At 55.2% G+C, this 57671-nt stretch carries 47 protein-coding genes and 9 pseudogenes (1 of these 56 only partly in view); 19 read left to right on the top strand and 37 right to left on the bottom strand.

Translation table 11 applies throughout. The annotated features are described in order from the left end of the window. The first annotated feature begins 261 nt into the window (after window positions 1-261). The 6 genes and pseudogenes from OCY70_RS31680 (at window position 262) to OCY70_RS31655 (ending at window position 7577) form a co-directional block, all read left to right on the top strand. Window positions 262-1506, top strand: coding sequence for an IS110 family transposase (locus tag OCY70_RS31680; RefSeq protein WP_261948880.1), 1245 nt, complete (start codon window positions 262-264; stop codon window positions 1504-1506). Between the two features lie 605 nt (window positions 1507-2111). Beyond that, entirely contained in the window at window positions 2112-3122 is a 1011-nt protein-coding gene (locus OCY70_RS31675) for an ABC transporter ATP-binding protein (protein ID WP_249724959.1), read from the top strand. Beyond that, the gene (locus tag OCY70_RS31670) at window positions 3097-4086 is read left to right on the top strand and encodes an ABC transporter ATP-binding protein (RefSeq protein WP_213427940.1); all 990 of its coding nucleotides are present in this window, start codon (window positions 3097-3099) and stop codon (window positions 4084-4086) included. Before OCY70_RS31675 ends, OCY70_RS31670 begins: the two co-directional genes overlap by 26 nt. A gap of 28 nt (window positions 4087-4114) precedes the next feature. Further along, complete coding sequence (locus tag OCY70_RS31665) at window positions 4115-5710, top strand: ABC transporter substrate-binding protein (RefSeq protein WP_261948879.1); 1596 nt, start codon at window positions 4115-4117, stop codon at window positions 5708-5710. A 118-nt stretch (window positions 5711-5828) separates the two neighbouring features. After that, window positions 5829-6660, top strand: a pseudogene (locus OCY70_RS31660) (ABC transporter permease). 44 nt (window positions 6661-6704) lie between these two features. Beyond that, window positions 6705-7577 (top strand): annotated as a pseudogene (locus OCY70_RS31655) (ABC transporter permease). Between the two features lie 58 nt (window positions 7578-7635). On the opposite strand, the gene OCY70_RS31650 reads toward OCY70_RS31655, so the two are convergent. The 11 genes and pseudogenes from OCY70_RS31650 to OCY70_RS31600 form a co-directional block, all read right to left on the bottom strand. Beyond that, a complete protein-coding gene (locus OCY70_RS31650) occupies window positions 7636-8007 on the bottom strand; it encodes an iron chaperone (RefSeq protein WP_213427973.1) in 372 nt (123 codons plus the stop codon). 341 nt (window positions 8008-8348) lie between these two features. Then, on the bottom strand, window positions 8349-8711 hold the full coding sequence (locus tag OCY70_RS31645; RefSeq protein WP_249724961.1) for a hypothetical protein: 363 nt from the start codon (window positions 8709-8711) through the stop codon (window positions 8349-8351). A 224-nt stretch (window positions 8712-8935) separates the two neighbouring features. Beyond that, window positions 8936-9133, bottom strand: coding sequence for a hypothetical protein (locus OCY70_RS31640; RefSeq protein WP_213427942.1), 198 nt, complete (start codon window positions 9131-9133; stop codon window positions 8936-8938). Window positions 9134-9146: 13 nt separating this feature from the next. Beyond that, complete coding sequence (locus OCY70_RS31635) at window positions 9147-9449, bottom strand: PH domain-containing protein (protein WP_249724962.1); 303 nt, start codon at window positions 9447-9449, stop codon at window positions 9147-9149. Beyond that, complete coding sequence (locus OCY70_RS31630; protein WP_249724963.1) at window positions 9365-10441, bottom strand: PH domain-containing protein; 1077 nt, start codon at window positions 10439-10441, stop codon at window positions 9365-9367. Before OCY70_RS31630 ends, OCY70_RS31635 begins: the two co-directional genes overlap by 85 nt. Then, window positions 10384-10515, bottom strand: a complete 132-nt coding sequence (locus OCY70_RS31625) for a hypothetical protein (RefSeq protein ID WP_261948878.1) — start codon at window positions 10513-10515, stop codon at window positions 10384-10386. Before OCY70_RS31625 ends, OCY70_RS31630 begins: the two co-directional genes overlap by 58 nt. Beyond that, a complete protein-coding gene (locus OCY70_RS31620; protein ID WP_213427943.1) occupies window positions 10508-10984 on the bottom strand; it encodes a PH domain-containing protein in 477 nt (158 codons plus the stop codon). The genes OCY70_RS31625 and OCY70_RS31620 overlap by 8 nt, the downstream gene beginning before the upstream one ends. Window positions 10985-11013: 29 nt before the next feature. After that, window positions 11014-12081, bottom strand: a complete 1068-nt coding sequence (locus OCY70_RS31615; protein ID WP_213427944.1) for a LolA family protein — start codon at window positions 12079-12081, stop codon at window positions 11014-11016. A 15-nt stretch (window positions 12082-12096) separates the two neighbouring features. Continuing rightward, window positions 12097-13554 (bottom strand): sensor histidine kinase, encoded by a 1458-nt coding sequence (locus tag OCY70_RS31610; protein WP_213427945.1) that lies wholly within the window; start codon window positions 13552-13554, stop codon window positions 12097-12099. Then, window positions 13551-14256 (bottom strand): annotated as a pseudogene (locus OCY70_RS36425) (response regulator transcription factor). The gene OCY70_RS31610 and the pseudogene OCY70_RS36425 overlap by 4 nt, the downstream one beginning before the upstream one ends. Window positions 14257-14511: 255 nt before the next feature. Further along, window positions 14512-15318, bottom strand: coding sequence for a hypothetical protein (locus tag OCY70_RS31600; protein ID WP_249724966.1), 807 nt, complete (start codon window positions 15316-15318; stop codon window positions 14512-14514). A gap of 399 nt (window positions 15319-15717) precedes the next feature. Between OCY70_RS31600 and OCY70_RS31595 the strand changes: the two genes are divergently transcribed. The 4 genes from OCY70_RS31595 to OCY70_RS31580 all read left to right on the top strand — a co-directional run bounded on the left by OCY70_RS31595 (window position 15718) and on the right by OCY70_RS31580 (window position 19897). Next, window positions 15718-16419 carry a GntR family transcriptional regulator gene (locus tag OCY70_RS31595; RefSeq protein ID WP_213427947.1) on the top strand — a complete coding sequence of 234 codons (702 nt, stop codon included), beginning with the start codon at window positions 15718-15720 and terminating at the stop codon, window positions 16417-16419. 140 nt (window positions 16420-16559) lie between these two features. Then, on the top strand, window positions 16560-17549 hold the full coding sequence (locus tag OCY70_RS31590; protein ID WP_249724968.1) for an ADP-ribosylglycohydrolase family protein: 990 nt from the start codon (window positions 16560-16562) through the stop codon (window positions 17547-17549). A gap of 62 nt (window positions 17550-17611) precedes the next feature. Continuing rightward, window positions 17612-18970, top strand: a complete 1359-nt coding sequence (locus OCY70_RS31585; RefSeq protein ID WP_213427948.1) for a purine-cytosine permease family protein — start codon at window positions 17612-17614, stop codon at window positions 18968-18970. Between the two features lie 12 nt (window positions 18971-18982). Then, on the top strand, window positions 18983-19897 hold the full coding sequence (locus OCY70_RS31580; protein ID WP_213427949.1) for a PfkB family carbohydrate kinase: 915 nt from the start codon (window positions 18983-18985) through the stop codon (window positions 19895-19897). A 385-nt stretch (window positions 19898-20282) separates the two neighbouring features. On the opposite strand, the pseudogene OCY70_RS31575 reads toward OCY70_RS31580, so the two are convergent. The 12 genes and pseudogenes from OCY70_RS31575 to OCY70_RS31520 all read right to left on the bottom strand — a co-directional run bounded on the left by OCY70_RS31575 (window position 20283) and on the right by OCY70_RS31520 (window position 33739). Further along, a pseudogene (locus OCY70_RS31575) lies at window positions 20283-21305 on the bottom strand (glycosyl hydrolase family 18 protein). A gap of 1 nt (window position 21306) precedes the next feature. Beyond that, window positions 21307-21579 (bottom strand): S-layer homology domain-containing protein, encoded by a 273-nt coding sequence (locus tag OCY70_RS31570; RefSeq protein ID WP_213427952.1) that lies wholly within the window; start codon window positions 21577-21579, stop codon window positions 21307-21309. A 406-nt stretch (window positions 21580-21985) separates the two neighbouring features. Continuing rightward, a complete protein-coding gene (locus OCY70_RS31565) occupies window positions 21986-23347 on the bottom strand; it encodes an MATE family efflux transporter (RefSeq protein WP_261948877.1) in 1362 nt (453 codons plus the stop codon). A 207-nt stretch (window positions 23348-23554) separates the two neighbouring features. Then, complete coding sequence (locus OCY70_RS31560; RefSeq protein WP_261948876.1) at window positions 23555-24988, bottom strand: PTS transporter subunit EIIC; 1434 nt, start codon at window positions 24986-24988, stop codon at window positions 23555-23557. A 339-nt stretch (window positions 24989-25327) separates the two neighbouring features. After that, window positions 25328-25726, bottom strand: a complete 399-nt coding sequence (locus OCY70_RS31555; RefSeq protein ID WP_261948892.1) for a glucose PTS transporter subunit EIIB — start codon at window positions 25724-25726, stop codon at window positions 25328-25330. 177 nt (window positions 25727-25903) lie between these two features. Continuing rightward, window positions 25904-26797, bottom strand: a pseudogene (locus OCY70_RS31550) (PTS transporter subunit EIIC); the annotation flags it as partial. A gap of 350 nt (window positions 26798-27147) precedes the next feature. After that, window positions 27148-28005 carry a glucose PTS transporter transcription antiterminator GlcT gene (gene glcT, locus OCY70_RS31545; RefSeq protein WP_213427955.1) on the bottom strand — a complete coding sequence of 286 codons (858 nt, stop codon included), beginning with the start codon at window positions 28003-28005 and terminating at the stop codon, window positions 27148-27150. A gap of 226 nt (window positions 28006-28231) precedes the next feature. Beyond that, the gene (gene ptsP, locus OCY70_RS31540; RefSeq protein WP_213427956.1) at window positions 28232-29971 is read right to left on the bottom strand and encodes a phosphoenolpyruvate--protein phosphotransferase; all 1740 of its coding nucleotides are present in this window, start codon (window positions 29969-29971) and stop codon (window positions 28232-28234) included. 90 nt (window positions 29972-30061) lie between these two features. Next, window positions 30062-30322, bottom strand: a complete 261-nt coding sequence (locus OCY70_RS31535) for an HPr family phosphocarrier protein (protein WP_197254055.1) — start codon at window positions 30320-30322, stop codon at window positions 30062-30064. A gap of 24 nt (window positions 30323-30346) precedes the next feature. Next, the gene (locus OCY70_RS31530; protein WP_213427957.1) at window positions 30347-30832 is read right to left on the bottom strand and encodes a PTS sugar transporter subunit IIA; all 486 of its coding nucleotides are present in this window, start codon (window positions 30830-30832) and stop codon (window positions 30347-30349) included. 880 nt (window positions 30833-31712) lie between these two features. Beyond that, entirely contained in the window at window positions 31713-32504 is a 792-nt protein-coding gene (locus tag OCY70_RS31525) for a DeoR/GlpR family DNA-binding transcription regulator (RefSeq protein WP_213427958.1), read from the bottom strand. A gap of 176 nt (window positions 32505-32680) precedes the next feature. Beyond that, the gene (locus OCY70_RS31520) at window positions 32681-33739 is read right to left on the bottom strand and encodes an SIS domain-containing protein (RefSeq protein WP_213427959.1); all 1059 of its coding nucleotides are present in this window, start codon (window positions 33737-33739) and stop codon (window positions 32681-32683) included. Between the two features lie 90 nt (window positions 33740-33829). Between OCY70_RS31520 and OCY70_RS31515 the strand changes: the two genes are divergently transcribed. Together OCY70_RS31515 and OCY70_RS31510 are read left to right on the top strand one after the other, a co-directional pair. Further along, window positions 33830-34699 carry a class II fructose-bisphosphate aldolase gene (locus OCY70_RS31515; protein WP_213427960.1) on the top strand — a complete coding sequence of 290 codons (870 nt, stop codon included), beginning with the start codon at window positions 33830-33832 and terminating at the stop codon, window positions 34697-34699. A gap of 35 nt (window positions 34700-34734) precedes the next feature. Further along, window positions 34735-35670, top strand: coding sequence for a 1-phosphofructokinase family hexose kinase (locus OCY70_RS31510; RefSeq protein WP_213427961.1), 936 nt, complete (start codon window positions 34735-34737; stop codon window positions 35668-35670). A 66-nt stretch (window positions 35671-35736) separates the two neighbouring features. Here OCY70_RS31510 and OCY70_RS31505 read toward each other — a convergent pair whose 3' ends face one another. From OCY70_RS31505 to bioD, 6 genes and pseudogenes are all read right to left on the bottom strand, one after another. Further along, the gene (locus tag OCY70_RS31505; protein ID WP_213427962.1) at window positions 35737-36636 is read right to left on the bottom strand and encodes a methyltransferase domain-containing protein; all 900 of its coding nucleotides are present in this window, start codon (window positions 36634-36636) and stop codon (window positions 35737-35739) included. Continuing rightward, window positions 36596-37225: an alpha/beta fold hydrolase gene (locus OCY70_RS31500; RefSeq protein WP_261948875.1), complete on the bottom strand. Its 630-nt coding sequence runs from the start codon at window positions 37223-37225 to the stop codon at window positions 36596-36598. Before OCY70_RS31500 ends, OCY70_RS31505 begins: the two co-directional genes overlap by 41 nt. 11 nt (window positions 37226-37236) lie before the next feature. Next, window positions 37237-37434 (bottom strand): annotated as a pseudogene (locus OCY70_RS36420) (alpha/beta fold hydrolase); the annotation flags it as partial. Further along, complete coding sequence (locus OCY70_RS31495) at window positions 37431-38675, bottom strand: aminotransferase class I/II-fold pyridoxal phosphate-dependent enzyme (protein WP_213427974.1); 1245 nt, start codon at window positions 38673-38675, stop codon at window positions 37431-37433. The pseudogene OCY70_RS36420 and the gene OCY70_RS31495, both read right to left, overlap by 4 nt. Next, window positions 38675-39685: a biotin synthase BioB gene (gene bioB / locus OCY70_RS31490; RefSeq protein WP_373871448.1), complete on the bottom strand. Its 1011-nt coding sequence runs from the start codon at window positions 39683-39685 to the stop codon at window positions 38675-38677. Before bioB ends, OCY70_RS31495 begins: the two co-directional genes overlap by 1 nt. After that, the gene (bioD, locus tag OCY70_RS31485; protein ID WP_249724977.1) at window positions 39682-40476 is read right to left on the bottom strand and encodes a dethiobiotin synthase; all 795 of its coding nucleotides are present in this window, start codon (window positions 40474-40476) and stop codon (window positions 39682-39684) included. The genes bioB and bioD overlap by 4 nt, the downstream gene beginning before the upstream one ends. Window positions 40477-41380: 904 nt before the next feature. Between bioD and OCY70_RS31480 the strand changes: the two genes are divergently transcribed. The 4 genes from OCY70_RS31480 (at window position 41381) to OCY70_RS31465 (ending at window position 44772) form a co-directional block, all read left to right on the top strand. Further along, on the top strand, window positions 41381-42604 hold the full coding sequence (locus OCY70_RS31480; protein WP_249724980.1) for an MBOAT family O-acyltransferase: 1224 nt from the start codon (window positions 41381-41383) through the stop codon (window positions 42602-42604). 45 nt (window positions 42605-42649) lie between these two features. Then, window positions 42650-43810 (top strand): hypothetical protein, encoded by a 1161-nt coding sequence (locus OCY70_RS31475; RefSeq protein ID WP_213427965.1) that lies wholly within the window; start codon window positions 42650-42652, stop codon window positions 43808-43810. Beyond that, on the top strand, window positions 43791-43976 hold the full coding sequence (locus tag OCY70_RS31470; protein WP_213427966.1) for a hypothetical protein: 186 nt from the start codon (window positions 43791-43793) through the stop codon (window positions 43974-43976). Before OCY70_RS31475 ends, OCY70_RS31470 begins: the two co-directional genes overlap by 20 nt. 154 nt (window positions 43977-44130) lie before the next feature. Next, complete coding sequence (locus tag OCY70_RS31465) at window positions 44131-44772, top strand: SGNH/GDSL hydrolase family protein (RefSeq protein WP_213427967.1); 642 nt, start codon at window positions 44131-44133, stop codon at window positions 44770-44772. Between the two features lie 201 nt (window positions 44773-44973). Here OCY70_RS31465 and OCY70_RS31460 read toward each other — a convergent pair. Then, window positions 44974-45249 (bottom strand): annotated as a pseudogene (locus tag OCY70_RS31460) (hypothetical protein); the annotation flags it as partial. 27 nt (window positions 45250-45276) lie between these two features. Next, a complete protein-coding gene (locus OCY70_RS31455) occupies window positions 45277-46026 on the bottom strand; it encodes an RNA polymerase sigma factor (protein WP_261948874.1) in 750 nt (249 codons plus the stop codon). 157 nt (window positions 46027-46183) lie between these two features. Between OCY70_RS31455 and OCY70_RS31450 the strand changes: the two genes are divergently transcribed. Together OCY70_RS31450 and OCY70_RS31445 are read left to right on the top strand one after the other, a co-directional pair. Continuing rightward, entirely contained in the window at window positions 46184-46768 is a 585-nt protein-coding gene (locus tag OCY70_RS31450) for a TetR/AcrR family transcriptional regulator (RefSeq protein WP_111155605.1), read from the top strand. 28 nt (window positions 46769-46796) lie between these two features. Next, window positions 46797-47999 (top strand): MFS transporter, encoded by a 1203-nt coding sequence (locus OCY70_RS31445; RefSeq protein ID WP_213427969.1) that lies wholly within the window; start codon window positions 46797-46799, stop codon window positions 47997-47999. Between the two features lie 191 nt (window positions 48000-48190). Here the strand turns inward: OCY70_RS31445 and ptsG are convergent. The 5 genes and pseudogenes from ptsG to OCY70_RS31420 form a co-directional block, all read right to left on the bottom strand. Further along, a pseudogene (gene ptsG, locus OCY70_RS31440) lies at window positions 48191-49765 on the bottom strand (glucose-specific PTS transporter subunit IIBC); the annotation flags it as partial. Between the two features lie 180 nt (window positions 49766-49945). After that, a complete protein-coding gene (locus OCY70_RS31435) occupies window positions 49946-50179 on the bottom strand; it encodes an HPr family phosphocarrier protein (protein ID WP_213427970.1) in 234 nt (77 codons plus the stop codon). Window positions 50180-50208: 29 nt separating this feature from the next. Continuing rightward, window positions 50209-51096: a zinc-dependent alcohol dehydrogenase family protein gene (locus OCY70_RS31430; protein ID WP_261948873.1), complete on the bottom strand. Its 888-nt coding sequence runs from the start codon at window positions 51094-51096 to the stop codon at window positions 50209-50211. A 113-nt stretch (window positions 51097-51209) separates the two neighbouring features. Next, window positions 51210-53773, bottom strand: a pseudogene (locus tag OCY70_RS31425) (beta-mannosidase). Between the two features lie 66 nt (window positions 53774-53839). Next, window positions 53840-54907, bottom strand: coding sequence for a BtaManbiosPhlase (locus OCY70_RS31420; protein WP_213427971.1), 1068 nt, complete (start codon window positions 54905-54907; stop codon window positions 53840-53842). A 407-nt stretch (window positions 54908-55314) separates the two neighbouring features. On the opposite strand from OCY70_RS31420, the gene OCY70_RS31415 reads away from it, so the two are divergent. Next, window positions 55315-56559, top strand: a complete 1245-nt coding sequence (locus OCY70_RS31415; RefSeq protein WP_261948872.1) for an IS110 family transposase — start codon at window positions 55315-55317, stop codon at window positions 56557-56559. A 194-nt stretch (window positions 56560-56753) separates the two neighbouring features. On the opposite strand, the gene OCY70_RS31410 is transcribed toward OCY70_RS31415, so the two are convergent. Further along, on the bottom strand, window positions 56754-57671 hold the 3' portion of the coding sequence (locus OCY70_RS31410) for an MTP-1 family protein (protein ID WP_213431124.1). Its footprint extends 30 nt past the window's final position; only the last 918 of its 948 coding nucleotides appear in the window; the start codon falls outside the window, past its right edge; the stop codon is at window positions 56754-56756.

Genomic DNA, 57671 nt, shown 5'->3' with positions numbered 1-57671 from the left:
ATGGAACTTAGGGTTCCATTCGGGGAAATTCGTCTCCCTCCTGTAGTCCAATCTACTTTTTAAGTCTGTTTCTCCGGTACTCGCTTGCACTTCTTACCCGCTGGCTGTTCCCTTCGGCAACTCATGCCCGACTGTAGCAGCGTCGGGGCAGCTCGTGAACCGAAGCGTGTTCTCATATGCGAGGGTGATTGATCGGCGAGTGCGCCGGAGACAGTCCGGAGAGTCCGTTCCCTGAATCCCTTATAGAAAGGAGGAATTCTCTTGAAGCTTTTTGTCGGTATTGACGTCAGTTCCGAAGAACTGGAAGCCTGTTTGATGAAATCGGATGGCGACACCCTGGAGACCTTCAAGACCACCAACAATCTGCACGGCGCTTCTTACTTGCGGGATCGCATCATTTCTGCTGCGGTCAAGACAGCCTGCTCTGAGGTTCATATCGGGCTTGAAGCCACATCCGTCTACAGTTGGCATCCAGCCATGTACTTGCATGAGGATGAGGCCCTTCAACAATTGAATGCCAAGGTGTTCACCATTAATCCGAAGCTGATTAACAAATTCAAAGACGCTTATGCCGACCTGGACAAAACCGATCGCATCGATGCCTGGATCATTGCAGACCGCCTGCGTTTTGGCAGACTCACGACGACTATCGTGATGCAGGAACAGTACATCGCCTTGCAGCGGCTCACTCGCATGCGATTCCATCTCGTACACAACCTTACCCGCGAGAAGCAATACTTTTTGCAAAATCTGTTCTACAAGTGCAATGCTTTTCGCGCGGAGGTGGACAGTTCCGTGTTCGGCCATGCCATCATGGAAATGCTCTCGGAAAAGTATAGTCTGGATGAGATGGCGAATATGGATGTCGCCCGTTTGGCTGACTATCTCAAGGACAAGGGGAGAAATCGTTTCCCCGATCCCGAACACGTCGCCCTCTGTATTCAAAAGGCGGCTCGGGCCTCGTACCGTCTCTCGAAGGTTGTCGAGGATTCCATTGATTTGGTGCTGGGCACCTCAATTCAGTCGATCCGGAGCATCCAGAGTCAGCTTAAAGAGCTCGACAAGGCGATTGAGCGCATTTTAGACGGCATTTCCAGCAGCCAGTGCCTCCGTTCCATTCCGGGCATTGATCGGGTCTATGCCGCAGGCATCCTGGCCGAGATCGGCGACATCGACCGCTTCACGGATCAAGCCGCCTTGGCCAAGTATGCGGGTCTGACGTGGCGCAAGCACCAATCCGGCTCCTTCGAGGCGGAAGATACAAAGCGCATTCGTTCCGGCAACCGATTCCTTCGCTACTACCTTGTTGAAGCTGCCAACTCGGTAAAAAACCGCGACCCGGAATTCGGGGAGTACTACCGGAAGAAATTCAATGAAGTCCCTAAGCATCAACACAAACGTGCCCTCGTCTTAACGGCAAGAAAACTTGTGCGTCTGGTCGATGTGCTGCTACGCAACGACCAACTCTATACGCCCAGAAGGAAGGTGAAGCCGACAGAGCAATAATGCCTTGGCTCATGAATTTTCTTCTCTAATTCCCAGTTAAATTATGGTATTTTACTTAATTTTCGACTGGGTCTAGTTTGGTGATGCCTTTTTTGGGATTGATCCTGCTGCACGCAAAGGTAATTTTCCAATTCTCATCAATCAGGGACTTGACATCATACCGCTGGACTTTATTTTTATTTAACTTGAAAATATCCAAAAATAAAGATTGTCAACCTTTCAGAAAAATGCAATAATTACTGTTAATCATATCATTACAAGTTAAAACCAGAATACTTCGGCCGACTTCAACGTACCCCAAAGAATATGAGATCATTCTCCAGCCAACGGCTGGAATATCGCCTTGGGTAGAACTTCCTTGTCTGCTAAGGCGCTCCCGCGTATTCTTCATGATTCACTCCCTTCAACCTTCGATTCGTAGCGCTGACTTTAGATAATGATCCATCATCTGTAATTTTGATTGGATTGGATTACGATCTGTGCTCTGTAAAATATATTCCTTCATGATTACTCGGACCGTTCTTATTAGTCAAGATTGCCAATTGCTCATTTCAACTGCATAGTCGTGCATGTCATTGATCACCTGTTCAAGAGGAGGAGAATGCTTGGAATCTCCAATTATTGAAGTGAAGAAGTTAAGTGTAAGCTTCCACACGGATGACGGCGTCGTTCCCGTTGTCGATTCGGTTAGTTTTCATATTGATCCCGGCGAGATTTTGGGGATTGTCGGCGAGTCCGGATGCGGAAAGAGTGTAACGTCCTTATCGATTATGGGACTTATCCCTGCAAGAACGGGAAAAGTTAGCGGAGATATCGAGTTTAAAGGAGAAACGCTCCCCATATTATCGGAAGCGAAGATGCGGAAAATCCGCGGCAATAAAATTGCGATGATCTTTCAGGAACCCATGACCAGCCTGAACCCTTTATTTACGATTGGGGAGCAATTAACCGAATCGCTACGAATTCATAAAAAAGGAGTTAAAAAACGAGCGAAGGCCCGAGCGATAGAAATCATGAAGCAGGTAGGACTCGGAAGAGCAGAGGCCTTAATGAATGAATATCCTCATCAACTTTCTGGCGGCATGAGGCAGAGGGTCATGATTGCCATGGCCATGATGTGCGAACCCGAACTGCTTATCGCAGATGAACCGACTACCGCGTTGGATGTGACGATTCAAGGCCAAATCCTTGAGCTGATGAAGAAATTAAATCAAGACACAAAGACGGCGATTATGATGATTACGCACGATTTAGGCGTTGTGGCGGAAATGTGCCAACGAATGGTCGTTATGTATGCCGGCAAGATTGTGGAAGAAGGCGATGTGAGAACGATTTTTCAACATCCAAAGCATCCCTACACCATCGGTCTCATCCAATCGGTTCCGGACGTGCGAGAGAAAAAGGAAAGACTCTATTCCATACCGGGGCAGGTTCCAAAGCCGGTTTCTCAACGACAAGGATGTTCCTTTGCGCCGCGTTGCGCGCAGGCAATGGAACGATGTGTGAGTGAAGAGCCCCCATTACAGAGCTTCGATAATGGACAAAAGGTGAGTTGTTGGTTATACGAAGGCGGGAAAGGAGCAGACATCCATGACTCAGCCATTAGTTCAAGCTGAAAACTTGAAAATGCATTTTCCGATAAAAAAGGGGCCGCTGGGGAAAACCGCAGGCGCGGTGAAAGCCGTGGACGGCATATCCTTTCACATCAACAAAGGGGAAACTCTCGGGCTTGTCGGCGAGAGCGGCTGCGGGAAGTCCACAACGGGGAGAATGCTGCTCAGACTTCTTGAACCGAGCGAAGGACGCATTTATTTCGAAGGACAGGATATTACCAAGCTGTCTGGCAATGAACTGAGGAAGATGCGCCGTAACATGCAAATGGTCTTTCAGGATCCCTTTGCCTCATTAAACCCTCGCCACACGATCGGAAAAATCCTTGAGGAACCGCTCATTGTCCATGGCGTAAAGGACAAGTCGGAACGAAAACGAAAAGTTAACGAATTATTGGACGCCGTTGGCCTAAACAGCTACCATGCTTCCCGTTACCCCCACCAGTTCAGCGGTGGACAACGGCAGCGAATCGGCATCGCAAGGGCACTCGCTATTCACCCGAACCTGATTATCGCCGATGAGCCTGTATCCGCTCTGGACGTGTCGATCCAGTCGCAAGTATTGAATCTTCTTATGGATCTGCAACAAGAATATGAGCTCACCTATCTGTTCATCGCACATGACTTAGGCGTTGTTCGCCATATCAGCGATCGGGTAGGCGTTATGTACTTGGGTCAGCTGGTCGAACTCTCGGATTCGGAAGATTTATACGACAAGCCGCTTCACCCCTACTCACAAGCGTTATTATCTGCCGTTCCCATCGCGGATGTTACCTGCCGGAGGGACAGGATTATTCTGGAGGGCGATGTCCCAAGTCCGGTTAACCCGCCCACGGGGTGCCCTTTTCATACCCGATGTCCGAAGGCATTTGAACCGTGTTCGGCGACCCGGCCACAACTAAGTGAAATGGAATCAGGTCATTACGTGGCTTGTCATTTATACGAGCAAGTCGGCGTAGACATAAATTGAAATCGATTCCACTAATGGGGGGATATTGATGAAAAAAACGGGTTGGCTATTCGTAACCTGCATGCTGATCCTATCTGTGGTGCTCGCTGGATGTAACAACGGGAAACAAAGCAGTGGCAATGAATCGGAAAGCGGCGGAACACTTATCTATGGAAGAGGAGCTGATTCCACAGCGCTGGATCCAGCCATCACCACAGATGGGGAATCCTTTATTGTCACACATCAAATTTATGAAACACTTGTAAAGTATAAAACAGAAAATACGGAGATCGAGCCAGGACTTGCTGAAAAATGGGAGGTTACTGAGGATGGCTTGACATATACGTTTCACCTGTGGAAAGGCGTAAAGTTTCACGATGGAACGGACTTCAACGCGGAAGCGGTCGTAACCAATTTCCAACGTTGGGCCCAAAGTAAAGACGCAGCCAAATTTGCCTACTATTCTTCCATGTTTGGCGGATTTGAAGGCGATCCCGGTCATGTCATTAAAGAGGTAAAAGCGGAAGACGAGCATACCGTTGTGTTCACATTGAATCGTCCGCAAGCTCCATTCTTGAAAAACTTGGCAATGACCATGTTTGCGATTGCCAGCCCTGAAGCACTAAAGAAATATGGGGGTGATTTCACGAAAAACCCGGTGGGAACAGGGCCGTTCAAATTTAAATCATGGAAAGCGAATGACACGATCGAGCTTGTGAAGAATGAAGATTACTGGCAAGCCGGCCTTCCTAAGCTAGACGGCGTAAAGTTCAAAGTCATTGCTGACAACTCCGCCCGGCTTAATGCCTTGATGAAAGGCGAGCTTGATTTGATGGATGGCCTGAACCCCAGCGATCTAGGTCAAGTAAAAGAAAACAGCAAATTACAAATATTCGAAAGACCGTCGATGAACGTAGGTTACTTTGGTTTCAATACAGAAATGGCCCCTTTTGATAAAAAAGAAGTCCGTCAGGCCATCAGCCATCTCATTAACAAAGAAGCTTTGATTGCTAACTTTTACGAAGGAACGGCAGAACCTGCCAAAAACCCGATCCCGCCATCTATCAGCGGCTATAATGACGACATCGTCGACTATGAATATAACGTTGAGAAAGCAAAAGAATTATTAAAAGCGGCCGGATTGGAAAACGGCTTTGAAATGGATCTGTGGGCAATGCCTGTGGCGAGACCTTATATGCCAGATGGCCAAAAAATAGCAGTAGCGATTCAAGCTGCTTTGAAGGAAGCCAACATCAAAGCAAATATCGTAACGTTTGACTGGGGTACATACTTAGAGAAGGTTCAAGCCGGAGAAGCCCCTGCGTTTATGCTAGGCTGGACCGGAGATAATGGAGATGCCGATAACTTCATCTATACCTTATTGGATAAAGACAATATCGGATCGAACAATTACTCGCGTTACAGCAATGACGAATTGCATGATATCCTGATCGAAGCGCAATCCAATCCTGATGAAGACAAACGTAATGAGCTGTACAAAAAAGCACAGGAAATTATTCATGAGGAAGCGCCTTGGGTTCCTCTGGCTCACTCGAAACCTCAGCTTGCAGGCATTAAAGAAATTCAAGGATTTTTCCCGCATCCAACGAGCAGTCAAGCCTTTACTAACGTATCGATCAATTAATCGGCAGCGAAGGATGCCCGGATTGCGCGCATTCTGGCAATAGCATGGACAATGAGGAGTATGGCTGGATCATGCTCCTCATTTTTTAAAAAGCAGCCTGAAAAAGAGGTGAACCGATTTGTTATCTTTCACCATGAAACGGTTGGGAGCCTTAATTCCGGTGCTTCTGGGAATGGCATTTATCGTGTTCATGATGAACGCCGGTCGCAGAGGAAATTTGGCCTTACTTGGCAGCAACGATTGAACTTGCCGTCATTGCGATGATTATTGCGGTTGTCATCGGTGTAAATGCCGGGATTATTTCAGCTTGGTTCCAAAATTCATGGTTCGATTATGTGGCCATGATTATCGCGCTTATCGGCGTATCGATGCCTATTTTTTGGCTGGGCTTGATGGAACAATACATCGTCGCGCTGAAGTGGGATCTGTTGCCGACGACCGGGCGGGATAATATCCGGGATCCCGTGGAGTCGATCACGAATTTATATTTAATTGATTCGTTATTAAATAGAAGATTTGATCAATTTATCGAGGTGATCCGTCACTTAATCTTGCCTGGTATTGCATTAGCCACGATTCCAATGGCTATTATAGCCCGAATGACAAGGTCCTCCCTGCTTGAGGTGATGCGTTCCGATTTTATCCGCACTGCCCGTGCAAAAGGGATGAGAATGTTCTGGGTGGTGTATAAGCATTCCTTGAAAAACGCGTTAATTCCCGTTGTGACCGTTATCGGTCTGCAGACAGGCATGCTGCTCGGAGGGGCGATATTAACGGAGACCATATTCGGTTGGCCGGGAATGGGCACCTATATTTACAATGCGATTAATTACCGCGATTATCCGGTGATTCAGTCTGGTATTTTAGTCATTGCCTTCCTCTTTATTATGATTAATCTGTTCGTCGATTTGTTGTATGCGGCCATCGATCCAAGAATTAAGTATAAATAGGAGGGAAATGTCATGGCAAAAATCATCAGCAATCCCCCCCCCCGATCGCAGCTCCGCCTGTGAACGAAGATGCCTCCATCTCGCCATGGAAGGATGGGTGGAGAAGTTTTAGGAAAATAAAGCCGCCATTGCTGGTGTAGGCATCGTCATCTTCTTTCTGTTCTTGGCTATTTTTGCAGATTTATTGGCTCCCTACTCCTATGATGCTCAAAAATTATCAGATAAGCATTTAGCTCCGTCGTCAGCGCACTGGTTTGGAACAGACGAATACGGACGGGGATATCCTGAGCAGGATCATTTATGGCGCCCGGCTGTCTTTATGGGTGGGCTTCGTCTCTGTCGCGGGGTCAATCCTCGTTGGGTCGGTTCTAGGCTTGATTGCAGGATATTACGGACGATGGCTTGACATGATTATCTCTAGAATCTTCGAAATATTGCTGGCTTTCCCAAGCATTTTATTAGCGATTGCTATTGTGGCTACATTAGGGCCGTCATTACGAAATGCATTGATTGCCATTGCCATTATCAATATCCCGACCTTTGGCCGGTTGGTCCGTTCCCGAGTGCTGGCTATCAAGGAAGAGGAATTTATTACGGCGGCGAAAGCCATTGGCATGAAAGACGGCAGAGTCATTTTTCACCACATTCTCCCGAACAGTCTGGCCCCTATCATTGTGCAGGGAACGCTGGCCATTGCGACGGCTATCATTGAATGCGCGGCATTGGGATTTCTAGGCTTGGGCGCGCAGGCTCCGGCATCGGAGTGGGGGACCATGCTGGCTGAATCCCGGAACTACATCCTTCAAGCGCCGTGGACCGTATTATTCCCAGGGTTGTCCATCATGTTGACTGTCCTCGGGTTTAATTTAATGGGAGACGGCCTGCGAGATTCGCTTGATCCGAAAATGAAAAGCTAAAGCATATCAATAAGACAGCATTGCAGCGAGTCAGCCAAAACAAGGCTGGCTTTTGAACTTATTTCCGCCAAAAAGTTGAACAGTCTGCCTTATCCAAAATATTAAACTCGATCATTTTCTCAAGTAATGAGAAATCAACCGGACTATCCCACGGGATACGTACCAACTGCTTGGTGTGATCATAGCCAGCCTGCACAATTTCATCAGAAAAATGAATAATCCCTGCCCTCTCAGGGGCAACAGCCAAATGATGTTTGGCTACGCTAAAGCCAATAATAAATGTGCCGTGATCGGTAAACATAGGCTGATTCCACGAAATTTTCGGCCTTAAATTTGGAAATTGCTTAGTTACCCAAGCCAAAACCTCTTCCGTTCGGGCCCGATGCTGCGGGTTATCAATCTGCGCTAAATATTCTGCAAAAACTTCCATGTTGTTCCCTCCAAAAATAAAAATGATGCCGTTCAGAGAAGTTCCTGCAAACCCATTCGTCATTAAAACTCCTCACAGAATCGCTCAGACACGTCTTAAACAACATCTATTTCCAACTATATATTTTTTAGTCAAGTTAGCTGTCAAACACTGATTATGAGGTTGAGACTCTGCCACGACAGGCGCGACCGGCGGGCTAATCTCGATCGGGAAACACCAGCATCCGTTACCCGATCTTTGGAGCATCAGCACTTGCTTCGAAGCGTTATACAAAATAATGCTAGCGCCGCATAACAGCAACGGGTCATGGCTAATACGGCTCCGCATCCTTTTGATGTACTCTAACATGGACTCTCGCCTCCACCCTGCTTCTCCTTCAAGCTTCTTCGAATCTCCTCCTGAACCAATAAGCTCTTCTCTTCCTCCGAAATGGCATCCGCCGCTAATTTTCGGGCGGCCACAGGCACCAGCCATGGGTATACATCTTCATAGGTAATCCCGGATAACTTCGTATACTCCTCCATAAAGACATGGATAATCGATTCTCTTAGCGGTTCGAAAAATTCCAGGACCGTGCTGGGAAGCTCAGATGGCAGAACCCCATGCCTGATCCTAATCATATATTCGGCCAGGTCGGCCTCCGGATTGCCGATCGACGCGTTCATCCAATCGATAACGACCGCCTTGCCATCATTCCGAATCAAGATGTTATTCGGATTCGGATCGCCATGACATAATTGCCGCTTGAGAGGCAGCGATCCAAGAGCGCGATAACCGCCTCTTTCTCGGCCAGAGTTAAATAATCAACACTTTGAATGGAGTATTTCATTGTTACCGCAGTTTTGAGCTTGCTCCAGCACCTGCTTGATCAAAGCGCTCCATAATCGATTCCCCATAGATTCGCTCACACACGATGCCGGGGCGGCCATCAATCATCCACCAGTTCATAAGGCCGGGCCACGGGAAGCCCATACTCCCATGCCATCCGGTTATTGTGGAATTCCCGTCTCATCGCCTCGATGTCCGTATTCGCTTTGGCTACCTTGACGAGTTTGCTATCGTCCTCCCAGGCGAACACCTCAGAGCAACCGCCCTCACCGATCTTGCTCCCAAGCTTGCTATCCATGCGCAACGCTCTCCTATCTTATTTTCTTTCTGCGCCGATACCACGACCAGATCTCTTGCACATCCTGTTCATCCAGGCAGGCCACCGAGAAATCATTCCCGTTCAGCAGATGAGCCTTGAGCGACATCAGACGCTTGCCCTCCTGAAAATACGTCCGCCCCATCTCCAGGGCGACAATTTGCGGGCGCAGCACGTAACAGGTCTTGCGCGCAATGATCCGGTTCCGCACAATTAACTGCCGATCCCGCAGTCCGACGCCGGCGTCGCGGAAGCCCAGCCAGCCGGTGAACAGGAGCGGAGGCAGCAGCGCCAGCACCCAATAGGCGCAGGCTCCCAGGAACCCGTATACGCCAATGAAGGCAAGCGCGAGGAACAGCAGGCGGCAGCGGATATAATACCACCAGGCCCGCCGCGGCGCGCCGTGCTGCACCGAGCCGAGCTCGAAGCCCGGCAGGCAGCGTGACAGCAGCTTCCGTCGCGGACCGGGACGTACGGATGCAGCATCAGCGCTTCCTTCATGTCCGACGAGACGACGCGGACCTCGATCTCGGCATAGCCCAGCGCCTGCCGGAGCAGCCCCTCCTTCACGACGATCGCCTGGGCGCGATCCGGCTTGATCGCATTCATTTTTTTCTCGAACAGCCCGTAGGTGACGACGATGCTCCCGACCCGCTCCTCCGCCGTGAACCCGTAATATTTCACGATATAGAGCAGGGAGGACAGCAGCCAGGCGCCAAGCAGCGCCCCGGCGCCCAGGATCGCGAGCGAGACCGGTCCGGACACGCTCGATTCGATGGCATGCAGCAGTTGGTCCGAGATTCGCTTCGGTACGATCAGCTTCACCATGTCATCGGCGAACGAGAGCAGCCCGGCGAAGAACGCCAGCACCAGCCCGGGATTCACCGTGCTGAGCGCGCCGACGAACAGTTGACCTGCCGGCATGCGGACGAGGGGAAGCGCCCGGGCGCCCTCCGCTTCCGGCCGGCACCCGGCATCGCTGCCTTCCGCCGCGGCATCCTCCGGCCAATCGCGCCCCTGGCTGCGCTGCATGAGGAGGCTGCGCAGCTCCTCCGCCCTCTCCTGCGACAGCGTGGGGAGGACGCCGTCCGACTCGCCGCTTCCGCCCGGCGTCTCGATCTTGAGCTGCGCCATGCCGAAGAGGCGCTGCAGCAGGGGCTGCTCCACCTGCACCGAATGAATCCGGCTGTAATAGATCGTCTTCTCATCCCGGAAGAACAGCCCCTGGCGGATCAGAAGCTTGTCGGCTTCCACCTGATATCGGAAGCGGCGATCAGCAGCAGCGGCCATAGATTCCTCAGCGTTTTAACCAACGAGAACACGATGAACAGCGGATGAAGGCGATGCTCCTGATCCTTATTCATCGTCTTCCACCCTGGCGAGGACGGCGATTCTCTGCTTCAGCGCTTCGGCGTCCGCCGATTTCAAGCCCTGAATCTCATGGGTCGTGGCCGCGGTCACGATGGAGATTTGGGCCAGACCGAACTTCCGCAGCACAGGGCCGCTTGCCTTCTCGACATGCTGCACGCGGGTCATCGGCACGAGCACATATTTCCGGAAAAAAATTCCCGAATGAATCTCCACTTCCTCTTCACGCACCTCATAGCTAAAATAACGGTAAGTCAGAACGGGCGAGAGGAAAATATACCATACGCCCGTCGCCAAAAACAGAACGAAAGCAATCCAGCCCGGATACTTCACCCATCCCTGGATATGGGCCGCGATGGCGTATGCCACGACCACCGCGAAGAGAACAAGATGGGTCACGCATGAGCGAATGCGGGCCACCTTCATGAAGTCCGGATGCAGCCGTCTGGTCGATGCTTCGTTCATAATCCTCCTCCTTGTCGCCTGTACTCTCATCATCGGAGCTGCCCGGCAATCGACAGCACCTGTTCCTTCGTCATGGATTCCGACTCCGGAATGATGGTGTACCGCAGGCCATCCTCATCCCACCAGAGCGAATGAAGGGAGTCGTCGTATAGCCCTGCCTGTCCGCGAACCTGGACCTTCTCCATCCCGTATTCCGTTCCCATGCCCGATCCTTCCGGTGGTGCCGTAGAGACGCTGAGCGTCAGATACGGCTGATCGTCCTTCCAATAATTGAGCGAGATCTCGGTCCGATCGAGGTTTTCTTGCAGGTCGTACATGTAGACTTCCATCAGCTTCACACCGTCCTCCCGACACTGCAGGAAGGTGCCGCCTAGCGCCGCCTCCGCCTGCTCAAGCGTCATCGTCTTTGTCATCATCGAATCGTCCAGATAACGCACGGGAATATCGTCCGGAATATCCAGAGTGAACGTCTCTTCGGTGAAGCGCGGGGACATGTCCAGCTTCGTATAGACGGACTCGGTGCGGAGCGGCCCGCTTTCGAAGACGCTTTTCAGCATCATCCATGTCTTCGGGTCAATCCACAGCTCCAGCCGCTGGAACAGATCGCCCTTCTTTTTCGCAACCGCCTTGAAATGAATCGTATTCCACTCGCCGACCTTCTCTTCGCCCACCGTCTCGAAATCATGGGTGGCCTGCAGCTTCTCCAGCATCTGCTTCATCTGCTCACGCTGCGTCAGCGGCGGGCTGTCCCCCCGCACCGACATGCGGAAGGCTTCGCCTCCCGTCTGATCCCATACGACGAACTGATGCCCGTCGTTCACCGTAACGGTGCTGTCCTTCGCCGACGTCACCTCGAGACGCATCCGATCGGTCTCGCCATCCAGCCATTCCTTCATCAGATAGCTGTCTTTTTGCTTCCCGTTCTCATAGGTGATGCTCAGGCTCTCCCCATAATAGGAGAATGATTCCTTCCCGTTCTCCAGCACCTTGTCCACAATCTGCTCTCCCGACAGGTTGAACCCCAGATTGCTCTGACACCCGCTCATCAGGAAGCTGCAGGCGAGCCATATGCATAATCCGGTGCGAATTATCCTCATCACGGAACCTCCTCATTATCGGAACCGGCAAGCTACAAGCGTGCCGAATGATGCCTCTGACCATATCCGAATGTCCCCGTCATGCTTCTCCACGATCATCTTCGCGATGCTCAGGCCCAGCCCCGAGCTGCCGGCATGCGCCTTCGTCCGCGACGAATCCGGCTGATAGAAGGGCGTGAACAGCCGTTCCATCTGTTCGGCCGGAATGGCCGCCCCTTGATTCTGCACGAGCAGAATCAGGCGTTCCCCCCGCCAAGCCTGCACCTCGTCCAACATCGTCGGAAAAATCCAGTCCGGCAGCGGCTGAGACGGCGAATAGGCTCCAAGCCAGATCGAGCGTCCGCTGTCCGTATAGCGGATGGCATTGCCCATCAGATTATCGGCCAGCCGGATCATTTGCTGGGCGTTCATATAGTAAGAGCCCGAGACCGCGCAGTCGGTCACGAGCCGGATGCCGCGCTGGGCGCACAATCCGTCATAGCCCGAGAAAAGCATCTCGAACAGCTCATCCCCGTCGACCTCGACCCGCTCCTCCAGCTTCTCCGACGATTTCAGCGCCGTATACATCGTCAGATTGTCCAGCATGCGCCGCATATGCGCAATCTTGTCGAAGAGAACGGCATAATAGTCGCTTTTCTCCTCCTCCGACAGATCCCCTTCCTGCTGCAAGGCCTCGGCATAGGCATGAAGCGAGGTCAGCGGCGTCTTCAGATCATGGGACAGCGCGGCCACCATATACTCCCGCTCCCGCTGCTGTTCCGCAATATGCTCGCGGGCGCACTCGATCTGGGCGCGCATCTCTTGGAAGCGGCCGATAAGCTCTCCCACCTCATCCCTCGCCCGATGGACCGGATTCGGCACGGCCTCGCCATTCGCGAAGGCGGCCATCTGTCTCATAAGCCCCTGCATCGGACGAATCAGCTTGCGGTGGATAGCGAAGATCGCGGCCGCATACAGCAGGAGGAAGAAGAGAACCCAGCCGCCGGCCACGATCAGCGTCCGGTTCTGGAAGGCCTCCAGCCATTGATCGCGGACGAGCGTAATCTCGTAGAAGCCGGCCAGCTTCTCCTGGTCGAATACCGGTTTCTTGAGCGTGTAGGCCCGATGGGATTTGCGCATGTCATACAAATGCTCGTACAGCACCTCCGGCCGGACCCGGTACAGCTTCGGCGTCAGACTGTCCGCCATCGATGAAAATACCGTGACGCCGTCTGCCCGGTAGAGCGTAATCTTGAGCGAGTCGCTCGCCTTCCGCTGCAGCGCGGCGAACCGTTCGTCCGGCTGCACCCGGTACAGCGACACATCCTGCAGCAGCGGCTCGATCTCGGCCAGGCGGCCGGTCACCTCGATATATTCCTTCAGTTCCTGGCGTTCGTCATAAGTATGGATAAGCTGATAGAACACATATCCGGCCAAGACCGGGAGCAGCATGACGACGAGGAAGCATAGCATAAGCCAATGCTTGATCTTCATGGCATGAATTCACCGATAAAGCGGTACCCTGTTCCCCATACCGTCTGAATATACCGCGGTTCGCGAATATCCTCGCCCAGCTTGGTGCGGAGGCTCTTGACGTGAACCGATACCGTGTTGTTCCCCTCGATATTGACCTGATGCCATACCTGCTCGTACAATTCCTTCTTGGAAAAAGCGCGCTGCGGATGCTGAGCCAGCAGCTGCAGCAAAGCCCATTCCTTCGCCGTCAGCGAAATCGGCTCCTCCTCCAGCGTGACGAGCTGGCGATCCTCGTCGATGACGAGCCCCCCCTCATACTTTTTGAGACGGGGCAGCTCCCCCTTCGCTCGAGTAGCGGCGGAAGCGCCGCAGATGCGAGCTGATGCGGGCCGACAGCTCGGACAAGCTGAACGGCTTCGTAATATAATCGTCTGCGCCCAGCTCCAAGCCCCGCACCTTGCTCTCATCCTCCTGGCGGGCGCTAATGATGAGCAGCGGCACATTGCTGCTGAGGCGGATATTGCGGCACAGTGTATAGCCGTCCATCTCCGGAAGCATCAGATCGACCAGGATCAGATCGAACGAGCCGGTATGGTAGTCCTCCCATCCTTCCGCCCCGGTGGAGGACCACGTTACTTTATAGCCTTGTCTGCGCAAATGATCCTGAACAATGCGCGCAATCTCTTTATCATCTTCAACAAGCAGCAGGTGCGCTGGCATATCCATCTCTCCTTGCCTTCTTGCTTTATCGTAAGTATATCGTTCTGGCACGAACGCCTTCTTATTTTTAAACATTCTTTATAATCATACCGCAAACGGCCTCCATAGTGGATGCGTAAGCTTGGATTTCATTCCTGATTCCGGCAGCTTCCCGCGGAAGACAGCATCCGCCGGAACGCCAATGGCCGCCCGGACTCTTCGCCGGGCGGCCATTGCGTAATCGAGCTATCTTATTCCGCTTAACATCAAAACCTCTTAAATATCTTTCAAGTAGGTCTCCGTTCGGTATTGTTCGTCCAATGTCAAGAAAGAAATACCTTCAAAAAACAATGCTTTTGTCTGTCTGCCCGTGACATCATCCCATACCGAACGGGCCCACAAATGATCTTTAAACGCAACCTCGTTGCTTTCATCGCCCCGGAAAAATAAATCATGCAGCGGAACCGTTAATGTCCGGACGGCCCCCGGAGCATCGTCGGATAAAATGTAAGAGAATTGAACATCTCCCGTAAAATAGCTTAGGCTCTTTATTTTATAAGTAGCAGGGGATGCATACACATTGGAAATCAACGTCCCCTGGGACATTGGCCGCAATTTGGCCGATGCGGAGGAGTTGGTGGAGAAAGTTACCGTTTTGGCATCAGACGTCCCGCTTTGATTGGAATTCGTATATTCATACGACAGTTCACCGCCAAATTCTGTTCCATTCCCGAGTAATTTTGTGCTTACTTTGAAAGTAGCTTTAGCGCCCGCTTTATGGCTATGGGTAATCGATTTCGTCAGCGTGGAAGCGTTGGACACGGTATGCGTAAAAGTATGCGATACCGTCAGTTCTTTGTCAGAACTCGGATTAAAGGCATCATGCTGTAATGTTTGGATCAATTTCTCTGGCCCTCTTTGCACCAGTTCCATCTGAACATCATAGCCCGGGACAACGCCTTGTTCTTCCACATTGATTAATTTCACGTCCAGCACGTCCACTCTGACGCTCGGATGCAGCCCGTTATGAACCCAGCGGACATAGTTGGGAATTACTTTTCTTGCCGATTGCTCGATATTCACAACCTGCTTCGACTGGTAGTTGGACAATTGGATTTGGTCATTGCCGGCTGCGGAAATATTCCCTGTCGGCAGTAGAACGGAAACACTTACGATCATGATTGCAGTAAGAAGTTTAATTTTGTATTCATCAAATCATCTCCTCATCCTTACAAAGTTAAATTATCTGCTCCAATAGTTGCACCTTGCCCGCATCTTTCTTATTCGATTTTTTTCATGATTTACGCCTCCCCCGTGAACATAATTTCACGGTAACATGAATTTCCTCCCAATATGAAATAAGGATTGTTATATTATGTTTCGATAATATGGCGCCAGCGTGGAGACAAATGTAACTGTCGAACCAGCTCCGCTATGATACACTGCTTGTACGTACAACCGGACAGGAGGAAGGAGGCTTGCATGCTTAACCGCAATGACTATACTCCCCTATATGTGCAGTTACAGCGGATCATTAGACAAGATATTATTCGCGGGAAGTATAAGGAAGGGGACATGATTCCTTCCGAGGCGCAAATGTTGAAGCTCTACGGCGTCACAAGGACGACCATCCGCAAAGCGATATCGGATCTGGTCAATGAGGGCCTGTTAAGGCAGGTGCAGGGAAAAGGCAACTTTGTATGCCTCCGGGAAGTGAAGCATAATATTTGGAACTTCAGCGGCTTTACCGATTATGTGACGAAGAAGAATGAAACTCCCGTCTCGAAAGTATTGGAGCAGCGCATCATAACGCAGGATGGACGGGAATGGATGAAGCTGGTTCGCGTAAGAGGAATCAAGAACAAGCTGTCCACCCTGTGGCTAACGATAGATACATCATTGGTTCCGCTGTCCGTTTTTCCGGGCATTGATCAGTATGATTTCGCGCAGCAATCGCTCTATACCATAATGAAGCAGCAATACAAGACGGTTCCCAAGCATGCGCTCCTCCAGATTGAACCGATTAGGGGAGACAGGAGCACGCAAGAACTGCTGGCTTACGAAGAGGACATCCCGCTGCTGCAAGCAAATGGAACCGTTATCAGCGAAGACGAGGCCGAGATCGAACAGGTGCAGGTCATTTATGGGCCCCATATGAACTTCAAAATTGTCACCAGCATTTGAACGCGGACGGACAGACATTTCGTCTGCTCCCTTCTCGATGCGAAGGACAAGCAGAGCACTTTTTTTCATTCCGGCTTGTATCGGGTTGTACGTATAACCGGATAAGGTGAAGGTGTGAATACAGTGAGGTGGAGATGGTGATGATGAGGCAAAAGATTGCCGGCGCTCTATACGGGATGGCCATCGGCGATGCGATGGGCATGCCCTCGGAGCTGTGGGCGAGAAGCAAGGTCAAGGACTACTTCGGCAAAATTACCGATTTTCTCGACGGGCCGCCAGAAAACGAAGTAGCCTGCAATTTTACGAAAGGACAGTATACGGATGATACGGCGCAGGCGTTATTGATTTTGGATGCGCTCATTGAAAATCAGTTTGTTCCCGATACCTCCAGAATTGCCCGGCATCTGTTGGAATGGGCCGATCGAATCGGCGCCTTCGACAACAATATTCTCGGGCCGAGCTCCAAGGCCGCCTTGGGAGCGATCAAGGAGGGCCGGGACCCCGGGCCCTTCACATCCAGGGCGGAGACGAACGGCGCGGCCATGCGCATCGCTCCGATCGGATGCCTGTTCAGCCGGGAGCGGAAAGCGGAATTGGCCCAATATGTCTATGATATCAGCAAAGTGACGCATACGACCGATGTCGCCGTGAGCGGCGCGGCGATGGTTGCCGCGGCCGTCAGCTCAGCGCTGGAGGATCAGGATTGGGATACGATGATGCAGGATGCGCTCGAAGCTTACGATATCGCGCGTCACCTCGGAGCCGCCACCTATAGCGCATCGTTGGCCGAGCGTCTGAAGCTGGCGCTTCAATACGCGAAGCAATACGGGCACGACGAAGAGCGGTTCTCCCAAAAAATATACGACGTGATCGGAAGCGGCGTCTTGACGAGCGAGTCGGTGCCTGCGGCGATGGCGATTGCTTACTACGCCAGGGACCCTCATCGCTGCAGTCTGTTATGCGCGAATCTGGGCGGAGATACGATACAATCGGGGCGATGGCGACCGCCATTTGCGGAGCCAAGGCCGGGATCGATGCGATCGATCCGCTGTGGATTCAACGAATCGACGAGAGCAATTCCGCCGATTTCCATCATTACGCGAATCAGCTTCTTTCCCATAGAGACATGAACTGAAGGAAGTACGCACATCTAATGCTTGTCTAATAATTGCATACAATGGGAGGAATTGTAATGAACACCCCGGAATCTTCGGCATTTGTTCCCGCTGAGGACAGAAAAGGAACCCCCAAGGAATTGTTTTTCATTTGGTTTGCCGGCAACATTGGAATTTTGGGTGTCGTCTATGGCGCCATGATTGTCGGATTTCAATTAAGCTTCCTGCAATCCCTGCTGGCGGCGGCCGTCGGGGCGCTCTCTTTCGCCTTGGTAGGCTATCTGAGCTTGGCCGGAAGAGATGCGGGCACGACGACCTTCGTGCTGTCCAGAGCCGCCTTCGGCTTCAGAGGCAATTATATTCCGACATTTATGGGTTGGATTAACCTGGTCGGCTGGCTCGCGGTCGGCGTCGTGACCGGAACATTGACGCTATTGGCGCTGTTCAGCGTGTTCGGCATCGGATCCAATTCATTGTTAACGCTGATCTGTTTGCTGGTCTTCGCCGCGCTCATCATCGGCTCCAGCATGTTCGGCCAAGAAGCGCTCGTCAAAATCCAAACCTTTTTCACCTATGTCTTTGGCGGATTGACGCTTCTCGTCCTGCTGATCCTGATTCCGAAAACAAATTGGACGGAATTGATGAGTATGAGCAACGGCAACTGGTTAACGGGCTTCCTGCCCGCGGTATCGATCATTATGGCCGGCACCGGGATTAGCTGGTCGATCGCTTCGGCCGACTATAGCTGCTATCAGAAGCCGGATCAATCATCCCGCTCCAACGTCACCCGCGTCACGTTCGGGGCGTTCATTCCGTTGTTCGTCATCATGAGCGTCGGCGTGCTGATGAGCACTTCGGTGCCGGACTTGGCGGTCTCGGCCAACCCGATCGAGGTCATCAGCCAGGCGCTGCCGCGCTGGATGACGGTGCTTTACTTTGTAACCGCTCTGGGCGGCTTGATTCCGCAATGCATTATCGGTTTGAAAACGGCGCGGGTCAACCTGGAAACGTTGAATATTCAAGTGAAAGATTCCACATCGATCATCATTCACTCGCTGTTTCTGATTTTGATTCCGATATACACCCTGTTCGTATCCGAGGATTTCATGGGCAACTTCCAGACCTTCCTGGGCTTGCTCGGCATCGGCATGGCGGCGTGGGCGGCGATCTTCCTCATCGACTATGTCAAAATCCGAAAGACAGCAGGGTACGACCCGCGTCTGCTCACGGATCCGGGCTACAACAAGGTCAATTATCGCGGGGTATCCAGTTGGTTGACCGGGGTCCTCGTCGGGTTCCTGTTCACGAATTCGCCGTTTTTCGATGGGCCTTTTGCCAAAGGCATGTTCCAGGACAACAGCCTGGGCGTACTCCTGGCCTTCGCCGCAGGCGCGATTGTCTATTCTATACTGTTGACCGTTACCGCCCGGAAATAGGAGGGAATCGAAGTGTCTGATCGGATAGCTCGACTGAAGAATACGCCCAGCGACGCGAAAGTGCTCGTGCTCGGCGCCGCCGTTATCGATGTGATTATCCAACTGGATTCGCTGCCCCGAACCGGAGACGATGTCTCGGCCGAGCATCGGGAAACCCTTGTCGGCGGGTGCGCCTACAATGTAGCCCATATTTTGAAGCAATTGCAGGTCGGTCACGATCTGTTCGTCCCCGTAGGGGCAGGCGCCTATGCGGACATGATCAGGAAGCAGCTGCTGGCCGACAGCTACCCGCTGCTCATCGAAGAGGATAGCGGCGATAACGGCTGGAATCTGTCGATTGTCGAGCAGGACGGAGAACGAACGTTCATTACGATCCCTGGAATCGAGACGAAATGGAAGCCCGCTTGGTTCGAACAGCACAGCCTGGAGCCATATGATTATATCTACTTGAGCGGCTACGAACTGGAGGGGCCTTCCGGCTCGGTCATTCTGGACGCGTTGGGCGCGAGACAAGCATCCTGCCGGATCATATTCGATCCGAGCCCAAGAGTGGCGTATTTGGATCGGGAGACGCTGCGGCGCGTGCTCGGGATGAATACGATCCTGCATTTGAACCGCGCGGAGCTAAGCGGATTAACGGGCAAACAGGAGCTGCATGACGCCGTTCAGGAAGCGTACCGGCAAACCGGCCAGCCCGTCGTAGTGACCCTGGGCCAGGACGGCACGCTGCTCTGCACATCGGAAGGAAGCGAAATATTGCCTGCCCGCCAAGTAACCGTCGTCGATACGATCGGAGCCGGCGATTCGCATACGGGCGCCTTCATCGCCGGCCTCGCCAGCGGATGGCCGCTCGGGGAGGCCTGTCTGCTCGGCAACGACATTGCGGGGCAGGTCGTGCAGCAGCAGGGAGGCAGATGGAGCTTATAGCTTGATGGAGTGGCAGCCGGCCCGGCGCAAGCCAGCAGCGAAACCAGCGGCGGCGGGAGGTTGACGCGGCGAATCCTGCATTTATACAGGATTTTACACTATCTCCGCCAATTTTCGATGCAATTCCTGTAAAAAGCGCATCATTCTCGCCGATATTTGCTTTCCATCCCTAGGTATGGCTTCAATTGATGCCGTTTTGCAGGATTACGATAACGGAGGAAATGTCGCAAGCAGAAAACTGTAGTTTTGCAGCTTTTTCGGGAAGCCGCGCTGTCTGAAAGCAGGATGGGGCTGTCACCACTGTAGTTTAACGCTACGGATGGGACAGCCCCTTCCGCTATCGAAGGCGTATCGGCCTACTCCTCGGTAAATTCGATCGTCATCGTCACGACATGGTCGTGTCGGATTGGTAAGCGCCTCTGAGCGATTGGTAGAGCGCATCGACCAATACCCCGGATGGGTCGTGACTGTATTCCCACAGCATGACGCCGCCCAGGTCATGCTCCAGCACATAGTTCCCTTTGGCCGCTGCGGAATCCGGATCGTCATACGTCAGCCACGTGCTGCCGTCGAACAGATACGGCGCTTGAGCGGCTTCATCCCAGTACCTGGTGTAAGCGAGCTTCCCGTAGGTGCTGCTCGTGACGGTATATTCCGTGAGCACTTCCCTATAGCTCGGCGTCAGCCAGCTCGGGGCAGCCCGCTGCCCGAGGCCGTTGTTCTCCGCCGATTGCACATCGGTCCACATATGGGCATAGAACGCCGCTCCGAGCACGAGCTTGGCGGCCGGCACGCCGTTGGACAGATACAGCTTCACGGTCGCATCCCCGCTCAGCCCAGGGCCGTACAGATTCGTATGATGCGCCGCCGTGTTCATCCAGCCGCCGGAGTAGTCTTACGTCATCAGCATGATACTGTCCAAATACGGATGAATCTTCTCGATCTCGACGCCGTTCAAATACGTCCGCGTCGATCCGACCGCGACGGCCAGCTCATAATATTTGCCGTCGGCCGCCCCCTTTGCGTCGAGCTGCTTCCGGAACTCTTCCAGCAGCAGCGTGAAGTTCTGCTTGTCTTCCGGCTGGTCCTCGCCTCCTCTGAGCTTGCTCTGCAATGCGCGGTCCAGGAACCTGACCGCCTCGGCCCGCGTCATCTTCGCCGCAGGGCGAATCGTATCGTCGCTATAGCCCTTGAGCCATCCGGCGGCGGCCATCACGCTGACGGCGTCCCTGGCCCATGACGCGATCTCCTTATGATCGGTGAAGGAGCTAAGATCTCCCTTCGGTGAATCCGCCGGCAGCAGCCGGTTCAGCATGACCCCCGCCTCTTGCCTGCTGACCGGAAGAGATGGGCGGAACGTGGCGTCCGAGAAGCCGGCCGCGAACCCGGCCTTGACCGCCCTCCTCACTTCATCGTATTCCCAAGAGGAAGCGGCAACGTCCGTAAACGAAATGTCGTCCATGGGCCGTGAACGGGAAGGCCCGGTTGATCAGCGCGGCGAACTCCGCGCGCGACACGGCCCGGTTCGGCTGCAAGGAACCGTCGGCATAGCCGCGAAGCAGTCCCTTCTCCTTCCACTCCGTCATCGCCTTTTCCGCCCAATGGCCCTCGATGTCTTGAACGCGAGCCGGCGCAGCCAACGCCGCGGCAGCCGAAGACAAGGCCATGATAATGCCTAGCATGAGCGCAGTATTTTTCGGGCGCGGCCCCATTTAAGCGTTTTTATTTCCCCCCCCCCATAGACGTTGTGATTCCAGCATGCAGAATAGCCTGAACAATCACGAATGCGGGTTGAAGATGAAGGAGAATGGATGCGGCGGAAGATGTGCGGTACAGCTAGAAGCGCGGCGAAGCTTGAACTGCCAGGAGATACGGCATACAGCGGCGGTTATATCGGTGCTCTCCCCCCCTCACGGAGCCTGCCGGGAAGCACGGTGATCATGGCAAATCTCGGCAATCCCATTATATTTCTTTCTTCCGCGTTTGGCAGGGATATTATTGGATAAATGAGGGATAATTTCCCATGATCATTCACCCGCAACAGACAACTGCCGCCTTCCCCTTCCAGGAGACGGCGGCAGCCATTCCTTACATTCCCGCGGCATGCTCGGCCGGTGCGGACTTCCGGATCGTGATTCCGCTCCAATCGGTGCGGTAGAACCGCACCATGAGCGAGATGCCCAGCACCATCAAATACAAGTACAGCGACAGCCATGCGCCAATGCTGCCCCATTCGAACACATAAATGAACAAATAAGCCAGCGGCACGAAAATAAACCAGCTTGTCACGAGCGACGCGCGCATCAGGAAGGTCGTATCCCCGATTCCGCGCAGGGCGCCGGCGTAGAAATTGTACAGCGCATCGAACAACTGCAGGAACGCCGACGTCATAATCAGAATTCCGGCCAGATGGAACACTTCCGGTTCGGTGCTGTTGTACAGCCGGGCGATCGGCTCCGCGAAGACAAATTCCGCCGCGCCCAGCAGCAGAATGAAGATCGAGCCCATAATCGCGACGTCCGTTCCGGCCCGCCGGCCCTTGAGCGGCTCGCCGCGCCCGACCTCCTGTCCGACCATGATCGTCGCCGTCGCGCCGAAGGCGAAGGCCGGCATAAAGCCGAAGGCCATCACATTCAAGGCAATCTCGTTGGCCGCCAGGGCGGTCGTGCCCAGCCGGGCGACGAACATCGTGAAGATGAACATGGAGAGGCTCATCGAGAATTCCTGCAGGCCCAGCTTGAAGCTCTCCCCGCCCAGCTCCTTCACCTCGGACGCGCGGGGGCGTACCCCGATCCGCGTATGGAACTGCTTATGCTTCCCGACGAAGAAGACGAACAGCGCCAGCACGAAGCCAACCGCTTCCCCGGCCATAATCGCATATCCCGCTCCGTTCAGCCCCAATTCCGGCAGGCCGAAATGCCCGAACGTCAGCGCGTAGACGAGCGTTACAATCGTCACATTGCTGACGATGGACAGAATCATCGACGTGCGGGTGTCCCCGACGCCCCGCAGGAAGCCGTGCAGCGCGAACGAGACGATACCGAAGGCCTGCGCAATAATCCGCAATTGCAAATAATAAGTGCCCTGATCCGCAATCTCCTTCGAGCCGGTCGTGAGCCACAGAATCTGGTCGGAGAAAAAGATGCCGATCACGAGCAGCAGCAGCCCGACCAACGCGCTGATATAGAGCGCGATATAGGTGCGCCGGATGCCGTTACCCATATCATTGGCGCCATAGTTCTGCGCGACGAGATAGTTGACCGTATGCCCGATCCCGGAGAACAGGGCGAACGCATTGTAAATGATAATATTGACCACCCCGACGATCGCAATGACAATCGCGCCGAGATGGCCAACCATGATCAGATTGATCGTGCCGACGACCGTCTGCGTCGCGAAGGAGAGCAGCGACGGGATCGCCAGCAGCAATATATTTTTCCAGTTTTTCACGTGATGGACCACCTTTTGCTCATGACAGCCGACAGTCCGTTCATGAGGCCGAGTTCATCATCGGCAGGCTGCGGCCGCCCATGAAGGCTTGACATCCAACCTATCGCCTTTTCCGTCAAGCGGATCTATGTTACCAGATTTCTCCCTTGCTTGGCTATAAAAAAATCAGGCCCCCCGCGGGCGGGAGACCTGACTCTATTCGCAGCTTTACAGCTTCTTCATTTCTTCCTTCAGCAGCTCGGACTGCGTGCCGAAGACGACCTGCACATTGCCTTTGCCCAGGCGCATGACGCCGGCGGCGCCTTGCCCCTTCAGCCCCTTCTCGTCGACGAGCGACTCATCCTTCAGCGTCAGCCGCAAGCGGGTGATGCAGGCATCGAGGGAGGTGATGTTATCCTTGCCGCCGATCAGCTCCATCACTTTGACGGCTTTATCGTGCAAGCTCGAAGTGGCTGCACCATTCTCTTCTTCCTCGGAAGCCTCGGCGTCATCCTCCCGTCCCGGCGTCTTCAGGTTCAGCTTCACGATCATGAAGCGGAACAGGAAGTAGTAGACGGCGAAGTAGACGAGTCCGATCGGAATGAGCAGCAGCGGCTTCGTCGCAAGGCCGAAATTCAGCGCGTAGTCGATGAAGCCGGCCGAGAAGCCGAATCCGTGCTTGATGCCGAGGGCCGCCGTAATGACGCCGGACAAGCCGGCCAGCAGCGCATGCACCACATACAGCACCGGCGCCACGAACATGAAGGCGAATTCAATCGGCTCGGTAATACCCGTCAGGAACGAAGCGATGGCGACGCTGACGAAGGCGGAAGACACGAGCTTGCGCCGTTCCGGCTTTGCCGTATGAATAATCGCCAGCGCGGCGCCCGGCAAGGCGAACATCATAATCGGGAAGAACCCGGTCATGAACAAGCCCGCCGTCGGATCGTGGTGGAAGAAGCGCGCAATATCGCCGCGGTACACCTCTCCCGCATACTCGAACGATCCGATTTGGAACCAGGCGACGTTATTGATAATATGGTGCAAGCCCGTCGGAATGAGCAGCCGGTTGACGACCATAAAGATGCCGGAACCAATCGCTTCCAGACTGACGACCCAGTTCCCGAACGCGTCGATCGCTTGTTGAATCGGACCCCAGATAATGGCGACCGGAATCCCGATCACGAGAATCGACAATGAAGTAACGATCGGAACGAAACGTTTGCCCCCGAAGAAGCCAAGCCAATCCGGGAGCTTGATATCATGATACCGTTTGTACATGAACGCCGCGAGACACCCTGTCATTATCCCGCCAAGCACGCCCATATCGAGCACCAATTCATCCGGAATAAATGCGAATACATTTGGCGTCGTGGCCAAAACCTGCTGCAGGATGACATGCGCAATGACGGCAGCCAATGCTGCGACCGCATCGCCGGCCAGGCCGATCGCTACGCCCACGGCAAAAATGAGCGGCAGTTGCTTGAAGATCGTATCGCCGCCCGCCAGCAAATATGGCGCGACGTACTGGTTCATGAAGCCGCCGACCGTAGCGCCAAAATGAAACTCATTGATATAATCGATGGCGCCGAAGCGCAGCAAGATGGATGCTGCAGGCAGTGTTGCGACCGGCAGCATGAGGGCACGGCCAATTTTCTGCAAAAGCCTAGCATAGAAGGTATCCTCCTTTAGAGAGTTAGTTAAAGTATGGATTAAAGGTTGAAGAAATATTCTCCAACCCGTCATCACCGTAATTCGCCACGCCGGCGGCCCGGCATCGAAAAAAGGCATGAGCCTGCAGCAAGACACACCCGCGCGAGCGGATGGTCCCGGGCAAGCTCATGCCTAGTCGAACTAGTAACACGCTTGAGACGATATGATGTTCTATCTTATTCGGTATCCCGGCGGATTAGACGATTCAACCGCAGCGCGCTATGGGCCGCATCGGATTCCGGGACTCCGGATGAGGATCACCGGGCTCTTCTGCGGTGTCGGGAGTTCTTACGATTCTCCCATATATTCCTCGATTTCGTTTTTGATAATCGTGACCTGCGGCCCGTAAATGACCTGAACGCCGTTGCCTTTCACAATGACGGCTTTGGCTCCGGTTTCCTTCAGCTTATCCTCCTGAACGCCATCCACCTGGAACACCGAGACGCGAAGTCGCGTGGCGCAGCAGTCCAAATCTTTAATATTGTCCTGTCCGCCAAGCGCCTGAACCACGGCCTTGGCTCTCGCCTCGCCGGCAGACGCCTCTTCCGTGGACGCTTCCCCGTCCTTGGCCGCTCCGCCCTCCGCTTCTTCCTCGCGGCCCGGCGTTTTCAAGTTGAATTTGACAATCAAGAACCGGAACGTGAAGTAGTACAAGCAGAACCAGACGGCGCCGATGACCGGAACCATCAGCCAGTTGGTCTTGGCTTGACCTTGCAGCATCCCGAAGAGAATAAAATCAATCAAGCCTCCGGAGAAGGTCTGCCCGATCGTAATCTCGAAAATATGCGCCAGCATGAAGGCCAAGCCGTCAAAAAACGCATGAATGACATACAGGAACGGCGCGATGAACAAGAACGAAAATTCCAGCGGCTCCGTAATTCCGGTCAGGAATGATGTCAGCGCGGCGGACAGCATCAGACCGAAGACCACTTTCTTTTTCTCCGGCTTGGCGGTGTGATAAATCGCCAATGCGGCGCCCAGCAAGCCAAACATCATCGTAATAAAGCGGCCGGACATAAACCGCGCCGTGCCAATGAAAAATTTCTCCGTGCTCGGATCCGCCAACTGGGCGAAGAAAATTTTCTGCGTTCCTTCAACCAATTGCCCGCCGACTTCCATCGATCCTCCGAGCCCCGTCGTCCAGAAAGGCATGTAGAAGATGTGATGCAAGCCCAGCGGTCCAAGCAAACGCAGGATGAAGCCGTAGAGCAATGTGCCGATATAGCCGGTCGCTTCCACCAGCCCGCCCGCTTGGAAAATAACGGACTGAATCAACGGCCAGACGAAGTACATCGCGACCCGCCGAAAAAGCCCAAAAACTGCGGCAATTGAATTTTATTATAACGATTATGAAGAATCGAGGTGACCAGACCGATAATGACGCCGCCGAACACGCCGGTTTCCAGCGTCTGAATGCCCAGAATCATGCCTTGGCCCACAGAAGCGAGATTATCCGCCGCCAGGTTGCCTGTAATGACAAGCATGGCGCTAATCGTCGCGTTCATGACCAAGTAAGCGAGCCCGGCCTGGCCCGGCCGTTCCTTTGTCCGCCCGGGCCAGGCCGACGGCTACGCCGATCGCGAACAGCAGCGCCAGGTTGGCGAACACGATGCTGCCCGCGCTGCTCATAATCGTAAAGACGTGCTGCAGCCAAGGCACATCCAGGAACGGATAGGTGCTGACCGTATTCGGATTGGACAGCGCCCCGCCGATACCCAACAAAAGTCCTGCAGCAGGAAGGACCGCAATAGGGAGCATAAATGATTTGCCAAATCGCTGCGCTTTCTCAAAGAAGTTGTTCATCCTTTATATTCCCTTTTTCAACAGAGTGTAGTTGCTTTCTTGGGAGTAGTATGAACTTGCGATCAGGTTCCCGCTAATGAACTGCAATGATTCAAGGATATAATGGGTAAAATCAATACAAGTATGGATTAAAGGCGGAAGAAATATTCACTAGCCTGTATATCGCCCCGCTTCGCCTCCGTGATTTCCCGGATAGCGAAAAAAGGCATGAGCCTGCAGCAGAACGACATCCGCGCAAGCGGATGGGCCCGGGCAAGCTCATGCCTAGTCTAACTAGTAACACGCCCGATATGATGCTGTCTATGTTATTCGGCATCCCGATGGAATAGACGGTACAAGTGCATCGCAATATAGGCTGTCTCGTCTTCCGACACCGGCGCTTTCAACTGAGCGCTCATCAGCTTGGCGCATTCTCCGGCGACCTCGTATTCATAAGGAGCCATCTCCTGCATCCGGTCACGGAACGGATTGCGGGAATGCTGGCCTTGGCGGATACGCTCTATCGCGAAGCGCAGATGGGTCACCAGCCGCAAATAATCGATGCTATCCTTCGGAATCGGACTGCCCCGCCGCGCCTCGATGAGGCCGACCAGCTCCCGCAGCAGATGATTGTGCTGGACCACATTGTTCACAGGAACATGGGCGACGGCCGATTGGATATGGATCGTCAGGAACCCGATCTCATCCTCCGGCACCTCGACGCCGAATTGTTGTCCAATAATCTCCGCCGCGCGGGAAGCAAGCTCGTATTCCTTCGGGTTCAGCGTCCGGATTTCCCATAAAAAAGGATTTTCGATCTCGATCTGATGCCGCAGCCGGTAGAGCGCATACTCGATATGGCTCGGCAGCGCCAGATGAATATGCTCATTCAGATCGGGAGTCAATTCGGAAGCCACAAGGGAAATGAACTGTTCCGATACGTCAATCACTTCTGGATCAATCTGCTCGAACAGCATCTGATATTGCGAGAGATTCTGCTTATCATCCAAATAAAACGTCTTCTCAATTCGCGTATCGCCGGAAAGTATCGCTTGCCCGGGCTTCGCCCCGAACCCGATTCCTTTTCCCATGAGAATGGTTTCCTTGTCCGTCAGCACTTCCTTCGCCAGCACAACATTGTTGCTTAAGGCGCGCATAATCTCAAAGCGGCGTTCGCTAGACAACGGTAAGCTCCTTTCTCATCAGACGGGTGATAGCGAGCAGAAAATGGAAACGGTTACGAAAAAATCGTCACCTCTGTAAGTTTATTGTAGAACAACATGCAGCCATCTTCAATAAAAAATAAAAAAAAGTCAAGATTTTGACGAACATTGTCGAAAATCGTCAAGCTTGAGGGAGAATGCCCTATTCTTCCTCCCTCAAGCCTGCACAAGCTGCCTTAGTGTCTTATTATATCGTCAACTCCTGAATAGCCGGAATGCGTTCGACGACAAGATATTGGATCTCTTCTGCCGTCGTCAGCCGCAGCGCTTCCTCGGCCAACGGCTTCATCGCTTCCCGGTCGAGCCGGCTCAGCAGCACGCGCGCCGGAAGAACCGAGCTGGCGCTCATGCTGAACTCATCCAGACCGAGGCCAAGCAGCAGCGGAATCGCCTTCAGATTGCCGGCCATCTCTCCGCACATGCCGGCCCACTTGCCGCGGCTGTGCGCCGCGTCGATGACCATCTTAATCAGCCGCAGCACGGACGGATGGAACGGCTGCGACAGATGCGACACCTGCTGGTTCATGCGATCGGCGGCCATCGTATATTGAACGAGGTCATTGGTGCCGATCGAGAAGAAGTCGACTTCTTCAGCCAACTGGTCGGCGGCAATCGCCGCCGCCGGCACCTCGATCATGATTCCGACTTCCATCTCACGGTTATAAGCCACGCCTTCCGCATCCAGCTCCTGCCGCGCTTCGGCGAGCAGTTCGTTCGCTTCCCGCAGCTCGGTAATCGTCGCGATCATCGGGTACATCATCTTGATGTTGCCGTGCGCGCTGGCGCGGAGAATGGCTCTCAACTGCGTCTTGAACAGATCTTTGCGGTCCAGACAGAGCCGAATCGCGCGGTAGCCGAGGAACGGATTCATCTCCTTCGGCAGCTCCAGATAAGACAGTTCCTTGTCTCCTCCGATATCGAGCGTCCGGATGACGACCGGCTTCTCCGGTCCCATCGTCTGGCAGACCGCCGTATAAGCATGATACTGCTCCTCTTCCGATGGGAAGTTGTCGCGGCCCATGTACAGGAATTCCGTGCGGAACAGGCCGACGCCTTCCGCCCCGTGATTCCGCGCGCCCAGCGCATCCTGCGGGTTCCCGATATTGGCCACCAGCTCGACCCGATGGCCGTCCGCCGTTACCGAAGGCCGATCCTTGTACTGCTTCATTTCTTCCCGGCGCAGCTCGAACTTCTCCTTCTTCTCCCGGTAAGCAGCCAGCGTCTCGGCATCGGGATCGATCAGCACGATGCCGCTGGAGCCGTCCACAATGACCATCTGGCCCGTCTTGACGCTGCTCATCGCGTCCGTCAGTCCGACCACCGCCGGAATCTCCATCGAGCGGGCCATAATCGCGGAGTGCGACGTGCGTCCGCCTGTCTCCGTCACGAATCCGGCCACCTTGGACCGATCGAGCTGGGCCGTATCCGATGGCGTCAGATCATTGGCGAACAGGACGACCGCCTCGGCGAAATCGTTCAGCGAAGCCGCCTTGGCCCCGGATAGATGGCGCTGCACCCGCTTGCTGACATCGCGGAAGTCGGCTGCCCGCTCGCGCAAATATTCATCATCCATGCCGGCAAAGATCGCGACCAACTGCTCGGTCACCTCATGCAGCGCATATTCGGCGTTCACGTTCAGGGCGCGAATCTGCCCGATCGCCTGCCCGATGAATTCCTCATCCTCCAGCAGGAGCTGATGCGTGGCGAAAATTTCCGCCTCATGTTCTCCGAGCCGGGCCGCCGTGCTTGTCTTTATTTTTTCCAGTTCTTCCTTCGACTGTGCAACCGCATTCTGAAGCCGCTCCACTTCTGCATCCGCTTCGCCGGGAGCGATGTCTACCCGCTCCACCGAAGCTTCCTGCTCCTGCAGGATGAACGCTTGCCCGATAGCATAGCCGGAGGCGGCGGCAATCCCTTGTAGCAGCATGACGGTTCCTCCACTCCTTCTGTTCTCAATCCCGTCTGTATCGTGTCCATTCTGTCGTCTCGTCATATCTATAACCGTATCTCGCTCGAATTAATCGAGAACCGATTCCAAGACCGCGCCTACGGCATCAATCGCCTGCTCGGCCCGGTCGCCTTCGGCCGACACCGTAATGACGTCGCCGGCCTTCATGCCGAGCGTCAGCACGCCCGTGATGCTCTTCGCGCTTACTTTACGGCCGTTGAACTCCAGCGACACTTGCGCGTCCGGGAACTCGGCCGCTTTTTTCATAATGGCGCCCGCCGGACGGGCATGCACGCCTTGCGGATTTTTGATCGTGAATTGCTTCTCCATGATATCCTCCTCTTTCCAAAAAACCTATTTTTTCATGACGATTTCCATAATTTCTGTCTCATTCGCCTTGACGGAACCCAGCTTCGTCTTCAATTCTTCGACCGCATCGCCATTCGCGACGACGACCGGCGTGATGACGGGAAGGCCCGCTGCGCGAATCTTATCCATATCGAACTCGATCAAGACATCGCCCTGCTTCACTTTGTCCCCCGTCTTCACATGCGGGGTGAACGGTTCGCCCTTCAGAGACACCGTATTCACGCCGATATGGAACAGCAGCTCCAGCCCCGATTCATGCCCCAGCACAAGCGAATGATGGGAATCAATCAGATGGATGACGTGCCCGTCGAACGGAGCGACCAGCACTCCTTGCTCCGGCTCAATCGCCACGCCGTCTCCGATGATTTTTTGGGCGAATGCCGGATCCTCCACTTGTTCGAGAGACACGGCTTTGCCTGTTATAGGTGCAACGACCGATATCGTTTTCTTTTTCTTGCCAAATCCAAACATGTGAATTCCTCCTCGTAATAAGCACTGATGATGCCCTGCCGCGCATAAGCAGCCAAAGCACGGAATAGGACCAAATAACGGGAATCCCTTCGTACATAACAAAAAAGGCATGAGCTAAAGCACGCAGTTCACGCTGTGAACGGCCGCTTAGCTCATGCCTAGTCGTACTAGTAACACGCTGCTTGCAGTGTAAATGTCAACACTATTCTAACATGAGCGCATACGGGATGCAAGCGTGTGAAAACTGCTGTTACCAAAATGACATAATCGCCAAGAGCTGTAAATGGGCGGTTATCCATTAAGATGCGCATTCCGGTATAAAATCATACCGATGACCTGAACGGCCGGCTCCAAAGCGAGCCAAACGCAGCGTAACCATGCGCCCTGCCGCCTGTTGGGGATGTTTTGGCTTGCTGCTGTCTGGGGGAGAGGAAGAAACGGCTTGCCTCCGCTTCCCGGCTGCCGCTTTGGGGTATAGTGGATGCTCGTGTCTTCCGGTTGTGCTTTATGGTGTCTTTCCGTTGCCGCGTCTCTATTTTCCATTTTATGTAAACCGAGATGGATTCGTGTCTTCCCGTCGCTTATGTTGTTTCCCCTGCCGGCCTGGGTAACGCCTTTTGCATGCGGCTGGGCCCGCCAATGCTGCAATAATGCAGTAATTTGATTGGCACTGCGTTGCGGCACGGCAAGCCTGCAAATATGCAGGAATTACCTTCGTTGGGGCGTAGAAAAGGAGACAATTGCGAGAAAAGATGCAGTTTTGCAGCATTTCCGCCAATAAGCGCCTCTGTGGGGAGAAAATACTGTACTGGTGCAGCTTTGGTCCGCCTATACTTCTGACTTCCCGCTTACTTCCCGCCCAACTAAAAAAGCCCGCCTCTCAATCCGGAAGCTGGGCGTAATAACAAGCGATTCCGGCCTGCTCGAGGGCCGAAGCCATCTCTTCGGGCAGTTCGTGATCCGTAATGCAGGCCGTCAACTCCTCGATGGAGGCGACCGAGAACAGGGAGGCCTTGCCGACCTTCGTATGATCGAATACGGCGATCGTCTGCTGGGCCTGCCGCATCAGCATCTGAGCAGTCTGCGCTTCCAGCTCGGAGTACGTCGTAATGCCCTTCACCGGAGAAAAACCGTCAATCCCCATGAAAAGCTTCTCGATGTTAAGATGTTCGATCGTGCGTTCGGCCAGCGGGCCGCAGAGCTCGAAGCTGTTGCTGCGCATGACGCCGCCGATGACGACGACCTGAACGCCGTCGCAGTCCGACAGCTCCATCGCGATGTTCACTGCATTGGTGACGACGGTAATGCCTTGCCGCTCCTTCAACAGCTTCGCGATCAGGAAGGTGGTCGTGCCGCCGGTTAGACAGATGCTGTCGCCCTCTTCAATAAAATCGAGCGCCCGCTTGGCGATGGCTTCCTTCTCCAGCCACAACAACTGGCGCTTCTCGACGAACGGGACTTCGCGGATCGCTCCCGCTCCCTCGAAGATCGCGCCCCCGATAGTGCGAATCAGCTCGCCCTTCCGCTCCAATACGTCCAAATCCCGGCGGGCCGTCGCCTCCGAGCAATCGAAATTCTCGATAATCTCCGGAATCGTAATGCGGCCATTCTGCTTCAACCGCTGTAAAATCTGCCTGCGGCGCTGTTCGCCTTTGGATAACGTCTCACTCATAATCATTACACTCCTATCATGATTCCCCCGCAGCAGGGACAGGCCGGGCCCCTAAGGTACAACGGGAGCTCTCTCCCGCGATATCCGCCCCACCACCAGCTTGAGGGAAACCGCAACGCGCTATGGCCGGCTCACGAGCCACGGTTGCCCCGCCCGGAGCCGGCGCCATGCCGCTTCTATTCAATGGCTACGAACTGGGTCAAGTTGCGCGGATCATCCGGGTTCAAGCCACGGGTTACCGCCGTATAATAACCATTATATTGTACAAATGGCAAATACAAAACCGCCCGTGCTTCATCGCTCGCGTCTCCATGCCCCACCTCGAAGACGAGATCGGCAAATGCGGTGTCCGCTCCCGCTTGGGCGGTAATAATCACAACCGTCGCGCCGTACTGCTTCATCTCTTCCGCCACCTTCAGCTCGTAGGAACGGGCTTGTTCAGACAGCAGCAGCACGATCTGAGTATTCTTATCGACGATCGATTTCGGGCCGTGGCGGAATTCCAGCGTGCCGTAGGCCTCGGTCCATGTATACGTCATTTCCTTCAGCTTCAGGCAGGCTTCCAGCGCCAAGCCGTACAGCGCGCCCATGCCGAGATAGATCGTTCTGTCGAATTGATGCGCTTCGACCCATGCTTTCACCTTGTCATCCGCCATTGTAACCAACGCCGCATCAGATTGCAATACGGCTTCGAGCTCGCGGCAAGCCGCTTCGCTTCCGGACGCAAGCGCGATTGCCGCCTGCATGAGAAACGTCATGCTGCTGAGCGATTTGGTCATGACCGTGCTCTTCTCCGCTCCCGACGGAGAAACGAGGCATTCCGTCATCTTCGCCATCTTGCTGTCCGGATGGCATGTAATGCCGCAGGTCGTCCAGTTCGGCAGATCGGCGACCGATTCCAGCGCCAGAAGGACTTCATGCGATTCGCCGGAACGGGATACGCCGACCAGCAGCGTCTTCTTGGATGGGGTCACCGTCTGGTTGCGGAACAAGAACAGCTCCGAGGAAGGAAAGGCGGACGCGCTCTTGCCCGTCCATGCCCGGTACGTGGCCGCCATCGTCATCGCCTGGTACCAGGATGAGCCGGATCCGATAAATACGATCTCCTCGAACTGCGCGTTCCCTACATATTTATCTACCCATCCGCGCTGGGACTGAAGTTGATTCCATGCCTCTTGAAGCGCGGCAGCCTGCTCGCTGATTTCCCGGTACGTATGCGTATCTTGAATTGACATCTCCCAAATTCCTCCCTTATAATCATCTTTAATGAAATTATAAATCATAATTTTGATTGAATCAATCATAAACTGCTGGAGGTTACAATTATGGGACATCTCATCAGCTCAACTTCAATGCTGCAGGCCGCCCGCGAGCAAGGCTTCGGAATTACCGCATTCAATGTGCACACCCTGGAAATGCTGCAAGCGGTAGTGGAAGCGGCCGAAGACACCCAATCTCCGCTCATTTTGCAGACAACGGTCGGCACCGTGAAGCATCTCGGTCCGGAATATATCGTGGCCGCGGCGACGACCGCGGCGAAGCTCTCCTCGGTCCCGATCGCGCTCCATCTGGATCATTGCACCGACTACGATCTGATTGTCCGCTGCATCCGCGCAGGCTACACCTCGGTCATGATCGATGCGTCCATGCATCCTTATGACGACAATGTGCGGATGACGCAGGAAGTCGTGCGCGTCGCCCGCGCGGCCGGGGTCAATGTCGAAGCCGAGCTCGGCAAGGTCGGCGGCGTGGAAGACGATATCGTTGTCGAGGAGGAAGATGCCCGCCTGGCCGTGCCGGAAGAATGCGCCGCCTTTGTCGCCGCAACCGGCGTGCCGACGCTGGCGCCTGCTATCGGAACGGCGCATGGCATCTATAAGGGAGAGCCGAAGATCGCCTTCGATCGGCTGGAGCAGATCGCGAAGCAGGTCGCCGTTCCGCTCGTCCTGCACGGCGGTTCCGGGATTCCGGAGGATCAGGTGAAGCGCTGCGTGAAGCTCGGCATGGCGAAGATGAATGTCGCGACCGAGCTGCGCATCGCCTTCTCCGACGCCATCAAGGCCATATTCGCGGCCAATCCGGATGAGAACGATCCGCGCAAATATATGATTCCGGCCAAGCAAGCCGTCAAGACGCTGGCCATTCAGAAAATGGAGATGGCCGGCTGCCTCGGCCAAGCGGACGCCGTCCGCTAATCCGCAGCAGCGGACTTGTTGAAAGGAGAAGCAACATGATTACGACCGTGACGCTCAACGCGGCAATCGACAAAACCTATATCGTCCCCGGCTTCGCGCTCGATAAGCTGTACCGGGTGAAGGAGATGACCGCCACCGCCGGCGGCAAAGGGATCAATGTCGCCCGCGTCATTCACGCGCTGGGCGAAGAGGTAACCGCCTCCGGGTTCGCGGCCGGCTTCCACGGACAGATGATTCTGCACAAGCTGGGCGAAGAAGGGATTCCCGCCAATTTCGTACTCGTGGAAGGCGAGTCTCGGGTGTGCCTCAACATTTTGGATCCGGAACGCGGTACCCAGACCGAGCTGCTGGAGCAAGGGCCGGCCGTAACCCCGGCGGATCTCGGCGCGATGCGGGACAAAGTGGCGGCGCTCGCCGCCCGGTCCTCTCACATTGTGTTCTCGGGAAGTCTGCCGCAGGGCTGTGCCCCCACTCTGTACGCCGAATTGGTCGAGATTGCGCGCCGCACGGGCGCGATCCCGATTCTGGACACGAGCGGCGCGGCGTTGGAGGAAGGCGTGAAGAGCGCGCCCGCGCTGATCAAGCCGAATGAGCATGAGGTCAGCAAATTGACCGGCGGAGGAGCCGATGCCTCTGAAGACGAGGTGCTGCCGGCCATCCGGCGGCTGATGGCCTCCGGCATCGAGCGGGTCGTCGTCTCGCTCGGCGCCCGCGGCGCGTTGGCCGGTGTCCGGGGTGCGCTCTATCGCGTCTCTCTGCCTGCCGTTGAGGCGATCAACCCCGTCGGCAGCGGCGATTCCATGGTCGCCGGGCTTGTCGTGGCCGATAAGCGCGGCCTGTCCGCGGAAGACGGCCTCATTCTCGGCGCCGCTTGCGGCACGGCCAACGCGCTGATGCCCTCCGCCGGGCAAGTTCGGCTGGACGATGTCGAGTCGCTGCGCACTCAGATTCAAGTCGAACCGATCGGATAAAACGGTAACAGGCCGCCGTGGTGCCAAGATGCACCGCAGGCGGCCTATTCGGCTTCCGGCTGCGACTCATTCCTGCTCTCTCCGCAGCAGCGCGTAGACGAACGCATAGGTGGCCGGAATGCGGCCGTCCGGGCCGCCGAAGCGCTCCTGATACACCTGTGCCATCCGGCGGTACAGGGAAGGGCTCATGCCGGAGGCGCCCTCCTTCAGCGCATTGCCGGCCCCGATGCGGCGGACCTGGGCCAGCATCTCCGGCAGGCTGCCGTACTCGCAGCGGCAGCTCGCCTCTTCCCAGAGCAGGAAGGGCCCGGCCGCAGCCCGCGCCCAGCCGTGCCAATCGGCCGCGGAAGGATACGCCTGCCCGCGCGGCCTTGGCGCCCGGCCCTGCTCGGCGTCCGCCTGCCGGAACGCGGCATGCAGCTCGTGCAGCGTGCCCGGCAGGAACGTGGCGAAGGCCAGCAGCCCGCCGGGCCGGAGCAGGTGCACGAGCCGCCGCAGCGTCGCGGCCGGCGCGTTGAACCATTGGAAGGCGGCGCTCGACACGATCAGGTCATAGCCGCCTTCCGGCTGGACGGCCGCCCACGCCTCGGCGTCGGCGGTTACCGCGCTTAGTTGCCCGCCGTGGCAGCCGTGGCGGCGCAGCTTCCGCTCCGCCTGATGAAGCATCGCCGGCGCCAGATCGAGCAGCGTCAGCTCCGCCGCAGGATAAAGCGGCCAGAGCCGCACCGCCAAGCCGCCCGTGCCGCAGCCGATGTCGGCGATGCGCGCCGCGGGTCCCTGGTGATGCCGCCGCACCCGTTCCGCCAAGCCTGCGGCCATCACCTGCTGCACTTCCGCGTAACCGTCATACTCCGCCGCATGTCTCCCGAAGCGGCGGGCGACCAGCTTCTTATCGACCCGCGCGCCCGCGCCGCCTTGGGTCGGATCATTCTCCGTCCCGGCCCCTATCGTCTGTGCTCCCTTCATGCCACGCGCTCACCTCCTCTCGCCAGGCCTCCGGATGCGACAGGAACGGCGCATGTCCCGCATCCGGAAGCACGGCGGTTCGCAGTCCCGGACCGAACGATGCCCGAGCCCGCTCCATCGCGGCCCGCGGGCATACGCGATCGTTCGCGCCGTGCAGCCACAGCAGGCGCGGCCGTTCCGCCGCCGGGAACGCGGCGATGCGCGCCCACTGCGGGGCCAGATCCGCCGCTTCTAAATAGGCGAGCCCCGCATCAAGCCCTGCCGGCGTAAATCCGGGAGCGGCGGCCAACTGCCGCCACAGCTTCACCGCCAGCGGCGGCTCGCCGGGGCTGTCCGGGCCCGCATCCAGCTGGCCGAGGAAGGCCAGCAGCGTCTCCTCCGGCGCCTGCGCCAGACGGCGCGCATGCGGGCCAGCACGCGCGGCGGCCAACCCGCCTTCCCGGTGTCGTCGGCGAAGCGCAGCGTCGTGCCGACGAGCAGGGCGCTCTCGATACGCGGCAGCCCCGCCCATTCGCCGCTTCCGGCGGCGCGCCCGGCCAGCAGCTCGATCGCCAGCATGCCGCCAAGCGACCACCCCGCGACATGCCACGGGCCGTCCGGCTCCTGCCGGAGGGGAGCGCGCACCGCCTCCCGCAGATCATCCGCCGTCTCGCACCCGGCGAAGGATACGTAGCGGTGCGCGAACATCGGCAAGTCCTGCGCGAGCGGCCGCCACACCTCGGCGCTCAGGCCCCAGCCGTGGATCCACAGCAGCTTCGCCTGCCGCGGCGGCCGGGGCCGCCCGAGCGCCCCGCTCATAGCCGGGCCTCCCCGGCCAGGCGCACGACCGCATCCGCCGCCTGCAGCAGGTCGGCGTCGCGGTGCGCCGGAGTCGGCGCGAAGCGAATGCGCGCCGTCCCCTCGGGCACCGTCGGCGGGCGAATCGCCACGCCGGCGACGCCCGCCTCCGCGAGCGCGGCGCTGAGCGACACCGCGCTCTGATCCGTGCCGCACAGCACCGGCACGATATGGCTGTCGCCGGGACCCGTGTCCAGCCCCCCGGCTTGAAGCCGCGCGCGGAACAGCGCCGCCTTGCGCATCAGTTCGGCGCGCGCGGAGTCGGCAGCGCACACGTCGCGCAGCCGCTGGCGGATAAAGGCTGCCGCAAGCGGGGGCAGCCCCGTATTATAAATAAGCGTCCGCGCCCGGTTGACCAGGTAGCGGACAACGATGTCCTCTGCGGCAATATAAGCGCCGACCGCGCCAAAGGCTTTCCCGAAGGTGCCCATCATAATATCCACCTTTTGATGCAGTCCGAGCGCATGGCACAGCCCGCGCCCGCCGGGTCCGTACACGCCGCCGCTGTGCGCCTCGTCGACCATCAGCATCGCACCGTACCGTTCCTTCAGCGTCACGAGATCGGCGAGCGGCGCCACCGTCCCGTCCATGCTGAACACGGCGTCGGTCACGATGAGCAGGCGCGCCCGCCGCGACGGGACGCCCGGTCCTCCGGCATGCCACTGCTTCAACGCCTTTTCGAGCCGGTCCATATCCCGGTGCGGATAGCGGATATGCCGAGCCCGGCTCAGTATGATGCCGTCCGTAATGCTCGCATGGTTCAATCGATCGCTGAAGACGGCGCCGCTCCGGCCGACCAGGGCCGGAATGACGCCGGCATTCGCCATGTAGCCGCTGCTGAACACGAGCGCCGCCTCCGTGTCCTTGAACGCCGCCAATTCCCGCTCCAGCGCGTCATGCTGCGGATCATGACCCGTGATGAGCCGGGAGGCCCCGGCGCCGAGGCGTACGGCCGGCTCGCCGAGGCGGCGGCACTCCGCCGCAAGCCCCGCCCAGCCATCGTCATCAAGCCATGGCTCGAAGCCAAGATAATGATTCGAAGCGAGATGCAGCAGCCGCTTGCCGCCCCGCTCGATCCATCCGTGCTCCAGCCACGCCGCCGGCTCCAGCTTGCGCAGACGGCCTGCCTCTTCCAAGGCGTCCAGCTCGGAGCGCATCCAATGCCAACGCCCTGTGCCCTCCACAGCCGCTATCGCGTCCATCACAAGGCGCACCGCTCGACTTCGAAGCCCAGATCGGCGATCATCCGGTGATCCGCAGACGCTTCTTGCCCATCCGTCGTCAAATAATCGCCGACGAACACCGAATTGGCCGCGTAGAGCGCCAGCGGCTGCAGCGAACCGAGATTGACCTCCCGCCCGCCGGAGGCCCGGATCTCCTTGGATGGGCAGACGAAGCGGAACATCGCGAGCGCCTTCAAGCAGCGGCGCGGGTCCAGATCATGCAGATGGCCGAGCGGCGTTCCCGGAATCGGATTCAGGAAATTGACCGGAATCGAGTCCGCATCCAGTTCCCGCAGCGAAAATGCGACGTCCACCAACTGCTCATCCGTCTCTCCCATTCCCATAATGACACCGGAGCAAGGCGACATCCCTGCTTGCTTCGCCGTATTCACCGTATGCACCCGATCGGCGTATGTATGGGTCGAGGTGATATGAGAATAATGATCCTCACTCGTATTCAAGTTGTGATTATAGCGATCGACGCCGGCCTGCTTCAGCCGGTTCGCCTGCTCCTGCGACAAAATGCCAAGGCAGGCGCAGATCTTCATCGGCATCGTCGCCTTAATCTCCTCCACGGCAGCCACCACCTGATCGAGCTCCCGCGGCGTCGGGCCGCGCCCGCTGGCCACGATGCAGTACGTTCCGGCCTGCATCTCCATCGCCCTGCGCGCTCCGTCCACCAGCACATCCTTTTCCAGCATCGTATACTTCTCTATCGGCGCATCGGACACCCGGGACTGCGAGCAATAACCGCAATCTTCCGGACAGTGTCCGCTTTTTGCATTAATAATCAGATTCAGCTTCACCTTATTCCCGTAAAAATGCCGCCGCACCCGGTAAGCTGCATCCATGATGGCCAGCAGTTCGTCATCGTCCGCCCGCAGCACCGCCATCGCTTCTTCCCGGTTTATTCCTTCGCCGGTTAACGCCTTATCCGCCAGCTTCCGCCAATCCGTCTGCTGCTCTTGCATTGTTTCGCTCATCATCATCGCTCCTTCCCTTTTCCCCATTCCCGGTCTGTCAGCCACTGCGTCAGCCGGGACAGGCGCATGGTGCATTGCAGCCAGCGCTCCCGCCATGCCGCCCAAGCGGACAGATCGGCCGCCTGCATGCCTTCCGGCTGCGGCAGCCATGGCATCGTCCCCAGTACGGGCACATTCGTCATCGCTTCGATCATACGGGCGTTCTCTTCCCTCTCTCTCTCCGATGCCGCCTCCGGCGGACCGCTGAACACGACGGCGATATCATCGACGCTCCGTTCACGGGCATAAGAGATAGCCGTTACGGTGTGACTGACGGTGCCCAAGCCGGGGGCAGCTACCAGCAGCACGGAGAGGCCCAGCCCATGCGCCAGATCCGCCATCGTCATCTCCCGCGTAAACGGAACGGCAATGCCGCCCGCTCCTTCTGCCAGCAGGAACGCATCCGACTCCAGCCGCCGGCGGCCTTCTTCCATCAGGGCTTCCGCAGAAAAGCGAATCCCTTCCCGTTCACATGCCATCCAGGGCGCCAGCGGCTCGCGCAGCGTCCACGTCGCAATATCCTCCTCGGCAAGCTCGGACATTCCGCTGCCCATCCGCAACCGGTAGCTGTCCGCATCTGGAGATCCTAATGCCACGCCGCTCTGCACGGGCTTCCAGAGGCTGAGCTTGCGCCTCCGAACCGAGTGGAGGTAAGCGGCAATCCCTGAAGCAACGACCGTCTTCCCCACCTCAGTCCCGGTCGAGGACACCAACATGCCTGCCGCCTTCACCGGTTTAGGCATTGTTTCTGGAATCATAGCGTTCTCCTCTTTTCCGTAAACCAAAATGTATTGAATATAAGTTAACGCTACACCGATTTATTTTACAAGAAGGACATGATGACGACAAGACTTCGTAAACCTCTTTATTATATTTTCAGGTTTATATATATGGCGGACTGACATGAAGTCGCTCCTCTTTCCAACGCCTGCTCTTCATACATTCCTTTCGAGCCTTTGTTCCACTATCCCCTCGAATCATAAGTGCCGCAGCCCGCCATTTCCCCGCTAATTCTGTGAATGGCAACCATTGCTGCAACCCTGCTAACGCGTTACATTCCCCACGCTCCCTGCCTGATTGGTTGGGATAGCCATCAAAAGAGCACGGAGACATCTTCACTGCCCGACTTACCAATTAACGCCCCCTACACACCACTCCTGACTTATTGGGATAGCCATCCAAAGAGCACGAAGACACCTCCACCACCCGACCAACCAATTAACGTTACCTACACACCACTTCTGACTCATTGGGATAGCGATCAGAAGGCACAACAGACACTTCCACTACCCGGCCAACGAATTAACGTTACCTACACATCACTCCTGACTCGTAGGGATTACGATCAAAAGAGGCACTAGAGAACCCCAATAGGCCAAGCAACCTATCAAGCGCATCCCTTCTACCTTAGAGAGACCTTGATTAATAAAAGAGCATCATGCTCCTTTTGGTCTGCAAAAATTGCCGCAGTGAATTTCCTTTAAAACAATTCAAAACTTTCGGGCTGTTTCATGCATCTAATCATAGGGAAGGTAAAAAGAGCTTACTGGCGGGGATTTTCATGTCGTTTTTTAAGAAAAAAATAATAGTTCTTTATGAAGTTTCCATATGATTTAACTGCTAGATGTTGTAAGATGGACAAAGGTTTAAGAGATAGATAGTTTGGCAACTTGGATGGTGGAATCGGAAATTATGATTTATACGGATTGGTTTTATTGGCTGTTCGTGCTCGTGGCTGTCGTCGCGTATCACCTCATGCCGCATCGTGTCAGACCCTGGGTGCTCTTTGCCGCAGGTGTCGCATTTTACTACTATTATGCAGGGTCTTACCTGTTCCTGTTGCTTGCGGAAGTTGTCGTTGCCATTATTGTCGTGAAGGCCGCAGCGAAGCGGGCCAAGCGGTGGATTTATCCCGCCGGCATTATCGGCGCCATTCTCGTGCTTGGTTATTTCAAGTACACGAATATGATGCTGGACACGTTAAATGAGTTGTTTGCGTTTTTGCATCAGCCCTTCTTGCCCAAGGCAGAGCAGATTGTGCTCCCGCTCGGCATTTCTTACTTTACGTTCGAGCTGATTCATTACTTGGTCGAACGCAAACGCGGAACTTTGCCGGATCATCGGCCGGAAGGTCTGTTGTCGTTTATCTTCTTCTTCCCGACGATGGTGGCTGGGCCGATTAAGCAGTTTCAGATGTTTTATCCGCAGCTTACATCGAGATTTCACATTGACCACGTGCTGATCGGAGTGACCCGGATTGGGTTCGGCCTGTTCAAAAAGCTTGTCCTCGCCGGCTCCATTGATTTACTGGCGCAGCCGGTGTACTCAGCGGCCGGGATAGCCGAGGCGGATACCGCCAGACTCTGGATCTCGCTTGTCGCCTATACGTTCGTCATTTATTTTGACTTCTCGGGCTATTCAGACATCGCCATCGGAACAGCACGCTTGTTCGGCATCGTCATCCCGGAGAATTTCCGCTTCCCTTATCTGGCCCGCAGCATAGCCGAGTTCTGGAACCGTTGGCACATCTCGCTCGGTTCTTGGCTGACCCGCTATGTGTATTTCCCGCTCGGGGGAAGCCGCGTCCCCGCTCCCCGGGTCTATATGAATCTGATGGCGACGATGACCGTCTCCGGTCTCTGGCATGGAGCCGCGTGGAATTTCGTCGTCTGGGGCATGTTCCATGGCGTAATGTTATGCATTCATCGCTTTTACATGAAGCAGATCAAGCCTTTATTAAAACCTGTTCCGAAGTGGCTGAAGCCGGGAACGACAACCATCGCGATTTTGATTACGTTCTTTGGCGTCACGATCAGCCGGGTATTTTTCATTCTGCCGATTGTAGACGGATGGGATTTGATGCTCCGGCTGCTCGGCTTGCGATAAGTGAACCGATTTTCGATTATTGATGGAATGGAAGTGTGAGGTATAATGGCTAATTTATTTCTGAACAAGACCGTGTCCGTCATGCTTATCTCCTTCGCCTTGGTCGGATTGCTCGGACTGGGCAATGGAGCCGATCGAGTGGTCGAACAAATGAGACAAGAAGTCGTGACGCATGCAGAAAAGGAACTCCGCGTTCCGACCTACGATTCGATCGTCTATACGCCGTTATGGGTGGAATATTTGAAGGAGCAGCCGAGTGACGGCAAAAAGGTCATCGGCATGTTCGGGCCTTCCACGGTGTTTGGCACGACCGTGAAGAAGGGAGAGAACACCTCGGCCGGCGTCCTTCAAGTCCATATGAAAGAGAGCCGCGTGCTTAACCTGGGCATTGCCGGCGGAAGATTCACCGAGACCTACGCCCTGCTCGCCTCGATGATAGACAAGGTCGACTATGTCGTCTATGAGATCAACTACGGCATCGCCGTCGTCTCGGATAATGAGCCGAATGTTGTCGTCTATCCGTCCCTTGTCGAGAAGCTGGATCAAAATATACCGCGCAGTTGGCTGGATGATTTCCCGGACAAGAACCGCCAGGCGCTTCCAAGCGACACTCACAATTGGATGACGTCCCATTTCCTGAATAAGTGGACCCTCTATCATGATCGCGACGCGATCAGCTACCGGTTGTTCAAGACCCGTACGCCGATGGAGAAAATCCGCCGGGAAATCCAAAAGCAAGAGAATGAGAAAAAGGGGATAAAAGAAAGCTATACCCCGATGTATACCGCCTATGACAAATTGAAAGACGCCCAAAAGGAAGGCCTCGACAAGCATTATAAAGAGCTTTATCGCTGGAATAAGCCTTTCGATGAGGATAACAGCTTCGGGTTGTTCATGATTGAAAAAACGCTTGATCTGCTGCAGGAGCATGACAAAAAAGCCGTATTCTATTCCGCTCCGCTCGATAAAGAGCATATTGCGAAGAAGAAGCTGTTCAACTGGAGCGAGTATACCAAGGTGATGGGAACTTATCAGAAGCTGATAGAGTCGAGAGGCTACCCATATATCGAATTCAATCAAGAGAAGAACAACACGATCCCGCATGAATATTATCGCGATCCGGCCCATCTTATCGACAAAGGAAATAAAATATTTGGTGAAATTTTGTACAAGAGGTTGAAGGAATATGGAATTACAACCCCGTAGCGCCAGATTAGCCGAGACGAAAGCCCGCCGTCTCACTCATCGTGTCGGACGGGCGCTGATGATGGTGGAAGCGGCGCTCGGCGGAGCCATCGTCCTGATCGCCATCGTGCTCGGTATTTTGTTCTTCTCCGGAGAAACGCAGGAATTTATTTATATGAACTTCTAATGATGCATGAACGGCGTACAAGTCCTTGTACGCCCTTTTCTTTTTCCTTCTCGGGTGATAAGCGTCCACACAAGCTGTGGATGTTTGCCATATCATGCCTCTAAGTGCGATTACGGTTCATCTGCAAAATTAGGGGTAGGTGGAGATTTGTCCTATGATCTATACAGCTCTTGGTGATTCGATTACATTCGGGGAGAATGCCGCTTCGGCGGCAAAGGCGTATCCCCGATTGGCCGGATCGATGTCCCGCCCTTGCCGGGTATATGTTCTGGCGCGCCCCGGTTGGAGCGCCTATGATCTATTGGATGCCGCGATATGGCAAGGGTCCTCCCTGATTCGCCGTTCTGCTGTGGTCTCCGTATGGATCGGAGGCGTGGATCTGGCGAATGCGGCGCTGTCTGCGCTTCGAAGCCGGCGGCCTCTGGCTGCCAAATTGATTTTAAGCCGTTATAAACGAACCTTGCATGCCATCCTGGCCCACATCAAAGACATCAGCCATGCCCGGATCATCTGCTGCACGCAATATAATCCGTTTCCGAACAGCCCGCTTTCCATCCTATCGATAGACCGGTTAAATTACGCGACCAAAGAAGTCGCCCAAAGCTGCGGCGCCACGGTCGCACCCGTTCATACATGGTTCGAAGGCAAACAAGCTGCACTTATTTATGGTTATCGAAGAGGCAGGCTGGAAGACGCATTGACCGGGTTTCTGCCCATCCATCCCAATGATCAGGGGCACCGGCTTATTGCCAAAGGGTTGGCTTCCTATCTAAGCGCCAGCAAGGAAGCCTCCTGATCCCCTCCGTCTGCTTCGACAATAATAGAGAGCGGAACCCATCTTGTTCCGCTCTCTTTCTCTTGCCCGGTACTCTTCTTCTTGTCTTGCTCCGCTGTAGCGCACCCAGTTCCATATCTTCCTGCACTCCTTGGCGGAGTGCTTTCTTCTGCCTGTAAGGGGAAGCGGCTTCGGGAACTGTCCCTTCCCTATACGCCTCACTTATTTCAGATAAGTCTCGGCTATTTTAATCATGTCCTCTTTGCTTACTTTATCCGTGCTGGCCTGGATTTGATAAGCATACCTTTGTGCTTTATCCGGGCTCTCATCCAACCACGCCAACTCGTGGAAAGAGGAATAATCGGTGTAAAGCATCTCTACGCCCTTCACATTCATCTTCTGTTGTTTAAAGTCAATTTTTTCATCAATATATTGCATGCTTGGTTCCTTGTTCCCGCTAACATTAATCACCACAACGTCGATTTTATCCTTGCCATTTTTATACTCGAAATGGAGGTAAGCGAACTAATCCGACATTTCTACCGGCATGATGGCATATTCCTTGTTCGATTCCTCGTCCTGCTTGCGCAGCTTCTCCTCCATCGCCGTTTTTTCTTTTGCGGAAGGAGGATTCATATCCAAGACGGATTTAAATAACACTTTCGCTTTATTAAATTTATAATTTCCGTTTACGCTCTCTGGAATTGTGAGTGAGTTATCCGCCATCTGGCCGCGCAATTGAGACAGATTTTGAAAGTTGGCAGGCTTGAATCTAAGCTCCGCTATATGCTTCGGGTTGTGGGGAACGACATAGATAAGCGCAGCCTCACCGTTCTTTAGCAGCTTATCCTCCACGCAGCGAAGAATCAACAGGTTCCGCTCTTCCGCCGATAACTTCGACATGGCCCGGTGCACGAATTCATCAAAGTAATGGGCTTCGATCTGCAAATCTACCGGTTTATTCTCCTTGTCATCCCGGTAAAAGAAGGGCAAATATTTCACCAGCTTCCGCTTGCGGATCACATCGATACATTGATGGTAGGCAATCTTATACAACCAAGCGCCGAACGGTATATCGGGATTATATTTCGCCAAAGCCCGAAATGCCTTCAAAAACGCTTCTTGGGCGCTGTCCTCGGCTTCCGAATAATGGCCTAACATATGATAACAGTAGAGAAAGATCGGTTTTTGGTAGAATTGCACGATCTGCTCGAATTTTTGGGTATCGCCCTCCACCACGTCAGCAATAATTCGACGCAATTCCGCTTCATCCACGCCGTTCCCCTCCTTTCACTCTATACAACGAATTATCGACACAGGAATGTGACAATGAATTCTAAAAGTGATGTAAAATTTTCAGATCGTGCTTGCTTAGATTAACTTTATTTGTTAATATAACTGACGAACGTTCGTTAATATTGAGGTGATTCGATTGAAAAGCGAAGAAATTAAGGATGCGGCTTTGAAATATTTCACCATGCATGGTTATGAGGGAGCATCCCTGTCTCTCATTGCGGAAGATGTCGGCATGAAAAAGCAATCGATCTACGCCCATTTTAAAGGAAAGGACGATCTTTTTCTCCAAGTGCTGCGTGATGCGAAGGAGACGGAGCTCTCTTCCAAGCTTCAATATTTTAGCAGCATAGGCTCCCAGCATCCCGAGAAAGCTTTATACGGATTTTTGCAATTGGTCATCGATCTTTTCCAAAAAGACGAGCGGTTGACGTTTTGGCTGCGCATGTCTTTTTTTCCGCCCGCCCACCTTGCCAAAGCGATCGAACAGGAAGTCATTGATATCGAAGAAAAGGTGCAGGCGATGCTGGAACGCAAATTTCAGGCTTGGATCGATGAGAAAGCCATCGTCGAAGAGGCAGCGAAAACGCCCACCCTCGCTTTCCTGGGCGTCGTCGATTCCATTATGCTGGAGCTTGTGTACGGCGGCAATGATGAGAAGCGGCTGAAGGAAAAATTGGAGGCCTCCTGGACCGTATTTTGGCGAGGGATTGCACATCCTTGATTTTGACAGAAAGAAAGTGGTTGATGATATGAAGAAAACAATCAAAGAACAAAAAGCGGTCTTGCTTATTCTGCTAAGCAATGTATTCATTGCCTTCCTGGGCATTGGTCTTGTTATCCCCGTCATGCCGTCTTTCATGAACATGATGCATTTGTCAGGCAAAACGATGGGCTACTTGGTCGCCGTATTCGCCGTGGCCCAACTGCTGATGTCGCCGCTCGCCGGACGCTGGGTCGACCGATACGGCCGCAAGAAGATCATCATCATCGGCTTATTCCTGTTCAGCGTGTCCGAGCTCGTCTTCGGGTTGGCCGGGAACGCGGCGATGCTTTATTTCGCAAGGCTGCTGGGAGGAATGAGCGCCGCCTTTATTACGCCGGGGGTTACGGCTTATGTCGCGGATATTACCTCCATTCAGGAACGGCCGAAGGCGATGGGCTATGTCTCGGCCGCCATTAGCACCGGCTTTATTATCGGCCCCGGCATCGGCGGCTTTATCGCGGAATACGGCATACGCATGCCCTTCTACTTTGCGGCGGGAATCGCCTTTTTCGCCTGCATTTTATCCGTGTTTATTTTAAAAGAGCAGCTTACGAAGGAGCAGCTTGCGGAGATTTCCGCGAATGCAAAGCAAAGCAGCTTTCTGGCCGATATGAAAAAATCGCTTCAACCGCTCTACTGTATCGCATTTATTATCGTCTTTGTGCTCGCTTTCGGTTTATCGGCATACGAAACGGTCTTCAGCCTCTTTTCCGATCATAAATTCGGCTTTACGCCAAAGGATATTGCCTTCATTATTACGATAAGCTCCATTTTCGGCGTCGTCGTGCAGATCTTTATGTTCGGAAAAATGGTAGAAATACTCGGGGAAAAGAAACTGATCCAATTATGCTTGATTACGGGGGCCATCTTGGCGGTGGTGTCCACCGTCATCTCCGGCTTTTGGATCGTGCTGGCGGTAACGTGCTTCATCTTCCTTGCCTTTGATCTGCTGCGGCCGGCCTTGACGACATTTCTGTCCAAAGCGGCCGGGAAGGAGCAGGGCTTCGTGGCCGGAATGAACTCCACCTATACGAGCTTGGGCAATATTGCCGGGCCGGCAATGGCCGGAATGCTGTTTGACGCTAACATTCATTATCCCTTCCTGTTCTCCGCCGTCGTTATGGTCATCGGCCTTGGCATTACCGTGATGTGGAAGGAGAAGCAATTTGGGGAAAACGACGTCGAATAGCATGATCTTCGTCCGATTGACTTTAGGGAGTGTCTCACAGGCACTGCAAAATGATGGAGATGAACGGCGGCGCGCAAACCAGTGGAAGACACTTACAATCGCCATTTATTCTGTTCGGCTATAAAAAAAGAGAGCGGTAAATAACACCCGCTCTCCATATATCCGTTCTACTCGTTGTCGTCATGGCTGCCGTCCGTACGCTTCCCGGACTCCTTGTCTTCCTCCGGTTCGGCTCCGTCCAGTTCCATGTCCTCTTGCTTGATGATTTCATGAATCTGATGCTTAATCGTCTCGGAACGGGTTCCGAAGATGGCCTGCACGTTGTTGCCGACCTCCAGCACGCCCGAGGCGCCCAGTTCCTTCAGGCGCTCCTTATTCACATTGCCCTTATCCTTGACCTGCACGCGCAGGCGCGTAATGCAGGCATCCAGGGATGCAATGTTGGCTTTGCCCCCAAGCGCCGTCAGGATACCGCGCGGCAATTCTCCCGCCGCCGCTTCCGGCTTGGCCGCAGCAGCAGGCGCCGCCGCTTCCCTTCCCGGCGTGCGGAGGTTGAAGGTGCGGATGGCGAAGCGGAAGCCGAAGTAGTAAATCAGCGCCAGCACCAATCCAACCAGAATGACGAGCCAATACGGCGTCCGGTTCTGCAGCACGCCGAACAGCAAGTAATCGATGAAGCCTCCGGAAAACGTCATTCCGATTTTGACGCCGAGCAGGTGCATCGTCAGGAAGGACAAGCCCGCGAACACGACATGAACGGCGAAGAGAAGCGGCGCCACAAACAGGAAGGAAAATTCCAGCGGCTCCGTAATGCCGGTCAGGAAGGACGTCAAGGCGGCCGATCCCATCAGCCCGGCTACAAGCTTCTTATTCTCCGGGCGCGCTTCATGATATATGGCTAGGGCAGCCGCTGGCAGACCGAACATCATGAATGGGTATTTCCCCGTCATGAACGTCCCCGCCGTCAATTCAACGCCGTCTTTAAGCTGTGCGAAGAAGATTTTCTGATCCCCCCGGATAAGATCGCCCGCCTTGCTCACATATTCCCCGAATTCGAACCAGAAAGGCGAATAAAAGATATGATGCAGCCCAAATGGAATCAGCGCCCGTTCGCAGATGCCAAAGATGAAGGCCGCCAGCGATCGGTTCGAGTCGATGAGCGAGTGGGAGAATGCATTCAGGCCGCTCTGGATCGGCGGCCAGATGAACACCATCAGAATACCGATAACAAGCGAGGTGACGGCCGTAATAATCGGGACAAAACGCTTACCCGCAAAGAAGCCGAGATAGGAAGGCATCTCGATCTTGAAGAAGCGCTTATATAGCATTGCCGCCGTAATACCTATAATAATACCGCCGAAGACGCCCGTCTGCAGCGTCGGCACGCCTTGAACGTTCGCATAGGCGAAGTCGGTCTGCACCATCTCCGGCGTCACATCCATCATCACTTTCATCGTCACGTTCATGACGAAATAACCGACGATGGCGGCAAGCCCCGCGACCCCCTCCCCTCCGGCGAGACCGATGGCGACCCCGACGGCGAATAGCAGGGACAGGTTGTCAAATACAATGCCCCCGGCTTGCTCCATCACGCTGGAGATAAGGCTGACAGCGCCGGTGCCCAGCACCGGAAAGCGCGCGATCAGATCCGGATTGCCCAGCGCGTTGCCGATTCCGAGCAGGATGCCGGCCGCCGGCAGAATGGCGACCGGCAGCATAAGCGCCTTGCCGACCTTTTGCAGAACGCCGAAAATCGATTTAAACATGTTAAGCATGGAAGTCAACTCCTATCGATGTACAGATGAGCAAAGTGCATGAAAAACCTGTTGTTACCATTTCCAATCAGTTCAGGCACTATACATGCAAGCGGACTTGCGTCCGGAACCGCCCCGCGCCATGGTCCCGAATACCAAGCGAAGCTACGCGAAGAGCCCTGAAGACGGTCATTAATCGAAAACGGATTCCAGCACCGCCCCCACGGCATCAATCGCCTGCCCGGCTTGGTCGCCGGCCTTCAGGCCGAGCGTCAACACGCCCGTGATGCTTTTTGCGCTTACTTTGCCGCCGTTGAACTCCAGTGACACTAGCGAATCCGGGAACTCGGCGGCTTTTTTCATAATGGCTCCCGCCGGACGCGCATGCACGCCTTGCGGATTTTTTATCGTAAATTGCTTTTCCATGATTGGCCTCCTCTTCGTTACACCCCTATTTAGTCATCATGCCCCGATTCATGCCTGAGCACGAGGGAATGATAGCCCATGATGCGCAGCTCCTTGTTGAACACCTCGAATGGCGACAGGCTGGCCCGCGCCTCCGGAGAAGCGACGCCGAAGAGCAGAACCTGCCCGCCCTTGCGGGCCGCCTCCAAGGCCAGCTCCACGGACTCCGGGCGGCCGGCGCACTCGATTACGACATCGGCCGTGCTGCGCAGCTCGTCCGCTGCGCCTGCCTCCAGCGGCGAGACGACGGCTTCGGCGCCCAGCTCCCGCAATATCCCGTGCTTGTGCGCAGCCGGTTCGCTTACGGTAATGCGCGCGACGCCCGCGGCCGCGGCGAGCTGCAGGAACAACTGGCCGATGAAGCCGCCCCCGATAATCAGCACATGCTGATTCGCCCGCAGCTCCAGCTTCTTGAAGCCGTGGAGCACGCAGCCGAGCGGCTCGGCCATCGCCCCCTCGACCCAGCTCACCGGGTCGGGCAGCTTGTAGCAGTTGGCTGCCGGCACTACGCAGTATTGGCCCATCCCGCCGTCCCTCGTCACGCCGACGGCCTGCAGCCGATCGCACAAGTGGGCCCGGCCGCCCCGGCAATATTCGCACGCCCCGCAATAGATATTCGGGTCGACAGACACCCGGTCGCCCGGGCGCAGCTCCGCGACCGCCTCCCCCACGGCGTCGACGATGCCGGCCAGCTCATGGCCGAGCACGATCGGCGGCTTCACCTCCGCCGATCCCGGATGGCCGTGGTAGATATGCTGGTCAGTGCCGCAAATGCCGCAGCAGACGACGCGCAGCCTCACCTCGTCCTTGCCGGGCGCGCGCTCGGCCCATTCCGTTACCTCCATCATTTTCGTTCCGCGCAGTACTGCCGCTTTCATGCTCCTCATCCCTTTTCCCGTATGATTAATCTCCTTCTCCATCCCTGGGCCGCTCGCGACGGATCCTCCATCTGCTCGCAGATGGCGACCCGGCAGCCCGCGTCTCTCCACCGTCACCGTTCACGGCTGCCGGACGAATTCAAGGCCGTGACGCGCAGCGTCGCCCACGGAATCGGCTTGCCTTCCGCCTGCGAGATCCGAATCTCCTTCGTTCGCCCGGGCAGCAGATCGAAGAAGTTGTCGCTCGCCGCAATCCACGCCTCATCCAGCTCGATCTTGACCATGCGGACCGCCCGGTCCGTCTCGATACGGATGATGCCGGCCTCCTCGTCCACGCCGATCCGGAGGCTCGCCGGCTCGAAGCGCATCTCCTTATAGTCGCGCAAGTACACATAATTATCTTCCGTGAGGCCGCTTCCGGACGAGATGACACACACTACCTCCGACGGATCCGCTCCGTTCGTCAGCTCCGCTTCGGTCAGCGCATCCAGCTCCCTTTTGCCATTCGGCTCCAGGCATATCTCGTATTCGCGCTCATACAGCTTCGTTCCATCCATCCGGTACACGGCCAGCCGGACCTGATCTTCATAAGACTCCAGCCGGTCGTTGAGCGCCCACAGATGCAGCCCCTGGCCCGGATCGTGATCCGCCGTCAGCAGCACCGGCGCATAGAACTTCCGCGCATAATGATACGCCGCCTTGGGCAGCCCGTAATAGTCGATGACCGACCAGCTCGTGCCGGGCCAGCAATCGTTCAACTGCCAGAACAACGCGCCGCTCGTATCCGGCTTGCGGCGGCGGTAATGCTCGATGCCGTATTTGAGCCCTTCGGCCTGCGTCAGCATCGAATAATTGATGTACTCTTCCATATTCGCAGGAGCCCCGGTATAGCCTTCCATCAGCAGGATGCCCTTCGGATGATGGATATCCTTGTTGCGGTACATCATCTCGTCGCTGCCCCAGCGGAACTGGCTCTCCGGTATGTTGCGCTGCAGCGTGTAGCGGTTCGAGGAGGCATGCATGCCGAATTCGCTGGCGAATTTCGTCGTGTCGCCCTTGAATTTTTTGAACGACAGCCCTTCGACGCTATAGTCCTGCACCTGCGGCTCGCCGAAGACCCGCGGCTCGATGTTGCCATGCCATACCTGCCAATTATGCGTATCGCCCACCTCGCGCGAGTTGTGATCATTGCCCCCGTAAGGTGAGCTCGGCCAGAACATGCGCGTCGGATCGAGCGTCTCCAGCAGGGCCGGCATCAGCTCGTGGTATATTTTCTCTCCATAGAACGGATGCGGGATGTCGCCGCTCGAATGCAGCGCTTCATACAGCCAGTCGTTCTCGTTATTGCCGCACCAGAGAGCGAGACAGGTCCGGCTGCGCAGCCGCTTGACGACCTGCTCGATCTCCCGCCACACATTATCCATGAAGTTGCGGTTATAGTCCGGATAGAGGGCGCAGGCGAACATGAAGTCCTGCCAGACCAGCAGCCCGAGCCGATCGCACTCCTCATAAAAAATATCCCGCTCATAAATGCCGCCGCCCCAGACGCGCAGCATATTCATATTGGCTTCCTGCGCCATCCGGATATACCGCGAATAACGCTCGTCCGGCACCGCCGCAATGAAGCTGTCGATCGGGATCCAGTTCGCGCCCTTCGCGAACAGCTTCACCCCGTTGAGCACGAACGTGAACGCATGCTGCCCTTCCTCGTCATGCAGCATCAGCTCCAGTGTCCGGATGCCGAAGCGCTGCTGCCGCTCATCCACGGCATCGCCGCCGCTCCGCAGCGTCACTTCCAGCCTGTACAAATAGGGCTCGCCCAGATCATGCGTCCACCACAGCCGCGGATTGGGCACCCGGAGACGTGCGCGGCCGGACAGGCCATGCGCACAGATAGCACCGTCCGGCATGAAGCCCAGGCTGCGATCAAGCACGAACGTCTGCCCCGCCACCTGCCTGCCTTCGACGTCCAGCAAGGCCACTTCCGCGGCACAAGCGCCGCGGCGGTCGAATACCCGGGCCTCGACCGCCACCTCGATCATCGCCTCGCCATCCTTAACCTCCACCGTATGAGCGAACACATTGTCGACATACGCACGGCGCCGCTTCACCAGATGGACATCCTTCCATATTCCCGCGCACACGAGCCGCGGCCCCCAGTCCCAGCCGTAGTGGCTTTGCGCCTTGCGCGTCCATATCCTTTTTTTGCTGAAGCCGGACCAATAATATTGCATCTTGCTCTGTACATGCAGGTGAACCGGATCCAGCTTGACCGCGAGGACGTTCTTGCCCTTGTTCAGCTCCCGCGTCACCTCGAACGAATGGCTGATGAACATATTGTCCGTGGAGCCCAATTCGACCCCGTTCAAATACACGGTCGCGAACGTATCGAGCCCTTCAAAGACAAGCTCCTCCGCTCCATGTCCTCCAACTGCCCGTCCCAATGAAACGTCGTGCGGTACCACCACACCTTCTCCTCGACCCAGCGGCATTTCTGATCGTTATGCCCATAGAACGGATCCTCGATAATGCCCTTCTGTATCAGCGTCGTATGCACATCCCCCGGCACCTTCGCCGTCATCCAGAAATAATCGATATACTCGGGAGAAGCCACCTCCAAATCGCGCGCCTCGCCGATATTGAAATCGCGCAGCTTCCAGTTCTCGTTCAGTCTCATGTCGCGCTCCTATCCAGAAAACGCCAAGACCTCCCGGCCTTGGCGTCTCCCTGTCTCTGCTGCTTTTTATTCGTCGAAATAGGTCAAGCTCTCCAAAATTTCCTTGATGCTCAGCTCCGCGCAGGCCATCGATGTATCCGCTACGCCATAGTACATCTTGACCGTATCGCCTTCCACGATGGCGCCGCAAGAAAAGACGACATCGCCAAAGAAGCCGTTCTTCTCGTAATCCGCTTCCGGCTCCATCACCGGCCGCTCGGAGCGGGCGATGACCTTCGCCGGATCGTTCAGGTCCAGCAGCACGGCGCCCATGCAGTAGCGGTGCTCCTTCGTCGCGCCATGGTACAGCTCGAGCCAGCCCTTCTCCGTCTTGAACGGCACGGCTCCGCCGCCCATGCGGCCGCTGTCCCACATGCCCGGTCGCAAGCCAAGCAGATGACGGTGATTGCCCCAATAGAGCAAGTTATCCGACTCGGCGATCCAGATTTCGGGGTTGCCGATGCTTTTCGTCGTCGGGCGGTGCAGCGCATAATATTTGCCGTTGATTTTCTCCGGGAAAATGAGGACATCCTTATTATCCGGGCTGAAAATCATGCCGTGATGCGTCACATTGACGAAATCCTTCGTCGATACCATCGACTCCCCGACGCCGACCGGAGATACGGCCGAGAAATAAATGTAATACGTGTCACCGATCTGCGTCACGCGCGGATCCTCGATGCCGAACGTCTCCAATTCCGTCGATGGATAGACGAATGGCTTCTCGTCTATCGTGAAGCGGTGCCCGTCCTTGCTCCGGGCAATGCGAATATAGGAGATGGAGGTCAAATATTCGAACGTGGCGCTTTGCGACTTGTTGCGGATAACCCGCGGATCGGAGAAATCGTAACGTTCGTCGTCCGCGCGAAGCTCAATGATGTCCAGCTCCTTCGTCTCCGGGTTGAACACGGGCGCCTTCACGATGTTCGGGTCGTTGCTGATCGGGCGCTCGGCTACGCGGAGCAGCAGCAACACTTCGCCGTTATAAGTCGCGACGCCCGCATTGAACGCGCCGATCACCTCGAAGTCGGGGCGATGCGGCTTGACATCAGCCGGCGTAATGAGCGGATTTTCTTCATACCGATATATATTCATGCTGTAAACTCCTCGTATAGTATTTCCTGAAGGCAGTTTTGAGTCTTTTTCCAGTCCTTTATAGGAACATAGAATGCCTTCAAAATTTCCAGCTTGCACATTGAAAATTAATATGGGGACTGGACTTTCCGGAATGTCTCTGGACAATGGAACTTAGGGTTCCATTCGGGGAAATTCGTCTCCCTCCTGTAGTCCAATCTACTTTTTAAGTCTGTTTCTCCGGTACTCGCTTGCACTTCTTACCCGCTGGCTGTTCCCTTCGGCAACTCATGCCCGACTGTAGCAGCGTCGGGGCAGCTCATGAACCGAAGCGTGTTCTCATATGCGAGGGTGATTGATCGGCGAGTGCGCCGGAGACAGTCCGGAGAGTCCGTTCCCTGAATCCCTTATAGAAAGGAGGAATTCTCTTGAAGCTTTTTGTCGGTATTGACGTCAGTTCCGAAGAACTGGAAGCCTGTTTGATGAAATCGGATGGCGACACCCTGGAGACCTTCAAGACCACCAACAATCTGCACGGCGCCTCTTACTTGCGGGATCGCATCATTTCTGCTGCGGTCAAGACAGCCTGCTCTGAGGTTCATATCGGGCTTGAAGCCACATCCGTCTACAGCTGGCATCCAGCCATGTACTTGCATGAAGATGAGGCCCTTCAACAATTGAATGCCAAGGTGTTCACCATTAATCCGAAGCTGATTAACAAATTCAAAGACGCTTATGCCGACCTGGACAAAACCGATCGCATCGATGCCTGGATCATTGCAGACCGCCTGCGTTTTGGCAGACTCACGACGACTATCGTGATGCAGGAACAGTACATCGCCTTGCAGCGGCTCACTCGCATGCGATTCCATCTCGTACACAACCTTACCCGCGAGAAGCAATACTTTTTGCAAAATCTGTTCTACAAGTGCAATGCTTTTCGCGCGGAGGTGGACAGTTCCGTGTTCGGCCATGCCATCATGGAAATGCTCTCGGAAAAGTATAGTCTGGATGAGATGGCGAATATGGATGTCGCCCGTTTGGCTGACTATCTCAAGGACAAGGGGAGAAATCGTTTCCCCGATCCCGAACACGTCGCCCGCTGTATTCAAAAGGCGGCTCGGGCCTCGTACCGTCTCTCGAAGGTTGTCGAGGATTCCATTGATTTGGTGCTGGGCACCTCAATTCAGTCGATCCGGAGCATCCAGAGTCAGCTTAAAGAGCTCGACAAGGCGATTGAGCGCATTTTAGACGGCATTTCCAGCAGCCAGTGCCTCCGTTCCATTCCGGGCATTGATCGGGTCTATGCCGCAGGCATCCTGGCCGAGATCGGCGACATCGACCGCTTCACGGATCAAGCCGCCTTGGCCAAGTATGCGGGTCTGACGTGGCGCAAGCACCAATCCGGCTCCTTCGAGGCGGAAGATACAAAGCGCATTCGTTCCGGCAACCGATTCCTTCGCTACTACCTTGTTGAAGCTGCCAACTCGGTAAAAAACCGCGACCCGGAATTCGGGGAGTACTACCGGAAGAAATTCAATGATGTCCCTAAGCATCAACACAAACGTGCCCTCGTCTTAACGGCAAGAAAACTTGTGCGTCTGGTCGATGTGCTGCTACGCAACGACCAACTCTATACGCCCAGAAGGAAGGTGAAGCCGACAGAGCAATAATGCCTTGGCTCATGAATTTTCTTCTCTAATTCCCAGTTAAATTATGGTATTTTACTTAATTTTCGACTGGGTCTAGTTTGGTGATGCCTTTTTTGGGATTGATCCTGCTGCACGCCAAGGAAATTTTCCAATTCTCATCAATCAGGGACTTGACATCATACCGCTGGACTTAAGCTGTAAAATAATATCTGCGATTATGCCTGTTCGAACTTCAGGAACGGATCGGCAATCGTCAGGCGATGCGCCTCTGCATCGCTTATGCCTGCATACAGGACCGCCGTCCCGTCATCATTGCGCACGAGGCCGCCGCTGAATACGACATCCACGAGATCGGAACGCTTCGCTGCGCCCGGCAGGAAGCGATCCCGCACGGCGATGAGCTCGATGGCGGTATGCTCGCCGGTGGCCGGATCGAGCGCGAACGCCATCGGATAATAATGGCGGTCGCCTTGTTCATCGAAGCACGCGATATGTCCCAGCACGCCGATGCGGCCGTTGCTCAGCAGATGCGCTTCGTTCGCGCCTCCCCATTCCTCGTCGATGAATTGCCCTTCCAAGAGCGGAGCGTTGTCAATCAGCTCAATCGATAAATCCTCCAACCGCTCCACGCGGGTAAATCCGATTTTGCCGCGGCCGCCCTTCTCTCCCTGCGGGCGGGTAAAGACGCCGATGCTTCCGTCCAGAAGCTCGACCAGCCGCAGATCCTTCATGCCGTCCGGGCCGGTGAAGAACGGCTTCAGATCGGCGATGCTCTTCCCTTTGTAGAACACCGTGCGCCACATCAGCGCGTTCGCCTGCGTCGGGTGCGGATAAATCTGCACGCCGCCAAGCACGAGCTCGCCTCCGATCCGGGTCTGGAACGGGTCCTGCAGCTCGAATGTCGGCGCGCCTTCCCGCGGCGCCCATTCCCCGTTCCGTTCGACGAAGAAATGGACCTCGGAATGCTCGCTGTCACGCGATTCGACGCGTCCGGCGATGACCGGCTCCCCCTCGTCTTCGAACGGAGCGGTAATATTGTATACATCCTTGCTGCCGACGCCGGTAAACTTCAACTTCTCCGCGTTCGCCGCCAACGGGCTGCGCGTCATGTATTGCTTCAGCAGTGCCGCGCA

Origin of the sequence: Paenibacillus melissococcoides (assembly GCA_944800085.1) — a bacterium.
In the GTDB taxonomy this organism is placed as follows: Bacteria; Bacillota; Bacilli; order Paenibacillales; family Paenibacillaceae; genus Paenibacillus_B; species Paenibacillus_B melissococcoides.
Note: the sequence above shows the minus strand (reverse complement) of the source record. Positions and strands in the feature narration are given on the sequence as shown.

Bases quoted from the DNA above. Each gene is read 5' to 3' on its own strand.
- OCY70_RS31670 (WP_213427940.1), top strand. From the start codon at position 3,097: ATGACTCAGCCATTAGTTCAAGCTGAAAACTTGAAAATGCATTTTCCG.
- OCY70_RS31665 (WP_261948879.1), top strand. From the start codon at position 4,115: ATGAAAAAAACGGGTTGGCTATTCGTAACCTGCATGCTGATCCTATCT.
- OCY70_RS31650 (WP_213427973.1), bottom strand. From the start codon at position 8,007: ATGGAAGTTTTTGCAGAATATTTAGCGCAGATTGATAACCCGCAGCAT.
- OCY70_RS31640 (WP_213427942.1), bottom strand. From the start codon at position 9,133: ATGGATAGCAAGCTTGGGAGCAAGATCGGTGAGGGCGGTTGCTCTGAG.
- OCY70_RS31630 (WP_249724963.1), bottom strand. From the start codon at position 10,441: ATGGCCGCTGCTGCTGATCGCCGCTTCCGATATCAGGTGGAAGCCGAC.
- OCY70_RS31625 (WP_261948878.1), bottom strand. From the start codon at position 10,515: ATGAATAAGGATCAGGAGCATCGCCTTCATCCGCTGTTCATCGTGTTC.
- OCY70_RS31620 (WP_213427943.1), bottom strand. From the start codon at position 10,984: ATGAACGAAGCATCGACCAGACGGCTGCATCCGGACTTCATGAAGGTG.
- OCY70_RS31615 (WP_213427944.1), bottom strand. From the start codon at position 12,081: ATGAGGATAATTCGCACCGGATTATGCATATGGCTCGCCTGCAGCTTC.
- OCY70_RS31610 (WP_213427945.1), bottom strand. From the start codon at position 13,554: ATGAAGATCAAGCATTGGCTTATGCTATGCTTCCTCGTCGTCATGCTG.
- OCY70_RS31595 (WP_213427947.1), top strand. From the start codon at position 15,718: ATGCTTAACCGCAATGACTATACTCCCCTATATGTGCAGTTACAGCGG.
- OCY70_RS31590 (WP_249724968.1), top strand. From the start codon at position 16,560: ATGATGAGGCAAAAGATTGCCGGCGCTCTATACGGGATGGCCATCGGC.
- OCY70_RS31585 (WP_213427948.1), top strand. From the start codon at position 17,612: ATGAACACCCCGGAATCTTCGGCATTTGTTCCCGCTGAGGACAGAAAA.
- OCY70_RS31570 (WP_213427952.1), bottom strand. From the start codon at position 21,579: ATGCTAGGCATTATCATGGCCTTGTCTTCGGCTGCCGCGGCGTTGGCT.
- OCY70_RS31555 (WP_261948892.1), bottom strand. From the start codon at position 25,726: ATGGTTCCGGTCATCGGCGCCGTCTGGTTCTGCTTGTACTACTTCACG.
- ptsP (WP_213427956.1), bottom strand. From the start codon at position 29,971: ATGCTGCTACAAGGGATTGCCGCCGCCTCCGGCTATGCTATCGGGCAA.
- OCY70_RS31535 (WP_197254055.1), bottom strand. From the start codon at position 30,322: ATGGAGAAGCAATTCACGATCAAAAATCCGCAAGGCGTGCATGCCCGT.
- OCY70_RS31530 (WP_213427957.1), bottom strand. From the start codon at position 30,832: ATGTTTGGATTTGGCAAGAAAAAGAAAACGATATCGGTCGTTGCACCT.
- OCY70_RS31525 (WP_213427958.1), bottom strand. From the start codon at position 32,504: ATGAGTGAGACGTTATCCAAAGGCGAACAGCGCCGCAGGCAGATTTTA.
- OCY70_RS31520 (WP_213427959.1), bottom strand. From the start codon at position 33,739: ATGTCAATTCAAGATACGCATACGTACCGGGAAATCAGCGAGCAGGCT.
- OCY70_RS31515 (WP_213427960.1), top strand. From the start codon at position 33,830: ATGGGACATCTCATCAGCTCAACTTCAATGCTGCAGGCCGCCCGCGAG.
- OCY70_RS31510 (WP_213427961.1), top strand. From the start codon at position 34,735: ATGATTACGACCGTGACGCTCAACGCGGCAATCGACAAAACCTATATC.
- OCY70_RS31505 (WP_213427962.1), bottom strand. From the start codon at position 36,636: ATGAAGGGAGCACAGACGATAGGGGCCGGGACGGAGAATGATCCGACC.
- OCY70_RS31495 (WP_213427974.1), bottom strand. From the start codon at position 38,675: ATGGACGCGATAGCGGCTGTGGAGGGCACAGGGCGTTGGCATTGGATG.
- bioB (WP_373871448.1), bottom strand. From the start codon at position 39,685: ATGATGATGAGCGAAACAATGCAAGAGCAGCAGACGGATTGGCGGAAG.
- bioD (WP_249724977.1), bottom strand. From the start codon at position 40,476: ATGATTCCAGAAACAATGCCTAAACCGGTGAAGGCGGCAGGCATGTTG.
- OCY70_RS31475 (WP_213427965.1), top strand. From the start codon at position 42,650: ATGGCTAATTTATTTCTGAACAAGACCGTGTCCGTCATGCTTATCTCC.
- OCY70_RS31470 (WP_213427966.1), top strand. From the start codon at position 43,791: ATGGAATTACAACCCCGTAGCGCCAGATTAGCCGAGACGAAAGCCCGC.
- OCY70_RS31465 (WP_213427967.1), top strand. From the start codon at position 44,131: ATGATCTATACAGCTCTTGGTGATTCGATTACATTCGGGGAGAATGCC.
- OCY70_RS31445 (WP_213427969.1), top strand. From the start codon at position 46,797: ATGAAGAAAACAATCAAAGAACAAAAAGCGGTCTTGCTTATTCTGCTA.
- OCY70_RS31435 (WP_213427970.1), bottom strand. From the start codon at position 50,179: ATGGAAAAGCAATTTACGATAAAAAATCCGCAAGGCGTGCATGCGCGT.
- OCY70_RS31430 (WP_261948873.1), bottom strand. From the start codon at position 51,096: ATGAAAGCGGCAGTACTGCGCGGAACGAAAATGATGGAGGTAACGGAA.
- OCY70_RS31420 (WP_213427971.1), bottom strand. From the start codon at position 54,907: ATGAATATATATCGGTATGAAGAAAATCCGCTCATTACGCCGGCTGAT.